This window comes from Flavobacterium reichenbachii (assembly GCF_002217435.1).
Taxonomy (GTDB): domain Bacteria; phylum Bacteroidota; class Bacteroidia; order Flavobacteriales; family Flavobacteriaceae; genus Flavobacterium; species Flavobacterium reichenbachii.
Genome location: NZ_MUHF01000007.1, coordinates 345,445 through 403,115, shown reverse-complemented (window position 1 = coordinate 403,115; position 57,671 = coordinate 345,445). Strand labels below are relative to the sequence as shown.

58 protein-coding genes and 1 tRNA gene (1 of these 59 running past the window's edge) are annotated in these 57,671 nt (G+C 33.0%); 29 read left to right on the top strand and 30 right to left on the bottom strand.

What is annotated here, in order from left to right:
- Together B0A68_RS08730 and B0A68_RS08725 are read left to right on the top strand one after the other, a co-directional pair.
- On the top strand, positions 1-161 hold the 3' portion of the coding sequence (locus B0A68_RS08730) for a TonB-dependent receptor plug domain-containing protein (RefSeq protein WP_035687808.1). 1,702 nt of this gene lie to the left of the window's left edge; 161 of the gene's 1,863 nt are visible here — the last part of the coding sequence; the start codon falls outside the window, past its left edge; the stop codon is at positions 159-161.
- Between the two features lie 5 nt (positions 162-166).
- Positions 167-1,237: a YncE family protein gene (locus B0A68_RS08725; RefSeq protein ID WP_035682000.1), complete on the top strand. Its 1,071-nt coding sequence runs from the start codon at positions 167-169 to the stop codon at positions 1,235-1,237.
- 72 nt (positions 1,238-1,309) lie between these two features.
- Here B0A68_RS08725 and B0A68_RS08720 read toward each other — a convergent pair whose 3' ends face one another.
- Positions 1,310-2,785: a S41 family peptidase gene (locus B0A68_RS08720; protein ID WP_035682003.1), complete on the bottom strand. Its 1,476-nt coding sequence runs from the start codon at positions 2,783-2,785 to the stop codon at positions 1,310-1,312.
- A gap of 206 nt (positions 2,786-2,991) precedes the next feature.
- On the opposite strand from B0A68_RS08720, the gene B0A68_RS08715 reads away from it, so the two are divergent.
- The 6 genes from B0A68_RS08715 (at position 2,992) to B0A68_RS08690 (ending at position 6,486) form a co-directional block, all read left to right on the top strand.
- Positions 2,992-3,501 carry an RNA polymerase sigma factor gene (locus B0A68_RS08715; protein ID WP_035682004.1) on the top strand — a complete coding sequence of 170 codons (510 nt, stop codon included), beginning with the start codon at positions 2,992-2,994 and terminating at the stop codon, positions 3,499-3,501.
- The gene (locus tag B0A68_RS08710; RefSeq protein ID WP_035682006.1) at positions 3,488-3,985 is read left to right on the top strand and encodes a hypothetical protein; all 498 of its coding nucleotides are present in this window, start codon (positions 3,488-3,490) and stop codon (positions 3,983-3,985) included. The genes B0A68_RS08715 and B0A68_RS08710 overlap by 14 nt, the downstream gene beginning before the upstream one ends.
- 60 nt (positions 3,986-4,045) lie before the next feature.
- Entirely contained in the window at positions 4,046-4,576 is a 531-nt protein-coding gene (locus tag B0A68_RS08705; protein ID WP_035687810.1) for a DUF4252 domain-containing protein, read from the top strand.
- A 1-nt stretch (position 4,577) separates the two neighbouring features.
- A complete protein-coding gene (locus B0A68_RS08700; RefSeq protein WP_035682007.1) occupies positions 4,578-5,114 on the top strand; it encodes a DUF4252 domain-containing protein in 537 nt (178 codons plus the stop codon).
- A 175-nt stretch (positions 5,115-5,289) separates the two neighbouring features.
- Positions 5,290-5,688: an inner membrane protein YiaA gene (gene yiaA, locus B0A68_RS08695; protein WP_035682009.1), complete on the top strand. Its 399-nt coding sequence runs from the start codon at positions 5,290-5,292 to the stop codon at positions 5,686-5,688.
- Between the two features lie 255 nt (positions 5,689-5,943).
- The gene (locus tag B0A68_RS08690; protein WP_035682010.1) at positions 5,944-6,486 is read left to right on the top strand and encodes a hypothetical protein; all 543 of its coding nucleotides are present in this window, start codon (positions 5,944-5,946) and stop codon (positions 6,484-6,486) included.
- A 66-nt stretch (positions 6,487-6,552) separates the two neighbouring features.
- Here the strand turns inward: B0A68_RS08690 and carB are convergent, their stop codons facing one another.
- Positions 6,553-9,408, bottom strand: a complete 2,856-nt coding sequence (carB, locus tag B0A68_RS08685) for a carbamoyl-phosphate synthase large subunit (protein WP_035682012.1) — start codon at positions 9,406-9,408, stop codon at positions 6,553-6,555.
- Positions 9,409-9,553: 145 nt separating this feature from the next.
- Positions 9,554-9,715, bottom strand: a complete 162-nt coding sequence (gene rpmH / locus B0A68_RS08680) for a 50S ribosomal protein L34 (protein ID WP_008464848.1) — start codon at positions 9,713-9,715, stop codon at positions 9,554-9,556.
- Between the two features lie 166 nt (positions 9,716-9,881).
- Here rpmH and B0A68_RS08675 point away from each other — a divergent pair, with 166 nt between their 5' ends.
- Positions 9,882-10,397 (top strand): hypothetical protein, encoded by a 516-nt coding sequence (locus tag B0A68_RS08675; RefSeq protein ID WP_035682014.1) that lies wholly within the window; start codon positions 9,882-9,884, stop codon positions 10,395-10,397.
- A 56-nt stretch (positions 10,398-10,453) separates the two neighbouring features.
- Here the strand turns inward: B0A68_RS08675 and B0A68_RS08670 are convergent, their stop codons facing one another.
- Together B0A68_RS08670 and B0A68_RS08665 are read right to left on the bottom strand one after the other, a co-directional pair.
- Positions 10,454-10,954, bottom strand: coding sequence for a hypothetical protein (locus tag B0A68_RS08670; protein WP_035682015.1), 501 nt, complete (start codon positions 10,952-10,954; stop codon positions 10,454-10,456).
- Between the two features lie 7 nt (positions 10,955-10,961).
- The gene (locus tag B0A68_RS08665) at positions 10,962-11,621 is read right to left on the bottom strand and encodes an alpha/beta hydrolase family protein (protein WP_035682017.1); all 660 of its coding nucleotides are present in this window, start codon (positions 11,619-11,621) and stop codon (positions 10,962-10,964) included.
- A gap of 310 nt (positions 11,622-11,931) precedes the next feature.
- Here B0A68_RS08665 and B0A68_RS08660 point away from each other — a divergent pair, with 310 nt between their 5' ends.
- Complete coding sequence (locus tag B0A68_RS08660; protein ID WP_035687812.1) at positions 11,932-12,216, top strand: GNAT family N-acetyltransferase; 285 nt, start codon at positions 11,932-11,934, stop codon at positions 12,214-12,216.
- Here the strand turns inward: B0A68_RS08660 and B0A68_RS08655 are convergent.
- From B0A68_RS08655 to B0A68_RS08620, 8 genes are all read right to left on the bottom strand, one after another.
- Entirely contained in the window at positions 12,213-13,643 is a 1,431-nt protein-coding gene (locus B0A68_RS08655; protein WP_035682018.1) for an anion permease, read from the bottom strand. The two genes, B0A68_RS08660 and B0A68_RS08655, sit on opposite strands and share 4 nt — an antisense overlap.
- Before the next feature lie 16 nt (positions 13,644-13,659).
- Positions 13,660-14,793, bottom strand: coding sequence for a porin (locus tag B0A68_RS08650; protein ID WP_035682020.1), 1,134 nt, complete (start codon positions 14,791-14,793; stop codon positions 13,660-13,662).
- Positions 14,794-15,011: 218 nt separating this feature from the next.
- Entirely contained in the window at positions 15,012-16,646 is a 1,635-nt protein-coding gene (locus B0A68_RS08645; RefSeq protein WP_035682022.1) for an ABC-F family ATP-binding cassette domain-containing protein, read from the bottom strand.
- Positions 16,647-17,179: 533 nt separating this feature from the next.
- Entirely contained in the window at positions 17,180-18,355 is a 1,176-nt protein-coding gene (locus B0A68_RS08640) for a GlmU family protein (protein ID WP_035682023.1), read from the bottom strand.
- A gap of 203 nt (positions 18,356-18,558) precedes the next feature.
- Positions 18,559-19,095 carry a Cif family virulence factor gene (locus B0A68_RS08635; RefSeq protein ID WP_035682026.1) on the bottom strand — a complete coding sequence of 179 codons (537 nt, stop codon included), beginning with the start codon at positions 19,093-19,095 and terminating at the stop codon, positions 18,559-18,561.
- Between the two features lie 4 nt (positions 19,096-19,099).
- Entirely contained in the window at positions 19,100-19,507 is a 408-nt protein-coding gene (locus B0A68_RS08630) for a tautomerase family protein (protein WP_035682027.1), read from the bottom strand.
- Positions 19,508-19,558: 51 nt separating this feature from the next.
- On the bottom strand, positions 19,559-20,131 hold the full coding sequence (locus B0A68_RS08625) for a Crp/Fnr family transcriptional regulator (protein WP_035682028.1): 573 nt from the start codon (positions 20,129-20,131) through the stop codon (positions 19,559-19,561).
- Positions 20,132-20,285: 154 nt separating this feature from the next.
- Positions 20,286-20,540 carry a type B 50S ribosomal protein L31 gene (locus B0A68_RS08620; RefSeq protein ID WP_011921626.1) on the bottom strand — a complete coding sequence of 85 codons (255 nt, stop codon included), beginning with the start codon at positions 20,538-20,540 and terminating at the stop codon, positions 20,286-20,288.
- 267 nt (positions 20,541-20,807) lie between these two features.
- On the opposite strand from B0A68_RS08620, the gene B0A68_RS08615 reads away from it, so the two are divergent.
- The 5 genes from B0A68_RS08615 to B0A68_RS08595 all read left to right on the top strand — a co-directional run bounded on the left by B0A68_RS08615 (position 20,808) and on the right by B0A68_RS08595 (position 26,908).
- Complete coding sequence (locus B0A68_RS08615; RefSeq protein WP_035682029.1) at positions 20,808-21,338, top strand: DUF4199 domain-containing protein; 531 nt, start codon at positions 20,808-20,810, stop codon at positions 21,336-21,338.
- Positions 21,339-21,346: 8 nt separating this feature from the next.
- Positions 21,347-22,294, top strand: coding sequence for a glycosyltransferase family 2 protein (locus B0A68_RS08610; protein ID WP_035682032.1), 948 nt, complete (start codon positions 21,347-21,349; stop codon positions 22,292-22,294).
- Between the two features lie 162 nt (positions 22,295-22,456).
- Entirely contained in the window at positions 22,457-24,184 is a 1,728-nt protein-coding gene (locus tag B0A68_RS08605; protein ID WP_035682034.1) for a phospho-sugar mutase, read from the top strand.
- A gap of 78 nt (positions 24,185-24,262) precedes the next feature.
- Positions 24,263-26,092 carry an ABC transporter ATP-binding protein gene (locus tag B0A68_RS08600; RefSeq protein ID WP_035682036.1) on the top strand — a complete coding sequence of 610 codons (1,830 nt, stop codon included), beginning with the start codon at positions 24,263-24,265 and terminating at the stop codon, positions 26,090-26,092.
- A gap of 114 nt (positions 26,093-26,206) precedes the next feature.
- Complete coding sequence (locus B0A68_RS08595) at positions 26,207-26,908, top strand: hypothetical protein (protein WP_035682037.1); 702 nt, start codon at positions 26,207-26,209, stop codon at positions 26,906-26,908.
- Between the two features lie 200 nt (positions 26,909-27,108).
- On the opposite strand, the gene B0A68_RS08590 is transcribed toward B0A68_RS08595, so the two are convergent.
- Genes B0A68_RS08590 through B0A68_RS08565 form a run of 6 tightly spaced genes read right to left on the bottom strand, consistent with a single transcriptional unit; the run spans position 27,109 to position 33,986 of the window.
- Positions 27,109-27,831 (bottom strand): CREC-EF hand family protein, encoded by a 723-nt coding sequence (locus B0A68_RS08590; protein WP_035682039.1) that lies wholly within the window; start codon positions 27,829-27,831, stop codon positions 27,109-27,111.
- A 46-nt stretch (positions 27,832-27,877) separates the two neighbouring features.
- The gene (locus B0A68_RS08585) at positions 27,878-28,510 is read right to left on the bottom strand and encodes a hypothetical protein (protein WP_035682040.1); all 633 of its coding nucleotides are present in this window, start codon (positions 28,508-28,510) and stop codon (positions 27,878-27,880) included.
- Positions 28,511-29,161 carry a hypothetical protein gene (locus tag B0A68_RS08580; protein WP_035682041.1) on the bottom strand — a complete coding sequence of 217 codons (651 nt, stop codon included), beginning with the start codon at positions 29,159-29,161 and terminating at the stop codon, positions 28,511-28,513. It abuts the gene before it with no gap.
- Positions 29,162-29,818, bottom strand: a complete 657-nt coding sequence (locus tag B0A68_RS08575; RefSeq protein ID WP_035682044.1) for a hypothetical protein — start codon at positions 29,816-29,818, stop codon at positions 29,162-29,164.
- Positions 29,815-32,280 carry a TonB-dependent receptor gene (locus tag B0A68_RS08570; protein WP_035682045.1) on the bottom strand — a complete coding sequence of 822 codons (2,466 nt, stop codon included), beginning with the start codon at positions 32,278-32,280 and terminating at the stop codon, positions 29,815-29,817. Before B0A68_RS08570 ends, B0A68_RS08575 begins: the two co-directional genes overlap by 4 nt.
- A gap of 11 nt (positions 32,281-32,291) precedes the next feature.
- On the bottom strand, positions 32,292-33,986 hold the full coding sequence (locus B0A68_RS08565; protein ID WP_035682047.1) for a M23 family metallopeptidase: 1,695 nt from the start codon (positions 33,984-33,986) through the stop codon (positions 32,292-32,294).
- A gap of 181 nt (positions 33,987-34,167) precedes the next feature.
- Here B0A68_RS08565 and B0A68_RS08560 point away from each other — a divergent pair, with 181 nt between their 5' ends.
- From B0A68_RS08560 to rny, 3 genes are all read left to right on the top strand, one after another.
- Positions 34,168-34,458, top strand: coding sequence for a hypothetical protein (locus B0A68_RS08560; protein WP_035682048.1), 291 nt, complete (start codon positions 34,168-34,170; stop codon positions 34,456-34,458).
- Positions 34,459-34,463: 5 nt separating this feature from the next.
- Positions 34,464-34,757, top strand: a complete 294-nt coding sequence (locus tag B0A68_RS08555) for a cell division protein ZapA (RefSeq protein ID WP_035682050.1) — start codon at positions 34,464-34,466, stop codon at positions 34,755-34,757.
- Between the two features lie 208 nt (positions 34,758-34,965).
- Positions 34,966-36,525 carry a ribonuclease Y gene (gene rny, locus B0A68_RS08550; protein WP_035682051.1) on the top strand — a complete coding sequence of 520 codons (1,560 nt, stop codon included), beginning with the start codon at positions 34,966-34,968 and terminating at the stop codon, positions 36,523-36,525.
- A gap of 78 nt (positions 36,526-36,603) precedes the next feature.
- Here the strand turns inward: rny and B0A68_RS08545 are convergent, their stop codons facing one another.
- The 5 genes from B0A68_RS08545 to B0A68_RS08525 form a co-directional block, all read right to left on the bottom strand.
- Positions 36,604-38,124 carry a sensor histidine kinase gene (locus B0A68_RS08545; protein WP_035682053.1) on the bottom strand — a complete coding sequence of 507 codons (1,521 nt, stop codon included), beginning with the start codon at positions 38,122-38,124 and terminating at the stop codon, positions 36,604-36,606.
- Between the two features lie 142 nt (positions 38,125-38,266).
- Complete coding sequence (gene xerD, locus B0A68_RS08540; RefSeq protein WP_035682054.1) at positions 38,267-39,163, bottom strand: site-specific tyrosine recombinase XerD; 897 nt, start codon at positions 39,161-39,163, stop codon at positions 38,267-38,269.
- Between the two features lie 80 nt (positions 39,164-39,243).
- The gene (locus B0A68_RS08535) at positions 39,244-39,819 is read right to left on the bottom strand and encodes a porin family protein (RefSeq protein WP_035682056.1); all 576 of its coding nucleotides are present in this window, start codon (positions 39,817-39,819) and stop codon (positions 39,244-39,246) included.
- Between the two features lie 179 nt (positions 39,820-39,998).
- A complete protein-coding gene (locus B0A68_RS08530) occupies positions 39,999-40,583 on the bottom strand; it encodes a porin family protein (RefSeq protein WP_035682058.1) in 585 nt (194 codons plus the stop codon).
- 362 nt (positions 40,584-40,945) lie between these two features.
- On the bottom strand, positions 40,946-41,500 hold the full coding sequence (locus B0A68_RS08525; protein WP_035682060.1) for an outer membrane beta-barrel protein: 555 nt from the start codon (positions 41,498-41,500) through the stop codon (positions 40,946-40,948).
- A 278-nt stretch (positions 41,501-41,778) separates the two neighbouring features.
- On the opposite strand from B0A68_RS08525, the gene B0A68_RS08520 reads away from it, so the two are divergent.
- From B0A68_RS08520 to B0A68_RS08510, 3 genes are all read left to right on the top strand, one after another.
- Entirely contained in the window at positions 41,779-42,339 is a 561-nt protein-coding gene (locus tag B0A68_RS08520; protein ID WP_035682061.1) for a porin family protein, read from the top strand.
- Positions 42,340-42,470: 131 nt separating this feature from the next.
- A complete protein-coding gene (aroQ, locus tag B0A68_RS08515; protein WP_035687814.1) occupies positions 42,471-42,884 on the top strand; it encodes a type II 3-dehydroquinate dehydratase in 414 nt (137 codons plus the stop codon).
- Positions 42,885-42,954: 70 nt separating this feature from the next.
- Entirely contained in the window at positions 42,955-45,444 is a 2,490-nt protein-coding gene (locus tag B0A68_RS08510) for a DUF5686 and carboxypeptidase regulatory-like domain-containing protein (protein WP_035682063.1), read from the top strand.
- 110 nt (positions 45,445-45,554) lie between these two features.
- Here B0A68_RS08510 and B0A68_RS08505 read toward each other — a convergent pair whose 3' ends face one another.
- The 4 genes from B0A68_RS08505 to B0A68_RS08490 all read right to left on the bottom strand — a co-directional run bounded on the left by B0A68_RS08505 (position 45,555) and on the right by B0A68_RS08490 (position 48,947).
- Complete coding sequence (locus B0A68_RS08505) at positions 45,555-46,433, bottom strand: cation diffusion facilitator family transporter (protein WP_035682065.1); 879 nt, start codon at positions 46,431-46,433, stop codon at positions 45,555-45,557.
- Between the two features lie 10 nt (positions 46,434-46,443).
- Positions 46,444-47,757, bottom strand: coding sequence for a UDP-N-acetylglucosamine 1-carboxyvinyltransferase (gene murA / locus B0A68_RS08500; RefSeq protein WP_035682067.1), 1,314 nt, complete (start codon positions 47,755-47,757; stop codon positions 46,444-46,446).
- Positions 47,758-47,927: 170 nt separating this feature from the next.
- On the bottom strand, positions 47,928-48,647 hold the full coding sequence (locus B0A68_RS08495; RefSeq protein WP_035682068.1) for a DUF4290 domain-containing protein: 720 nt from the start codon (positions 48,645-48,647) through the stop codon (positions 47,928-47,930).
- 3 nt (positions 48,648-48,650) lie between these two features.
- On the bottom strand, positions 48,651-48,947 hold the full coding sequence (locus B0A68_RS08490) for a DUF493 family protein (RefSeq protein ID WP_035682071.1): 297 nt from the start codon (positions 48,945-48,947) through the stop codon (positions 48,651-48,653).
- A gap of 367 nt (positions 48,948-49,314) precedes the next feature.
- On the opposite strand from B0A68_RS08490, the gene B0A68_RS08485 reads away from it, so the two are divergent.
- The 7 genes from B0A68_RS08485 (at position 49,315) to B0A68_RS08455 (ending at position 55,867) form a co-directional block, all read left to right on the top strand.
- Positions 49,315-50,229 (top strand): carboxylesterase family protein, encoded by a 915-nt coding sequence (locus B0A68_RS08485; protein WP_035682073.1) that lies wholly within the window; start codon positions 49,315-49,317, stop codon positions 50,227-50,229.
- 21 nt (positions 50,230-50,250) lie between these two features.
- Entirely contained in the window at positions 50,251-51,027 is a 777-nt protein-coding gene (locus tag B0A68_RS08480) for a hypothetical protein (RefSeq protein ID WP_035682074.1), read from the top strand.
- Between the two features lie 259 nt (positions 51,028-51,286).
- Entirely contained in the window at positions 51,287-51,820 is a 534-nt protein-coding gene (locus B0A68_RS08475) for an AAA family ATPase (protein ID WP_035687816.1), read from the top strand.
- Positions 51,821-51,883: 63 nt separating this feature from the next.
- Positions 51,884-53,779, top strand: a complete 1,896-nt coding sequence (locus B0A68_RS08470; RefSeq protein WP_035682076.1) for a RecQ family ATP-dependent DNA helicase — start codon at positions 51,884-51,886, stop codon at positions 53,777-53,779.
- Positions 53,779-54,726, top strand: coding sequence for a methionyl-tRNA formyltransferase (fmt, locus tag B0A68_RS08465; RefSeq protein ID WP_035682078.1), 948 nt, complete (start codon positions 53,779-53,781; stop codon positions 54,724-54,726). Before B0A68_RS08470 ends, fmt begins: the two co-directional genes overlap by 1 nt.
- 179 nt (positions 54,727-54,905) lie before the next feature.
- Positions 54,906-55,178, top strand: coding sequence for an HU family DNA-binding protein (locus B0A68_RS08460; RefSeq protein ID WP_012022249.1), 273 nt, complete (start codon positions 54,906-54,908; stop codon positions 55,176-55,178).
- A gap of 128 nt (positions 55,179-55,306) precedes the next feature.
- Positions 55,307-55,867, top strand: coding sequence for a YqgE/AlgH family protein (locus B0A68_RS08455; protein WP_035682081.1), 561 nt, complete (start codon positions 55,307-55,309; stop codon positions 55,865-55,867).
- Here the strand turns inward: B0A68_RS08455 and B0A68_RS08450 are convergent.
- Positions 55,864-56,703: an aminotransferase class IV gene (locus tag B0A68_RS08450; RefSeq protein ID WP_035682082.1), complete on the bottom strand. Its 840-nt coding sequence runs from the start codon at positions 56,701-56,703 to the stop codon at positions 55,864-55,866. The genes B0A68_RS08455 and B0A68_RS08450 overlap by 4 nt on opposite strands.
- Before the next feature lie 54 nt (positions 56,704-56,757).
- On the bottom strand, positions 56,758-57,150 hold the full coding sequence (locus B0A68_RS08445) for an START-like domain-containing protein (RefSeq protein WP_035682083.1): 393 nt from the start codon (positions 57,148-57,150) through the stop codon (positions 56,758-56,760).
- A gap of 152 nt (positions 57,151-57,302) precedes the next feature.
- Here B0A68_RS08445 and B0A68_RS08440 point away from each other — a divergent pair.
- Positions 57,303-57,376 (top strand) — tRNA-Met (locus tag B0A68_RS08440).
- Positions 57,377-57,671: the final 295 nt, after the last annotated feature.

Sequence of the window (57,671 nt, the reverse complement as noted above, 5' to 3'; positions counted from 1 at the left end):
ATAACGTTGGTAATTTTGGAGTCGATTATGACTTTGGCACAAAAAACAGTTACAAACTTGGATTTCAAGTCTTAAATATTTTGAACGAAAATTATCAGCCTGTGATCAGCAGACAAATGCCTGGAAGAAATTATACGATATATATTAACCTTAACTTTTAAAAAACATGAAGAAATTGAACAAACTATTTTTGGCTGTTATTGTAAGCTCGGCATTTTTTGCATCTTGCAGCAGTGACGACGATAATACACCAGCAGTAGCACGCGGAAACTATGACGGAGGACTATTTATCGTAAATGAAGGAAATAACGGAACGACTAACGGAACAATTTCATTCTTATCAAGCGATCTTAAAATAGAGAACAACGTATTTACATTGGTTAATTCAGATAAAATTTCTGGCGATACACCACAAAGTATTGGTATCAATGGTGACTTTGCTTACATCATTACAAACGGATCTAATAAAATTGAACTTGTAAACCGTTTTACGTTTAAAAGTATCGCAACAATCACTACTGGTTTGAATAATCCTAGATTTATTGCTTTTGCAAACGGAAAAGGATATGTTACAAACTGGGGAGAACCAGGTTCTCCAACAGATGATTATGTAGCGGTACTTGATCTTACGACAAACACTGTAACTTCTAAAATTCCTGTTGCCGAAGGTCCTGAAAAAATCATTCAGAATGATGCAAAACTATACGTTGCTCACAAAGGCGGATGGAATCAAGGTAATTCTTTAACTATAATTAGTGCTGTTACTAATACAGTTACATCAAACCTTACAGTTGGAGACGTACCGAGTTCGTTAGTAAAAGACAATGGAACATTATATATTTTATGTGACGGAAAACCATATTATGCTGACGTAGAAACTGCTGGTAAAATTGTTAAGCTTAATTTAAGCACTAATACTATTACTTCTACAATTAATTTCCCAGAGAAAACACACCCTGGATTTTTGGATATAGAAAACAGTAAATTATATTATACTATTGGTACAGATGTTTATTCTACAGCTGTAAGCGCAACTACTTTGCCTGCTGCCTCAATATTCAAAGCGTCTAAAGTCACAAACTTATATGGATTTGCTGTAAAAAACAATCAGATCTATTTTGCTGATGCTGTAAACTATTCAGATGATGGAGATATTTATATCTATTCTTTAACAGGAACATTATCTAACACATTTGGAGTGGGTATAACGCCAAATGGTTTTTACTTTAACAATTAATTTTTAAAATTAGTTTTTAGTTTTTGGATTTTTTCAAAAAAGGCTTTCATTTCTGAAAGCCTTTTTTTATTTCTATTTTAATGATCTTAAAAGTCCTTCCGGAGCTTTTTCAAGATACATCTGATTCTTAATACCGTTTATTGCTTTAGCATCTGTAAAGGTCTTTAATTCTATTTTGTCCTGCGGAACTCTTTTGGCAGTTGCTCCCGTAATAGAAGCGATTGCCGTATTTAATAAAGGTTCTGAAGTTTCTCCTAAAACACCCATATTAGATAAACTTTCAAGTTGCTTCTGAGTTGGCTCTAGACCATCTGTATATTCGCCAAAATCACTTGCATTTACAATTTTCAATACCAAAGGCTGCATTGCATATTTATGATTTGGATTTACTTTTGATTTAGAGAATGTTTCAGAATCATATAAAGTTACCGATCCTACATTTTTTCCTGTTGTAAAATCCCCTATTTGAACAACCGTAATATAAGGCTTCAATCCGTTTATAACTAATTCACTTGCAGATGCCGTACCGCTTGTCGTCAAGATATAAATTTTATTTAGGCGAAGACTGTTTAATGGCGTTCCGTTAATATTATCTACAAATCTATTGTTTAATGATTCAGGATTTTCAGTTTCAAAAGCAGTGTTAATTTTGCTATTCCATTTTTGTTTTGCAAAAATCTTATCTTTAAACTGTCCTGTAATTAAGCTTGCCAAACGTGTAGAAGTCTGGATTGACCCTCCTCCATTATATCTTAAATCCAAAACCAAATCTGTGACTCCTTTTGATAATAATTCGCCAAAAGCGCTGTTCATCTGAGCATCATAGTTTGGATAAAATCCATTATACATCAAATAACCAATTTTATGATTTCCAGAAGTGATTACTTTATTAATTAAAATCGGATTTTCATCCAAAGTTGTTTTTGACAATTCTACCGATTTACCATTACTAGTTAGAGTAGTTCCGTTTAAGGTTGCCATATTTAAGGTATAACTTTCAGCATTTACCAATAAAGACTGATAATTAGAAACCGTTAATTGAGTACCATTTACAGCTGTAAAAATATCACCTCTTTTTATATCTTTTGCAGAAGCATTAGAATTAGGAATGATATATCTTACGTAGCCAAACAATTCTGTAGTGCTGTTTGGTTTATAGCTGAGCCTGAAATCAACTCCATCACTTTTTGAAGTTCCCTGCAGTTCTTGTTCCAGAACAGTATAATCATCAACAATCCAGCTGAAACGATCTACCGCCTGTCCTTTAGGAAATTTACTGATGGGTTTATACAGCAAATCCTGAAACAAATCTTCTGGATTAGAATATCCTGCCAAAAAAGAGTTAAGAGCTTGTTGATTATTGCCAAAACGGTCGTCTGCCAAATTGGGTACATCTGCCTGCCATAAATAGTACTGATGTAATCCTTTCCAGATAAAATCATTTACCTGCAACGATGCCGGTGCATCTACATCATCCTGATCTTCACACGACTGCAAAGAAAAAGCAAGAACAAATAATATAAGTATGGTTTTGAATATTGTCTTCATAAATCTGGTTATATAAAACTATTAACGTAAAAATACTACCTTTAGTTTTAACATTTATAAGTTTCTTAAAATTATTTTAAATAAAAAATAATTCAATTCTCCTGTAACAAAAATAATTGTGCTTCGTCTTGACTATATAAGCTGACTATTAAGCACTAAAATGTAAGTTAACTTAGCAGCCAAAACCAACCCAAAATAAACCACAGATGAACCAAATTGTGTTTATAGAATTAATAAATCCTTTTAAAGACAAAGTATTTCGTCTGGCAAAAAGATTGCTTACCAGCACAGAAGAGGCCGAGGATGCCACTCAGGAAGTAATGGTGAAGTTATGGAATAAAAAAGAAAATTTAGGCGCATATAATAGTGTAGAAGCACTAGCCATGACAATGACCAAAAATTATTGTCTGGATCAGTTAAAATCTAAACGGGCAGGAAATCTTCAGATTGCGCATAACAATTTTACAGACCGGCAGCCTCAATTAGACAAAAAATTAGAAGATGCAGACAGCTTAGAGTGGGTAGGAAAAATAATTGCAGAACTGCCCGAACAATTACAAATAATAATTCAGTTACGCGATGTTGAACAATATGAATTTGATGAAATTGCGAAAATTGTCAATATGAATGAAACGGCTATCAGAGTAGCACTTTCGAGAGCGAGAAAAAAAATTAGAGAATCAATGGTTAACACACACAGTTATGGAATTAAATAAAATAGAAAATATATTAGAAAAATACTTTCAGGGAGAAACTTCTATTGCTGAAGAAAAAGAATTAAAAGAATACTTTTCTTCATCAGATGTTGCGCAGCATTTGGAGCAGTATAAGCCAATGTTTGGTTATTTCTCTCAGGTAAAAGAACAAAAATCGACCAAGGAACTCGAGAACTTTGATCAAAAAGAAGAAGCAATACCATTAATCACCAAGTCTCGTGATAAAAAACGAAATGCATGGTTATCTATTGCAGCCTCTATTGTTGTTTTACTAGGAATTGGAACCTATATGTATGAAAGCGAAAAAACTACAACTACTGTAGTCGCGCAATCTGAATTAGGAACCTATGATAATCCCGAGGAAGCCCTTGCAGCAACGCAAAAAGCTTTAGCATTATTATCTAACAATGTTAATGTTGGTATCGAAAGTGTACAATACATTAACGAATATGAGAAATCAAAAAACAAAATATTTAAACAATAATTAAATCAATCAAAAATGAAATCAACAAATCAGGAATACAGAAAACATAATACAAACAGCATGGTTAAGAAGTTTGTCCTAACAATCGTATTTACATTGATCACAACAGCTTTTTATGCACAAAATGCTTTTGATAAATTTGACGGTCAAGACGATGTGACCTCTGTAATTGTAAACAAAAAAATGTTCGATTTAATGAGCAAAGTAAAAGTTGATGCTTCTGATAAAGAAACACAGCAATACATTAATCTGATTAAAAAATTAGATTACCTAAAAGTGTTTACTACTAAAAATCCTAAAATCGAAGCAGACATGAAAGCTTCTGCCGACAAATACATCAAGTCATCTGGTTTAGAAGAATTAATGCGAGTAAACGACAGCGGGAAAAATGTTAGAATAATGGTGAAATCTGGCGCAAGCGATACACAGATCAAAGAATTGCTAATGTTTGTAGACGGTGCTAAAAATGACGAAACGGTTCTATTATCCTTAACAGGTAATTTTGATCTAAACGAAATTTCTGTACTAACAGACAAAATGCAGCTTCCTGGCGGAACTGATCTTAAAAAAGCCTCTAAAGGTAAAAGATAATATGAAAGTCAGTGTTTTTACCTCAGCCCTTATAGCATTACTAACTTTAATAAGTTGTAATTCTGAACCTTCTCTGCAAAAGTATTTTGTTGAAAATACAGAGAAAAAAGATTTTATTGCACTTGATGTTTCGTCTAATATTTTAAATCTGGATAAAGCACAACTATCTGCAGAGCAAAATGAAGCTTTAAAATCATTTGACAAAATGAACATTTTAGCATTCAAAGCAAATGATAAAAATCAAGCCGAATTTGAAACAGAGCGTGCAAAAGTAAAAGACATTCTGAAAAATCCAAAATACCAGCAGTTAATGAAGGTTGGTTCTGGTAAAGACGGTGCCTCTATAAGTTATGTAGGTACAGATGAAAACATAGAAGAATTTGTAGTTTTTGCCAACAGAAAAGAAAATGGTTTTGCGGTAGTCCGCGTTTTAGGCAAAAATATGAATCCGAATAATATCATGACCTTAATGTCGGTTTTACAAAAATCAAACATTAATATGGATCAATTAAAACCGCTGCAGGAATTAATGAAATAATTTCAATCTTACTTTAAAACGAAGAAAGCTCCAGAAATGGAGCTTTTTTTATTTATAAATATAACGTGTTTTCTATGGCATGCTTTCGGAACATAAAAATGAAAGATAAAACTTACGTAAAATTAATTTATTAGGTACATTTGCAATCAACCTAAACAAAAAAATTAATAAAATTATGGTACAAAAAACATCGATTGCGTATATAGCCGCATCTTGGGTAGCACTTGCAGCAGGAACAACAGGCTTTATAGTAGGACTTGCGAGAGCAGAAATGCTGCTAAATGAAAAAGGATATTATTTTACAGTTCTAATGTTCGGTCTTTTTGCTGTAGTTTCATTGCAAAAAAGTGTGAGAGACAAACTTGAAAATCTTCCTGTAACAGATATCTATTACGGAATCTGCTGGTTTGGAACACTTCTATCTGTTGCGCTATTAATTATCGGATTAATAAATGCAACCATTTTACCGAGTGAAAAAGGATTCTATGCTTTTGCGTTTTTATTAGCCTTATTTGGTGCTATTTCTGTGCAAAAAAACACAAGAGATAATATGGTATTTAATAAAAATCAATAATATTTCTGATTTACAGCCTGCTGCACGAAACATAAGATGAATTTAATCCCTGCAAAGCCGATAAATATTCAATCTTACTTTAAACGAAAAAGCTTCAGAAATGGAGCTTTTTTTTATATCTCAATTGCCATAATTATTTAAAACTGAATTTAACTTATAAGAAAATAAATTCTAATTTTTTTAAATTTCAGGTTGAAAAAATTAGTAAAAATTCATTTACATTTACTGCTTAATATAACCTTTTAAATACCACTAATGAAAACACCAAAAATTCTTTTACTCCTTTTTATTTTTGCTTTAAACAGCTGCTCAAGTGACAGCGAAACTCCAGAAGATCCAACCTTACCAACATCAAAATTTGCAATGACTGCAAAAGTTGACGGGACTTTATGGGAAATGAATAATCCGTTTAACACAAATTACGCAACAAAACCGTTATTTGATTATTATCCGACAGCGCTGTACATTCAGTTAGCAGGAAGAAAAAATGTAGTAGACGAAATTAGACTTTACATTAAAAGAAGCGACCTTAAGGTTGGAACTTATTCTATCACACCAACTACTTTTGACGCTACAAAAACCCAAATTGAAGTATCTCTTAACAGTAAAGCAAAACTTCAATATGTAGCCGAAGGAACTTTATCTATTACTTCAGTTGACTTAACAGCCAAAACAGTAGCAGGAACTTTTTCTTTTAATTGTGTCGAAGATTACTCAAAAACAATAAGTACTTCTAATCCAGTTACAACAAAAGTAACAGAGGGAACTTTTAATTATAAGTATGATGTTGCAAACTAAATAAAAACTGCACAAAAACAAAAAAGCTCCAATTACTTGGAGCTTTTTTTATATCAGGATTTGAGATTATTTACTCAAATACATTTTTCTTCTAGAGTACAATTCGTAGAATTGATCGTCTTTTAAGTCATCAATAAACAAGATGCTTTCTCCTGTCGATTTCATTTCTGGTCCTAATGCTTTGTTTACATTATGGAATTTACTGAAAGAGAAAACCGGCTGCTTAATCGCATAACCTTTCAATTGCGGATTAAAGTCGAAGTCTGTTACTTTATTGTGTCCTAACATTACTTTTGTAGCATAGTTTACATAAGGTTCTCCGTAGGCTTTTGCAATAAACGGAACTGTTCTCGAAGCTCTAGGATTTGCTTCGATAATGTAAACCGTATCGTCTTTTATCGCAAACTGAATGTTGATTAAACCAACAGTTTTTAAAGCTCTAGCAATTTTTATTGTATGATCTTTAATTTGTTGCATTACAAATTCTCCTAAGTTAAAAGGAGGCAAAGTAGCGTTACTATCTCCAGAGTGAACTCCGCAAGGCTCAATGTGCTCCATAATTCCGATGATGTACACATTTCCATCAGCATCACAGATTGCATCTGCTTCTGCTTCGATTGCTCCGGCTAAATAGTGATCTAAAAGCAATTTATTTCCAGGAATCATTTTCAATAAATTGATCACGTGTTCCTCTAATTCTTTTTTGTTGATTACAATTTTCATTCCCTGACCTCCTAATACATAAGAAGGACGAATCAATAATGGGAAGTCTAAAGTATCTGCTAAAGCAGAAGCTTCGTCTGCCGTTTCAGCGATTCCGAATTGTGGGAAAGGAATATGTAATTCTTTCAATAGATCTGAGAATCTTCCTCTGTCTTCAGCTAAATCTAGTGCATCAAAACTAGTTCCGATGATTTTCACTCCGTATTTAGATAATTTCTCAGCCAGTTTCAAAGCCGTTTGTCCACCTAATTGAACAATTACACCTTCCGGTTTTTCATGCTGAATAATATCGTAAATATGCTCCCAGAAAACAGGCTCAAAGTATAATTTATCCGCTGTATCAAAATCAGTCGAAACTGTTTCCGGATTACAGTTGATCATAATCGTTTCGTAACCGCATTCTTTTGCTGCCAAAACTCCGTGTACACAAGAATAATCAAACTCAATTCCCTGACCAATTCTGTTTGGTCCAGAACCCAAAACGATGATTTTCTTTTTATCGGTTACAATGCTTTCGTTATCTACATAACGCTCGCCGTTTGCTTTTTCGATTTCGGCCTCAAAAGTGGAGTAATAATAAGGTGTTTTTGCTTTAAATTCCGCAGCACAAGTATCAACCAGTTTAAACACACGGTTAATGTTTTGATCCATACGCAATGTATGTACTTCACTTTCCAGACAATTCATCATGTGAGCAATTTGTCTGTCTGCAAAACCTTTTTGTTTCGCTTCAAGCAAAAGTTCTTTTGGAAGATTAGAAATTTTATAGTTAGAAATTTCTTTCTCCAAAGTATAAAGCTCTTCATATTGTTTCAGGAACCACATATCGATTTTTGTGATTTCATGAATACGGCTCAACGGAATTCCCATTGCAATTGCATCATAAATTACAAAAACACGATCCCAGCTTGCAAAAGTTAGTTTCTCGATAATTTGTTCGTAGTTTTTATATCCTTTTCCGTCAGCACCCAAACCGTTTCTTTTAATCTCTAAAGATTGCGTTGCTTTGTGTAATGCTTCTTGGAAAGATCTTCCAATTCCCATTACTTCCCCAACAGATTTCATCTGAAGACCTAAAGTTCTGTCAGCACCTTCGAATTTATCAAAGTTCCAACGTGGTATTTTAACGATTACATAATCCAAAGTCGGTTCAAAAAGCGCCGAAGTCGATTTTGTAATTTGATTTTGCAATTCATCCAAATTGTATCCTAAAGCTAGTTTAGAAGCAATTTTAGCAATCGGATAACCCGTCGCTTTTGATGCTAAAGCTGATGAACGCGACACACGAGGATTAATCTCGATTGCTACGATATCCTCTTTTTCGTCTGGCGAAACTGCAAATTGTACGTTACATCCTCCCGCAAAATTTCCGATACTTCTCATCATTAAGATAGCGTAGTCACGTAATTTCTGGAAAGTGGTATCAGATAATGTCATTGCTGGTGCAACTGTAATCGAATCTCCAGTATGAATTCCCATTGGGTCCATATTTTCGATCGAACAAATGATTACAACATTATCGTTTTTATCTCTTAAAAGCTCTAACTCGTATTCTTTCCATCCCATTAAAGCTTTATCAATTAAAACTTCATGAATTGGAGACGCTTCTAAACCGCGGGTTAAAAGCTCATCAAAATCTTCTTTTTTATAAACAATTGCTGCTCCTGTTCCTCCAAGTGTAAACGAAGGACGAATTACAAGCGGAAAACCAAATTCCTGAGCAATTTCTTTCCCTTCAAGGTATGAAGTAGCTGTTTTTGCAGGTGCAGTTGGTACATTGATTCTTTCTAAAAGCTGTTTGAACTGCTCTCTGTCTTCTGTAATATTAATCGCGTTTACATCAACTCCAATTAATTTTACTCCGAAATCCTGCCAGATTCCTTTTTCTTCAGCTTCCAAACACAAATTCAAAGCGGTTTGTCCTCCCATTGTAGGCAAAACAGCATCAATTTGTGGATGTTCTTTAAGAATTTCAATAATCGATTTTGTAGTTAATGGTTTTAAATAAATATGATCGGCCATACTTGGGTCGGTCATAATCGTCGCCGGATTTGAGTTAATAAGAATAACTTCAATTCCTTCTTCACGAATAGAACGTGCAGATTGAGATCCTGCATAATCAAATTCGCAAGCTTGACCAATAACAATAGGTCCTGATCCTATTATTAAAACTGATTTAATTGATGTGTCTTTAGGCATTGTATATGTATTGTGTAGTTATAAAAGTATTTTAAAAAACATTTCTAGTGCGCTATAAACTAGAATGTTGAGAAAATTTTTACCGACAAGGTATAAAAAAAGGCGATACTAAGAAAGTAACGCCTTATTTATGTTTATAGAAACATTATTTTTTGTGTCTAGGTTCGCTAGAAACAGTCAATTTATGTCTTCCTTTTGCTCTTCTACGCGCTAGAACTTTTCTTCCATTCGCAGAAGCCATTCTGTCCATAAATCCGTGCTTATTTCTTCTTTTTCTTTTCGATGGTTGAAATGTTCTTTTGCTCATTGCTTTGTATCTTTAAAATGGTATCTAATATCTCTTTTCCGTTTTTGAATATCGTTGTTCCAAAACCGAGTGCAAATATACAAAGACTTTTTTTTCTGGCAAGCACTTTAATAAAAATATTTTTAATTCATTTTACTATATTTGCAATCACAAATTTACATTAATTATGTTTCATAAAAATATTAAACTTATTTTGGCCGGACTTCTTGTAGTTGCTGGCATTTGGCAATTTACAGAGAGTAATATCGGGAATGGTATATTCCTTATATTATTGACTGCAATTCCAATTTTTCTTTACTTTAAAAACGAATTTATCCTTTTAGCTTTCCTTAAATTAAGAAAACAAGACTTTGAAGGTGCAAAAAAATGGCTTGCCTATATCAAAAATCCAGAAGCGGCCTTAGTAAGAAAACAACAAGGTTACTTTAATTACCTACACGGAATCATGTTATCTCAAACCAATATCAACCAGGCAGAGAAACATTTTAAAAAAGCTATCGAGCTTGGACTATCAATGGATATGGATTTGGCTGTAGCTAAATTAAACCTTGCCGGAGTGGCTATGTCGCGCCGCAGAAAACTTGAGGCTACAAACTTGCTTAACGAAGCTAAGAAATTAGACAAACAAGGTATGTTGAAAGAGCAGATTACAATGATGAAAGATCAAATGAAGAAAATCTAACGATTTTAAATTTCAATATTTTAAATCCCAAATTCCAGAAAGGAGTTTGGGATTTTTTATTGTAAAGTATCAACAACAAAGTTTGATGGTAATTTCATTATTACCATTTTATTCATTTCTTCCAGATCAATTTTCTTGTCCGTTTTTGTAAATTTATGAACGGACTTAATATTATCTAATGATTTAGCGAAAAGCCAAAATCGATTTGGTCCATTATGCCCATGAATTTTAAGTTTTCTTGTTTGATTTTCATCCTTTAACACAAAAGCGTTAGTTTCTCCATCATCAACCTGGCTTTCATAAACATGATTCTTTGGAAAAGTTATTGTATTTAAGATATTATGAATCCTTTCTTTTTCATCTCTATTCAAAATCGTAAAGAATGTTTCTTCTTTAAAACCATAAACATCTATATAATATAGAGTGTCCGAAGAATTAAATTTTAAATAATACGATTCGTGAATATTCCATTTAAAAAAAGTTAAATCAACCTCTTTTTTAGATGAATTAGTACATCCTGTCAAAATTAAAACTACCGCTACGGCTAATTTCCTCATATCATTTTTAATCCTCCAATATTATAGAAGGCAGATTTTCGTTCAGCCATTTATATTTATTGAGAATCATAATATGCGTACCGCCTTTTACCACAATACAGCTGTTAATATATTTTATAGGAAAGACATGATCCTGATCTCCATGAATGTGTATTACTTTTTCATCGGCTTTATTTCGATCCCAGCGAATAACTGTTTCTACAGCCCACTGCAAATAATAAATATCACGTACAGATAGAAATTTTTCGTACAGCTGAATACGTTTATTTATTTTTTCTCCAAACGAAAATTTCGCAAGCTTTTCTACATTTAATAAGATCTGCATCGGAATTAGTTTATAGGCTTTTGTTCTCTTCCCTATTTTCATTCTTCTTGGAAATTCGACATTACTGCGAACACTCGAAATAATAATTACTTTTCGTGCATTGATGTGTTTTGTAATTTCCTGTACCAAAATTCCTCCAAACGAAACTCCAATTAAAACAGGATCCGGATGTTTGATATATTTGCTGATGCGAAGTGCATAATCGGATAAAGATTCTTTTGGATTTGGAATCTGCCATTCTAAAAAAAATACTTCAAAAACAGATTCGTCTAAATTAATCCTTTCAAAAATAGAAGGACTTGCCGCCAAACCTGGCATAAAATAAACCGGAATTTTACTCATTGCACAAAAAATAAATTATAATTACGACTTTTAATAACAAAGTTTAAAGTTACTTTATTTAATATACTCCAAGCAAATTTCGGACCGTAATATTATGCTTCATATAAAATAAAAAATGTAAAAATTACATTTACTACAGGCTATCTGGAAAAAATAACTTAATATTGAATATCAATTGATTACCTTTGTATTTGAAATAAATTCGGATAAAAAAACTTATACAGAATTTTCTTTCGAACTTATTTCACCCTCAAATTTATTTATAAACATGACCTAAAAAAAAATTATTATGGAACAAACTATTGAAACGATGGAAATCAAAGACAATACTTTTGCTAGACAATTTGAGACCATAGTACCACAAGGAATGATTAGTGTTGAATATTCATTTCAGGAAAAAAAAATCTTCTTAACCAAAATCAACACACCAGAAGGCTACGACAACCCGGCTGTAATTGACGGACTGCTTAAAAACATCATGGAAATTGTCATCGAAAAGAAATTTAGGATAATGCCTATTTCTCCAAAAATCGCATTGTTTATCAAAAAAAATCCGAAGTATAAAGAATTGCTTCCTCCAGGAATCAGAATTTAAAAATCACCAATTAGTCGGAGCCATAAACCTCCGATGGCCATATAAATAAAAAGCATAACCAATCCGGTTATTAAACCCTTGACCCACCAGCTTTTCAGGTCGACGTAACCGCTTCCGAAGAAAACTGGTGCTGGTCCGTGGCCATAATGTGTTAATGTTCCATAAATTGAACCTACAAAACCCAGCATAAAAGCGAGTAAAAGTCCGGGAATCCCCAGTGAAACTCCGACACCTAATAAAGCGGCATACATCGCGGCTACGTGAGCTGTTGCGCTCGCAAAAAGATAATGACTAAAAAAGTATACTAATATTATTATCGGAAAAGCCATCTGCCAGCTTAATCCGCCAATTTCTGCTTTTACCACATTGCTAAACCAGCCGATAAAACCCAATTCGTTTAGCGAACTGGCCATCATAACTAAAACAGAAAACCACACTATGGTGTCCCAGGCTCCTTTTTCTGCCTTTACATCATCCCAAGTTAAAACTGAAGTGAGCAATAAAATCACCAAACCTATAAAAGCAGTTGTTGTGGCATCGATAGAAAACAAGTCGCCTGTCATCCAAAGGAATAATAAAATAAAAAAGGTAAGAAGCATCATCCATTCGTTTCTGGTAATAGGTCCCATTTCTATAAGCCTCTGACTTGCTATTTGTGGAGCATCTCCCGTTTTTTTAAGCTCTGGCGGATAAATTTTATACAATACAAAAGGAATAACAAAAAACGAAATTAATCCCGGAACAATCGCTGCGGCTGCCCAAGACATCCAGGTAATTTTTATCCCCAGATTCAATGCAAATTTTTGACACATCGGGTTGCTTGCGGTTCCCGTCAAAAACATAGAGGAGGCAATTAAATTGGCATTATAACTGCTCAACGTAAGATAAGCTCCTAATTTGCGGTGTGTTTCCGGCTGATCGGGCATTGAGCCAAAACTCATCGCCATAGCTTTCATTATCGGATAAATAATACCGCCGCCTCTTGCAGTATTACTTGGCACGGCCGGCGCAAGCACTAAATCGGCCAAACCTAAACCATAAGCGAGACCAAGCGAACTTTTGCCGAATATTTTTATGAATAAAAAAGCAATTCGGTTTCCTAAACCGGTTTTAATAAATCCTCTTGCTATAAAAAATGAAATTCCGATAAGCCAGATTACCTTATCTCCAAAACCTTTTAATGCTAATGTAATTGATTTTCCTGCATCTCCCGGAGCTAAAACCTGCGAAAAAGCAGTTAGAGCAATCGCAATCATACACATGGTTCCCATAGGAGCCGCTTTTAGAATAATTCCGAGAATTGTAGCTGCAAAAATGGCAAACAAATGCCACGCTTCGGGAACTACACCGCTTGGAGCGGGAATGAACCAAATTACAATTCCGACCACAAGTGTGATCAGGGTTTGAGGAATCTTTACTTCTTTCACAACGATGGGAATTAAATTAAAGCCTGCATTGAAATTGTATTATAAATAAGGTATTGTCATAAGTGGATGTATCTGGAATATTGCGATCAAAATCATCGATCTGCAGCCCCATTTCTATTCTTCCTGTATATGCTTTTCCGAACTCGAGACTAATCATGGGCGTGTAGGTCTCTCTGACATTCGAATCAACTTTATAATTGGAATCGAATGATTCATAACGGCACGAAAATTCTAATGCTGTCAGTTTTTTATAATTTATTACATATCTCAAATTGGGCAGGAAATAAATCCCGCGCATTTGGTAATCGTCAACATCCGGAGTTCTGTTCGCCGGAGGTAATGAAAAATACAAATTAGAATTTGTTCCTTGTTTGTATTCAATCTGCAGGTCAAAAGTAAATTGGTCTGTTAGTTTAAAATCACTGGTAATATCAGCTCCAAAAGCAAAAACCTTTTCTTTAAAAACTTTTCCGATACCGCTGTTTAAACCTAAATTGATTTTATGCTTTTTAGACAGCCCAAAAACCAATCTTGAAGAATATTGTTTGCCGTTATCTTTATCCATTTCCTGATTTTTTCCGTTTCCATTTAAAACAGAAAAGGCATAATCAATTGGAATTTTTCCAATTTCAAAAGCACCGCTTGCCGAAGCTCCGATTTGAAAACTCGTCCAGCCGTTTTTTCCAAATTCATAATATTGATTGGAGAAATCAAATGATTTGATAATGTCTACAGGAACTAATTCTTCGATACCAAAAGCCGGACGGAATTGACCTCCGATTAAAGCAATATATTTATTGAAAGTATATTTTGCATAGGCGTTTTCCAGTACTTTTCCTTTAGAATCCGATTTAAAATCGGCAAGGTTAACCAGAATTACCACTTCTGCAGCTTCGCTTAATTTGGTATTTGCGCCAACACGCATTCGTTTAATATCAAACGAACTTTGGACGGCTTCACCTGTAGAATGATGGACGCCCATGACGTCGACATTTTTGCCAGAACTTTCTAAATACCTGGCTTGTAAAAGTCCCTTAAATTGAAACTGAGGATATTTCACACTGCTTTCTGAATTCTCGGGAGTTTGAGCATTTATCAAAAGAGGTAAAAAAAGGAAAAGAGCAGCTGGTATAAGCAAAGATTTTTTCATAGCTGTATTATAAAATTAATAGTTACAACCGATACTAGAATCAATTCTTTACTTTACAGCAAAAAAGCTAACTGCTTATATTTCAATATCAAAGATCAAGCGAATGTAGTAAAAAACAAACAACTTATATCACAATTAGTAAGAAATATATTTTTTAACGAAATAAAAAAAGCACAAGTTTAAAACTTGTGCTTTTAAATTATATCAGGAATAAAAATTTACTTTTCAATCTCTCTCATCGAATCCATTTTTTTATGAGCAAGGAAACCTGCCACATCTTCAAAATGTTCTTTTACTCTTTTGTTTCCAAATTCAAAAACCTTAGTTGCTAATCCGTCAAGGAAATCACGATCGTGAGAAACCAGGATTAAAGTTCCGTCAAAATCACGCAGGGCATCTTTAATGATATCTTTTGTTTTCATATCCAAGTGATTTGAAGGCTCATCCAGAATCAATAAATTAACTGGCTCCAACAACAATTTGATCATAGCCAAACGGGTTTTTTCTCCACCCGAAAGTACTTTTACTTTTTTGGTAATATCATCACCCTGAAACATAAAGGCTCCTAAAATATTCTTGATTTGTGTTCTAATATCCCCAACAGCAATATTATCGATAGTTTCAAAAATAGTAGCATTTTCATCTAATAATGAAGCTTGGTTTTGAGCAAAATATCCAATTTGAGAATTATGACCAATATCAACACTTCCTTCATCGATACCTATTTCCTTCATAATGGCTTTGATCATCGTTGATTTTCCTTCACCATTTTTACCTACGAAAGCTACTTTCTGACCTCTTTCAATTACAATATTTGCATCTTTAAAAACCACATGATCGCCGTACGATTTAGACAGATCTTTTACTACAACAGGATATTGTCCTGAACGTGCTGCGGGTGGGAATTTTAATTTTAATGCTGAATTGTCTACTTCATCAACCTGAACAATAACCAGTTTTTCAAGCATCTTTACACGAGACTGAACGGCATCTGTTTTAGAAAAAGTTCCTTTAAAACGATCAATAAAAGCTCTGTTATCTGCAATCATTTTTTGCTGTTCATCGTATGCTTTCTGCTGGTGTACACGACGGTCTTTTCTAAGTTCTAAGTAATGAGAATATTTAGCTTTATAATCGTAAATTCTTCCCATTGTAACTTCAATCGTACGATTTGTAATATTATCTACAAATGCCCTATCGTGGGAAATTACCACAACCGCTTTTGCAGAAGTCAGCAAAAACTCTTCTAACCACTGAATACTTTCAATATCCATATGGTTGGTTGGCTCATCGAGCAAAATCAAATCTGGTTTCTGCAAAAGGATTTTTGCCAATTCGATACGCATTCTCCATCCTCCTGAAAATTCTGAAGTCTGACGTGTAAAATCTTCACGCTCAAAACCTAGACCCACCAAAATTTTCTCTACTTCGGCTTCGTAATTCACTTCTTCAATCGCATAGAATTTCTCGCTTAAGTCAGAAACTCTTTCGATTAATTTCATGTAAGCATCGCTTTCGTAATCTGTACGAACGGTTAACTGCTCGTTGATTTCGTCAATTTCAGCTTTCATTTTAAAAATCTCTCCAAAAGCTTTAGAGGCTTCTTCCATTACAGTCGATCCGTCTTTTGTCAATAAATGCTGAGGCAGATAAGCTACAACAGCATCTTTTGGAGTCGAGATACTTCCAGTTGAAGGTTTGCTTTGACCTGCAATTATTTTTAAAAGTGTCGATTTTCCCGCACCATTTTTACCCATAAGGGCAATTTTATCATTTTCATTGATAGCAAAAGAAACATCGCTAAATAATGTAGTTCCACCAAACTGAACCGAAATATCGTTAACTGTAATCATTGAGATTTTTGGATTTTAGACTGCCTAGAATTTTAGAATTTTCAGCAAGTATTTTTTTCAAGCTGCAAAGATAGATTTTAATTAGATAATGTGCCAATTTGACAATTAGATAATTTTGAGAATGTGACAATTAGAGAATTTTGATAATGTGCCAATTAGATAATTGGATAATTCTGATAATGTGTCAATTAAAGAATTAGAAAATGCGGCAATTAGAAAATTAGATAATTCTGAGAATGTGCCAATTTGATAATTAGTCAATTAGAGAATTAGAAAATCTTTAAATTAAAAATATCTTCATTCTAAACTGGACTGAAGTCCAGCTCTACAATATAATAGGTTCCTGCGGAACAGCAAGAGAGCCTTAGGTTCGGGCAATATTGTAGGGCTGGACTTCAGTCCAGTTTAAAGACAAGAATAAAAAAAACACAAAACCCGACAGGTTTAAAAAAAACCTGTCGGGTTTGCTGAAAATTATCGCATTTTCTAATTATCTAATTGACTAATTATCAAATTGGCACATTTTCTAATTATCAATCTTTCCTCCACTTTTTAGTTTCTTCAAAAATATGTTCTAAGATTGCAGATTCTGTTTGGTCAAATTCAATATTTCTTCGTCCCATTACTAATTTGGCAGTTTCAAAAGCTTTTTTAGTTACATAAGTTGTAAAACCTGCCGCACCGCCCCAAGAGAAGCTTGGTACAAAATTACGAGGAAAACCAGATCCAAAAATATTAGCACTTACTCCAACAACAGTTCCGGTATTAAACATGGTATTGATACCGCATTTACTGTGATCTCCCATCATTAAACCACAAAACTGAAGTCCGGTTTTTGCAAAACCTTCCGTTTCATAGCTCCACAATTTTACCTCTTCATAATTGTTCTTTAGGTTAGAATTATTACTGTCTGCTCCGATATTACACCATTCGCCTAAAACAGAATCACCCAAAAATCCGTCGTGTCCTTTGTTGGAATTTGCAAAAAGAACCGAATTCTTAACCTCTCCTCCTATTCTGGAACCGACACCAACTGTTGTGGCACCGTAGATTTTTGCATTTAGTTTAACTTGTGCATTCTCGCATAAAGCAAAAGGACCGCGAATTACTGTACCTTCCATTATTTCAGAATTCTTACCTACATATATAGGTCCGTTTGAAGCATTTAAAGTCACAAACTCCAATTTTGCTCCTTCTTCTATAAAAATATTTTCTGGCGAAATTACATTGACACTTTTTGGAATTGGCTGTGATTTTCTGTCTTCTGTCAGATAAATAAAATCTTCACGAATAGCGGCATCATTTTTAGAAAAAATATCCCAAGTGTGTTCTACAGTAAGAGCGTTATCATTGTATTGAATTATCTCGTAAGTATCAAAATCTACTTCTTCCTGATTTTCTGAGGCAAAAAAAGCAATTACATCCTCTCCTTTAAAAATCGCCTGATTTTCCTTAAGATCAGAAACCATCTCTGCCAGCGTATCATTTGGTAAATAAGCGGCATTGATCATTACATTTTCTTCCATTTCTACCATCGGAAATTTCTCCGATAAGTATTCTTCTGTTATGGTTGTTATGGTTGAACCTAAACGCATTTCCCATTTTTGACGAATTGTCATTATTCCGATTAAAATATCTGCAACCGGACGGGTAAAAGTAAAAGGCAATAAAGCATTCCGAACGGGTCCGTCGAAAAGAATATAGTTCATAAAAATTTGTGTTTGTTAAAATATTGATTTGGTTACCTGGTCCAAAGTTACAAATATTTTATTTTGTTCAATTAAATGTGTTATCGTAATGAAAGAAAATACAGCAATACAATTAAAACCAATAAAATAACAGGAGATTTGATCCATAAAAAAGCTGCAATAAAACCTGCAGCTTTTTACAATATTTAAACACAGCATATATCTTATATATTTTTTGCCTGCTTTTTAGTTTTACGCTCTGGCTGTTTAAAATATTTAACTAATTCTAAGGAATATATTACACTTGTAATCTTCCATTTACCCTCTTTTTTAATCAGATTTAAATACTTACTTCCCCAATTTGTCATTTCGTTATCTGCCCAAAAACTATAATCCATTGTTACGGAGGCAACAGTTCCGTCCTGAACAATTTTAATAGTGTCAAATTTATCTTCGGTTGTTTTATGTCTAAACAAGCCTCTTAGAAATCCTTTGTAAGAACCCGAAAAATAACTGCTTCCGGCTTTTGCTTCGCCCTTTGCTTGAATTTCTCTGGCTTGAGTCCGATCTTTATAAGCTGCGCACCACACCACATGATCATCATTAAATAAACTGTAAAATGTGATAGAATCTTTTTCGATTACGCTTTTTGAATAGGAATCAATAATGGCGAGTATCTTTTTGTTGTCGTCCTGTTTTTGCTGTCCATAGCACTGCATTATAGTCAAAACTATAAAGGACAAGAGGCTGATTTTTTTCATTTAATTAAACTTTTGAAATTTTATTATTAATGATTTTATATTCTATTGTAAGCCCCTCATAACCATAAGCATCGGCTTTCATTTCTTCTATTGCGGCATAACTTACGGGGTGGAGACTGCCCAATATTGAAGCAAGCGCATTATGCAGCGCTTCTATAAACTTTGCTTTGTCATCTTTTAAATTTGTGGAGTCTGAAATTTTAATAGTCAAAAAGAAACTATTCTTCTTCAATTCAGCTAAAGATTTTGAATTGATAAACCAGAGATAATCTGGTATAAACGATACCGTTATTACGGTAACTTCTGGTTTTTTATTTAAGATATCTTTCGTGAGACTGCTTATAGTCTGCACTAGTTCTTTTGCCAAATCAGGATTTTCCTGACCGCTGACTTGTAGATTAATTACTGGCATACTTCAAATATTTATGATTATTGAAGCACAAAATTCAATCTAAATAAACACTTATTTATTGATGTATGTTAAGAGTTTTATTCGGCTTAGAGACTCAGGTTTTATACCAAGATAAGACGCAATATGATATTGAGAAACCTGCTGTTCTATTCCCGGATATGTTTTATAAAGCAGCTCGAGTCTTTCTGCTGCAGAATTTTTCAGAAAAGAAGTTTCTCGTCTGCATTTTCTAATAAAAAATATATCAGAAATATATTTGGCGAGCTTTAAAAAAGCTAAATCCTCTTCTATTAATCTATTAAACTGTTTAAGAGTGATGTATTGAATTTCAGTTTCGGCCAGAGCTTCAATGTTGCAGTTTGTCGGACTTTGAGTTAAATAACTGGTATAAGCAGTCACAAAACTATTTTCGAGATAAAAATCATTATTGTATTCAGCTCCGTCATTTTGAACATACGAACGAAGTTTTCCGTAATTTACTATTCCTATAAAATCACAAACAGCACCTTCCTGAATTAAATATTCTTTTTTCTTTAAAATTTTAAACTGGACTTCATCATTAAACTTTTCAAAATGATGCATCTCTAGTTCCAGTTTTTCAAAAACAGCTTTAAGTGACTCCATTTGAATTTGTTTTAAATTATTTTATTCAAAGATAAAGATATCACCCAACATAGATTCGTTTGTTTGAGGATTATATTTTTGAAGTTTTAGAAACAATTTCACAAAAAAAAGCCTCCCAAATTTGGAAGGCTTTGTATATGAATAAAAACAGCTATTATTTTTTAGCGTGTTTAGCATATTTAGTTTTGAATTTATCAATACGTCCTGCAGTATCGATAAGTTTAGATTTACCAGTATAAAAAGGGTGAGATGTTCTAGAAATCTCCATTTTTACAACTGGATACTCAACTCCGTCAACTTCAATTGTTTCTTTTGTATCTGCAGTAGATTTAGTGATAAAAACGTCATCATTTGACATGTCTTTAAATGCAACTAATCTGTAATTTTCTGGGTGGATTCCTTTTTTCATCTTTATTTTTTATTTATTGTTTGGAGCATTTTCATTTTGAAGCTTTTTCATGGTTAGAAAAAGGTGTAAATAAATGATACTCTTTTTGTTTAAAAACTTTTAATTATTTTTGAGTGTGCAAATTTACATTTATTTTTTAATAAACAAATCTTTTAATCAATATTTTTGAGTGTTACTTCTTTTGTGTCAATTTTTTTAATATACATCTGACTTTTGTATATATGGTAATTGCTATATTTGTGGATTAATTTTAAACATATAGAAAATATGATTAATGAAGTTATAAAGAAAAATGGGATAAATTTTGGTGTAATCATTGGAATTACATCTGCATTCATTACAGCAAGTATATATGCAATTGATTTAAATTTATTTGTTTCATGGTGGTTTGGCTTAATAGGACTGGCTATAAATCTAACAATAGCTATTATTCTGCTTTCTAAAACAAAAAAACAACTAAACGGAGTTTATACCTTTAAAGAAGCATTTACAACTTACTTTATAGCTGCCGTAATAGGTATTCTTATTTCTACATTATTTAATATTCTCTTATTTAATGTTATCGATCCAGGTGCAAAAGAGACTGTAAGCGAATTATTAATTAAATATACCGCAGGATTTATGCAAAAAATGGGTACTCCTGCTTCTATTATTAACGAGAATATTGCTAAAATGAAAGAGCATAATTCTTTCTCTACTATTGAATTAATTAAAGGCTGCGCTTTTTCTATTGTATTCAGCGCTGTTTTTGGATTAATTTTGGCAGCATTTTTCAAAAGCAAAACTAGACAAGAATAAAAACATAAATGAATTTATCTATACTAATACCACTTCTAAACGAAGAGGAATCACTGCAAGAACTTTATTCTTGGATTATTAAAGTGATGCAATCTAATAATTACTCTTATGAAATCATCTTTGTAGATGATGGAAGTACCGATAATTCTTGGAATATTATTGAAAGTTTCTCTAATGAAAATCCGAATGTAAAAGGGATTCGATTTATGAAAAATTTCGGAAAATCTCAAGCGCTTCATGCTGGTTTTGCAAAAGCCAGCGGCGATGTCATCATAACAATGGATGCAGATTTACAAGACAGTCCTGACGAAATTCCAGGTTTGTATGAGATGATTACGGCTCAAAAATTTGATTTGGTTTCAGGATGGAAAAAGAAACGTTATGACTCTGTTGTAGCTAAAAATTTACCATCAAAATTATTCAACTGGGCCGCAAGAAAAACATCCGGCGTTGAACTAAATGATTTTAACTGCGGGCTAAAAGCTTATAAAAATACGGTTGTAAAAAACATAGAAGTTTCGGGCGAAATGCACCGCTACATTCCTGTGCTTGCAAAAAATGCCGGATTTAACAAAATCGGTGAGAAAGTGGTAATTCATCAGGCGCGTAAATACGGCGAAACCAAATTTGGAATGGATCGTTTTGTAAACGGTTTTCTTGATTTGATTACAATTTGGTTTTTATCCCGATTCGGAAAAAGACCAATGCACTTATTTGGACTATTGGGTTCGATTATGTTTATGATTGGTTTTTTACTGGCTTTATACTTAGGTATTGATAAATTATTCATTCACAAAACCAGCAGATTAATTACAGAAAGACCTCATTTTTATTTATCAATAACATCAATGATTATAGGAACTCAATTATTTCTGGCCGGATTTTTAGGCGAAATTATTTTGAGAACTAAAAGCAACGAAGCGCGTTATAAGGTTTCCAGAGAAGTTAATTTTTAACGTAAAGCACTGAAATTTATAATCCGCAGGCTTCGAAAGGCATCCTTTTTTGATGGTCAAATCTGAAAATTCGGGATCGGAAGCCGTAAAAGATATAGTAGACAGCAGGATCATCTTCTGAAAAAAACTTATCTTTAATTAAATATTAAAAAAGAAATTTAAATGAATATAGCTCCTAATATATTGAGTGCTGTAAATGAATGGCTGACACCAGCATTTGACAGTGAAACACAAGCAGCTGTTAAGGAATTAATGACAACTGCTCCAAAAGAACTTGAAGAAAGTTTTTATAAAAACCTGGAATTCGGAACGGGCGGAATGCGCGGTGTGATGGGTGTGGGAAACAATAGAATTAACAAATATACACTTGGAAAAAACACTCAGGGTTTATCTGATTATCTTCACGAAGTTTTTCCTAATCAAACTATAAAAATTGTTATAGCTTACGACTGCCGTCACAACAGCAACACACTGGCAAAGATTGTGGCAGATGTTTTCTCTGCAAACGGAATTCAAGTTTACTTATTTTCAGATTTACGACCAACTCCAGAATTGTCCTTTGCTCTTAAATATTTAGGATGCCAGTGCGGTATTGTATTGACAGCTTCGCACAATCCGCCAGAATATAATGGCTACAAGGTCTATTGGGAAGATGGAGGACAGATTGTACCGCCACAAGATGCGGCTATTATTAACGTAATTGAAAATTTAAGCTACGACAAAATTAAATTTAATGCCAACGAAAGCCTGATTAAGTATATCGATACAGAAATTGACAAAGCTTTTGTACAATCTTCTATAGAAAACGCAAGTTTTAATACTCCGGCAGCGGCTAAAGACAACTTACATATTGTTTTTACTTCGCTTCACGGAACTTCTATAAAATCAATTCCAGACACTTTATCTCAGGCTGGTTATAACAACGTACACATTGTTCCGGAACAAGCTGTACCAGACGGAAATTTCCCTACTGTAAAATCTCCAAACCCAGAAGAACCAGAAGCTCTGACGATGGCTTTGGCTTTGGCAGACAAAACAAATTCTGATATTGTTGTGGGTACAGATCCTGACTGCGACCGTTTAGGCGTTGCAGTACGAGATAACGATGGTAAAATGATTTTACTAAACGGAAATCAGACCATGGTTTTAATGACTTCATTTTTATTAAAACAATGGAAAAAAGCCGGAAAAATTAACGGAAAACAATTTGTTGGTTCTACTATAGTTTCGACTCCGATGATAATGGAGCTCGCAACAAGTTATGGTGTAGAATGCAAAGTCGGCCTTACTGGTTTTAAATGGATTGCCAAAATGATCAAAGATTTTCCTGAGCTTGAGTTTATTGGCGGCGGCGAAGAAAGTTTTGGTTTTATGGTTGGCGATGCCGTAAGAGATAAAGATGCAGTTGCAGCTACTTTGTTGATCTGCGAAATTGCAGCTCAGGCAAAAGCAGCCGGAAGCTCTGTTTACAAAGAACTTTTACAGCTTTATGTTGAGAATGGTTTCTATAAAGAATTCTTAGTTTCGCTGACTAAAAAAGGAATGGAAGGTCTGGAAGAAATTAATCAGATGATGATTAATCTACGTCAAAATCCTCTGAAAGAAATCAATGGAGAAAGCGTTATTATGGTAGAAGATTATCAATCTTCTACTGCTTTGAATTTATTGACAAATGAAGAATCGGTAATGGATATACCAAAGTCTAATGTATTGATTTATTATACTGCAGACGGCTCTAAAATTTGCGCAAGACCAAGCGGAACAGAACCAAAAATTAAATTCTATATCAGCGTTAATGCCGAGATTGAATCTGTTTTGGATTTTGAAGAAGCAGAAAGTTTCTTAGACCAAAAAATACAAAATATTATTGCAGACATGCAATTGAATTAAATAAGTGCATAAGCTTTTTTACAAAACCCGACAATTTAAAGACTGTCGGGTTTTAAAGCTAAAAATAACAACCTAATAATGAGTAATTTCAAAAAAATAGTCCCTTTTATATATCCGTATAAAAAATATGCATTTTTAAACATTTTTTTTAATGTGCTATATGCTCTTTTTAGTACACTTTCGTTTGTGGCTTTAATACCTATGCTTCAGGTTTTATTTGACCAGACAAAAGCCAGAAAAATAAAACCGGTATATAAGGGAATTTTAAAACTTCAGCAGTACGGAGAAGACTATTTAAGTTATTATATAACTACAACAAAAGGCGACCATGATCCCGGCTACATTTTATCTATAATGGTAGCCATTATAATTTCGATTTTCTTATTAAAAAACTTAGCCGATTATCTGGCCATGTTTTTTATTACTTTTTTACGAAATGGGGTTTTAAAAGACATGCGAAATGCGATGTACAAAAAAACGCTCGATCTGCCTTTGGCTTTTTACTCTGAAAAAAGAAAAGGAGATGTAATTTCCAGAATTTCTGCCGATGTTAACGAGGTTCAAAATTCATTTTTAGCCATATTAGAACTTATTGTAAAAGAGCCGTTAACGATAGTTTTTACTATAACAACTATGTTAATTATCAGCACTAAACTAACGTTGTTTGTTTTTATTTTTATTCCGATTTCAGGTTACATTATTTCATTAATTGGAAAACAACTTAAAAAACAATCGACAAAAGCGCAGGAAGAACAAGGTACTTTTTTATCTACAATCGAAGAAACTATTGGCGGATTGAAGGTTGTAAAAGGATATAATTCTGAAAACTACTTTAATACTGTTTTTCAAAACTCAACAGAACGTTTTTTCAATTTATCAAATAGTATAGGCAATCGTCAAAACTTAGCTTCTCCTGCAAGTGAGTTTATGGGAATTACCGTTATTGCTATTTTATTGTGGTACGGCGGACAAATGGTTTTAATTGACAAAACGCTGAGCGGTCCTTCCTTTATTGCTTATATGGGATTGGCTTATAATATCCTAACGCCTGCAAAAGCAATTTCTAAAGCTTCTTATGGCGTAAAAAGAGGAAATGCTGCAGCAGAACGTGTTTTAGAGATTTTAGATCAGGAAAACCCAATTACAAGCAAAATCGACGCAATAGAAAAAACAACTTTTGACGACAATATCACAGTTCAAAATATTAATTTTCAATATGAAAAAGAAACTGTTTTAAAGGATTTTTCTATTACTATTAAAAAAGGGCAAACTGTTGCGCTTGTCGGCCAGTCTGGAAGCGGAAAAAGTACTATGGCAAATTTGTTAACTCGTTTTTATGATGTTAATGACGGATCCATTTCTGTTGACGGAATCAATATTAAAGATATAAATTTACAGTCACTTCGTAGTTTAATCGGATTAGTAACTCAGGACAGTATTTTATTTAACGATACTATAAAAGCAAATATTTCTTTAGGAAAATTAGACGCAACAGATGACGAAATTATCGAAGCGTTAAAGATTGCAAATGCTTACGAATTTGTAAAAGATCTTGATTTAGGAATTTATACGAATATCGGAGACAGCGGAAATAAACTTTCGGGCGGACAAAAACAACGTTTATCTATTGCAAGAGCAGTATTGAAGAATCCGCCGATCATGATTCTTGATGAAGCTACTTCTAATTTAGATACAGAAAGTGAAAAATTTGTTCAGGTTGCTTTAGAGAATATGATGCAGAATAGAACTTCTATCATAATTGCTCACCGTCTTTCAACAATTCAAAAAGCTGATGTAATAATCGTAATGCAAAAAGGAAAAATCGTTGAACAAGGAACTCACGACCAATTAATTGCACACAACGGAACTTATAATAAGCTGGTAACAATGCAGTCATTCGAATCTTAAGACGCTGCTTATTTCTCAATACATTTACCCAGATTAAAGAATTATTAAAATTGATTTTAATTTCTTTAATCTGGGTTTATTTTTTTAACTTAGATAAGACTTAATTCTCCTGACATGTATCTCAATAATCCTAATATTAAGCTTCCAGATGACCCTGATACTGTTGTTTGGAAATACTTAGATTTGTCTAAATTTCTTGATTTACTGCTTTCGCGAAAGCTTTTTATGTCACGTTCTGATAAATTTGAAGATCAATATGAAGGTACTTTCAGCGAACCCACTTACGAAGAGATTAAAAAACTCGCCACAGACAATCCTGACTTTTTAAATTATTACAAAACACATCGCGAAAAAGTTGCGATTAGCAGCTGGCATATTAACGAATATGAATCGTTTGCCATGTGGCAGATATTCACGCAAAACAGCGAAGGTTTAGCTATTCAGTCAACAATAGGAAGATTACAAAAAGCATTAAAACCGGAGAATAATTTTGACCAGTATATTGGCGAAGTGAATTACATTGACTACAAAAAGGAATATATTCCGTTTGACGATTTATTTTTTCCGTTTTTATTTAAACGAAAAAGCTTTCAATACGAACGCGAACTTAGAATTATTACAGACACATCAAAAAGCACCATTAAACTGAATGACGGATTAAAAATCAATGTAGATATCAATCAATTGATTGAGAAAATATACATTCACCCAAAATCTGAAAACTGGTACAAAAAACTGGTTATCGAATTGGTTGAGCGTCTTGATTTTGGCTTTGAAATTGAAAAATCTGATCTGGAAAGTGATATATTAATTTAAAGGTGCTAAGGTTCTGAGGCGCTGAGTTGCTGAGTTTTTTCCTTGTTGTCTGACACAAAATTAAAAGAATCTCTTTTATTTTACAAATACAAAAAAATGAAAAAGCGAATTAAAAATTATTTAATTTTTAATTCGCTTTTTATTATGTGCAAAGATTCTAAAAACCTTAGAACCTTAGTATCTCAGTACCTCAGAACCTTTTAAATAGGTTTATAACCTTTAACTTCCCATTTCTTAGAAGCCAAATCTATATAGTTATAATGCAAAACATCATTTTTATCAAATTGTCCGTTTTGGTTGGTATCTTCTATAGTTCTAAAATACAAACGGCTTTTAGACTCAATTAAACTCCAATCTACCAATTCCTGAAAATCTTCAGAAATTTTAGTAAAGCGCTCTCCGCTAATATCACTTAGATATAAGGTTTTGATATCGCTGGAATCAATTTTACCATCTTTATTCGTATCAGAATCAGCCAAAGTATAGACCATTATCTGGCTTTTAATTTTATCTGCAAGCGGTTTTAAGTAAGTAGCCGTTAAAATCAAAACCGGTTTATCTGACAAAGCATGAATAGAATCTGAATCTACTTTTTGAAACTTCAGGTTTTGTAAATACCCTGTAATTTCATATTCGCCTAAATTTGCAATTGTAAAACTCACGTCGTTTACACTCGAAGATCCGTAGCGCACTTTTGTACCTCTCTCAAACACGCGTAAATCTCCAACAGGATGAATAAGATAATTGGTTCCTTCCATCTGAATTGGCAGATCTGCAATTTCGATCTGAGAAGAGTCTGCCTTTACTGTAACATTTGTTTTATTTGCATTATCGTAAATTACTTTTGGCTTTTGAACATCATCCTTACAACTCACTACTGTTCCGATGATTATTATGGCGATATATTTTAAGGAATTTTTCATGTCTGCGAATTATATTAGAATATCAAATATACTATTTTTGATTGTATTATCTGGTTTTATTGAATTTTACTAGCACGAAGATGTTTAGAAGCACAAGACCTAAATACCCCATAAAAAGAATCCAGTTCTTTTTATATAAAGATAAAACATATTTTCTCTCTGCTTCTTTTGCTTCTTCTAACCAAATATCTTTATTAGCATCTCCATATCCACATATAATAAAATTAATTGATTTTAAAGATTTATTTGGCTTGGGCTTGGGCATCATCAAAATAAAAAAATCATTATGGTGTTGTAAAAAGAATGGCATTTTTTCTACTAAAACAAGATCTAAAATTTTAACATAAACTTCATACTTCATTTTACTTCCTAAATGAATTTGTATGCCATTTATTGTATCATTTTCACGATTCAATTTTCTGATGGCTGAATGAAGATTATTTAAATTTTCACTTTCTATAATTTCAGAATTATTAAAACTATAAACTTTATATTTTCTTTTAATGGATAAAAACTTTTCTATCATTAAAGAATCTGAAGGAAATTGAAAATCAATAGATCCTTCGTTAATAAAAGCATCTGTCTTGTAAAAATAAATCAAAAATACTATCGGAATCAGAACCAAAGAAATCATTCCCGGAACATAAAAAATCCTTTTTCTCTTTTGCTTACTTATCATTTATTTACTTCTATTAAATTTTACTAAAACGAAAATATTTAAAAGTACTAATCCAAAATAACCAAAAGAAATTAATATCCATTTTTGTTTAAAAAAGGATAGTTGAAAATTATGTTTTTCTTCTTCTATTTTTTCTTTCTGTTCCCAATAAGCCTGTCGTCTCATTATTTCTAATGTACCACAATTCATTGTATCATATTGAATAGTATCCTTTACTTTTTTATACGTATTAGTACTTCCCAAAATATAAATATCATTTTCATTTATTGTCCAGTCGGGAGCATTTTCTTCATCTAAAATATCGATAGTTCTAATAAAAACATCATAATTGGTTTTTAAACCAAAGTGAATTTTAATTCCATTTATTGTGTCTTTATTATTTGCTAATTTCCGAAGATAAAGCTGCATATCTTGTAACTTCTTCTTTTCTGAAATTTCATTTTCATTGAAATTAAATACTTTATATTTTCTTAGACTTGGAATTTTATACTCAAAAAAAGATTCTTTATTGGGTAAATGTAAATTGATTCCTGCATTAACTTTAAAAGCATCAACTTTGTAGAAATGATAAAAACAAAACAAAGGAATCAGAACCAAAGAAATCATTCCCGGAACATAAAAAATCCTTTTTCTTTTTTGCTTACTTATCATTTATTTACTTCTATTAAATTTTACTAAAACGAAGATATTTAAAAGCACTAATCCAAAATAACCAAAAGAAATTAATATCCATTTTTGTTTAAAAAAAGAAGCCTTAAAGATTCGGGTTTCTTCTTCTTTTCTATTCTTTTTTTCCCAATAAGCTCTCTGTTCCATCAGTTCTGCAGTTCCACAATCCATTTTACGATACTCAGTAGTATCTTTAACTTCTTTATAAGTATTACTGCTTCCTAAAACATAAATATCATTTTCATTCACTATCCATGTGGGAGCATCCTCTTCTGACAAAATATCAAGACTGGTTATAAAAGTCTGGTAAAATGATTTTGGACCAAAGTGAATTTTAATTCCATTTATAGTATCCTTCTCTACTATCAACTTCCTAAGATAAAGTTTCATTTCGCTCAATTCCGTTTTTTGAAATCCCCTCTCATTGAAATCAAATTCTTTATAATTTCTAAGAGTCGTAACTTTGAATTTTTCGAAATAATTTTCATCAACAGGCGGCATAGATAATTCTATTTTGCCATAAACCTCAAAAGCATTAGTTCTATAAAAATAGATAATAAATATCAAAGGAATCAAAACCAAAGAAATCATTCCCGGAACATAAAAAATCCTTTTTCTCTTTTCGCGTTTTACGATCATAACCTCGCATTCAGTTTCACATTGAAAACTCTCGAAGTCATATAATTAGGAATCGCATATTGATTTTTAGAATACACATCACGAACCCAGGTATTGGTAATGGCATTTTGATTGTTGAAAACATTAAAAATCTCAACTCCGACAGACAATTCTTTAAAGTTTTTAAGCCAGTTTGTTTTCGCAGTTTTGGTACTGCTGTCTACAAAAACTTTTGCAAAACCAATATCGGCTCTGCGGTAATCGTTTAATCTGTTTTGGTATAAATACGGATCAGAATAAGATGGCGCACCGCCTGGCAAACCGGTATTATAAACTAGATTGAGATATAATTTTACACTTGGAATATTAGGCATATAATCCTGAAACAACATTGCAAATTTTAAACGCTGATCAGTTGGTCTTGCGATAGAACCTTTATTCTCATAGTTTTCTTCGGTTTTTAAATATCCAAAGCTTACCCACGATTCTGTCCCCGGTACAAATTCTCCATTCAATCTAAAATCAAGACCTTGTGCATATGCTTTTGCATTATTATCTGCGGCATATCGAATTCGGACATTGTCGATAGAATAGATATTTACATCAGAAAGGGATTTGTAATATACTTCTGTAACCCATTTAAAAGGGCGATTCCACATTTTAAAATTATAATCGTTACTCAATACAATATGCACCGATTCCTGCGCTTTTACATCCGGATTTACAACTCCGTTTACATCCCGAAGTTCTCTGTAAAAAGGCGGCTGATGATACAACCCTCCGGAAAGTCTGAAAACCATATCCATATCCCAATCTGGTTTTATGGCAAACTGCGCTCTCGGACTAAAAACAATTTGATTTTTCCCTTCTACAGATGCACCAGAAACATTCCAGCTCTGGAAACGAACACCGAGATTGTACCAAACCTGACTCGAACCTATTCCTGTCTTTTGATTCCATTGTGAATAACCCGAGAATCGGTTTATCGTATTAAAATTGGTGGCGCGCACATCTTGATACGGCAATAAAGGTCCTGTATAAGGTTCGTACGGCTGATTATTTTCCGGAAGAATAACAATTGGAGGTTTTACAGAAAAACCTGCAGAATCTATAACTTCCCACTCTACTACCCGATCACGAATAGATTCTCTGGTATATTTTAAACCAAATTCTAATTGGCTGTCACGCCATTCTTTAAATCCTTTAATTTCGATATTTGCAATTAAAGCATCTAAATCGTTTCTCGCATGATTCAGCTGTGCTCCTATACCGCGTGTAAACTCTACATTTTCAATTGTTGTCGCTTCATCTGCATTTGCATTTCCTAAACGATACTGCGCCAAAATATCAAAATGTTCTTGTTCTTTTGTATGAAATAAAGAACTGATCAGCTTTAGTGTAAAACTTGGAGATACTTTATAAGTGGTTTTAAAAGCTCCAAAATAAGTATCATATTGATCTCTTTCTTTTCCGTCATAATAAACCGCAAGCGCCATGGGCTGGTCTACAGTTCCAAATTTTGTCTCTCGTGTTAAGGGCTGATACAAATATTTATTCTGCGAAATATTTCCTAAAAAGCTCAACTGCCATTTTTCTGAAATATCATAATTTATATTCGTCTGGACATCCACAAATGTGGGTGTATAATTGGTCTCCGTATCCTGACTATTTACAAGCAGACTATTATTTCTGTAACGAACTCCGGTAACGGCAGACCATTTTTTATTTTTAGACACGAGGTCAACAGCAGCACTCCCTCCTAAGAGACTTGCTTCTAATGATGCACCAAATTCAGTTGGTTTTCTGTACGTAATATCTAAAACGGAGGACAATTTATCTCCAAATTTGGCCTGAAATCCTCCAGCTGAAAAATCAACATTATGAACCAGATCGGTATTGGTAAAACTTAACCCTTCTTGCTGCCCGGAACGGATTAAAAAAGGACGATACACTTCGATTTCATTTACGTAAACCAAGTTTTCGTCATAATTACCGCCTCGCACCGCATACTGAGTACTAAGTTCGTTATTTGAATTTACTCCGGGTAAAGTTTTCAGGATATTTTCGATTCCGGCATTTGCTCCGGGAATTTTTTTAATGACAGCCGGATCAACAGTTGTAATTCCCTGAATTCGTTTTTTGTTTTTTGATGATACAAAAACTTCTCCCATTTGTTCTTGAGAGTTGTTCATTACGGGATTAAAAATAAATACTTCCTCTGGTCTTAAACTTACCGTAAGACTCATCATTTTTAGAGCAATATGAGTAAAAATCAGGGAAGCTTTTTTGTTTGAAGGAATATCAATTTCAAAATAACCTTTTGAATCTGACTGAACTGTTTTTCCGAAAGATGAAATATTTACATTAGAAACCGGATGATTTTCAACATCTAAAATAATTCCTTTAACATGCGCATTTTGAGCAAAGGAAACAGAAGTTATGCATAAAAAAAGAAAAGCGAATATTAACTTTCTATAATTCAAATGTGTGGATTTTATTTTTGTTGACTTCTAAAAAAACGAGTTTCAAAGATAGTAGAATTTCCTACATTATCAATTACTTCTATTTTTAAATCATTTGCACCTTCAGCCAAAAAAGCATCATCAAAAACATGAGTAATTTTTCTGGTTTTATTTTCGTATTCAAACAGAACCCAGCTTCCGTTTAGATAACCATTGTAAGATTTAATTCCAGATAAACTGTCACCAATACTGAACTCAATTTTTTTAACATCACTAATCCATTTATCTTGTATTGGTTTTGCAATTCTGATTACTGGCGGAATAGTATCTAAAACCAACCCGTATTGTCCTAAAACTTTTGCTTTAGAAGTATAAACATTTCCTTTTCTGAGAGTACCGTTAAAAGTATTGCTCTTCCCGGAAATTCTTGCAATAAAAAGTTTATCCTTTAGAGATTCTGTATAAGTACTGTCTTTAATGGTAATTGTAAAATTAGAGTGTACAGGAACAGTATCATCATGAATATAAATTCGATTGTTTTTTACATCAAAATTCATATTAAAGTCATCGTAAAAAGTTCCTGCAGGAAAAAACACAGACATATTCTCTTTTTCGAAGTTAGAGTCTTTATTATATCTGATAAAATATTTTGATGTGTTTGGCTCTTCTTTTACGATTGGCGCCGCTGTATCATATTCTACAGGCACATTAATAGTGCTTTGGTTTCCAAAATAATCTGAAACTTCAATTCTGTACAAAGTTTCCAGATTTGGTTCTGTTGTAATAATACCGCGAAGAGAATCTGTTTTAATAATGCTTAAAGCGAATGGTTCGTCCATAAAAAGTTTCTGAATACGCTGTCCATATTTTTTATATCTCGGATAATCAATCAGCGCATTGATAAAACGCATTTCATCAAAGGAGTACGTATTAAACTGATAATTATAATTCTGGTTTCCATTCACGAAAGTGGAAACATTAAAAACACCATTTTTATTAAAAGAAACGTCATCTGTATCTGTAGCATTTATTCCAAAACCAATTTTTCCGTTGGTCTTTACTTTTCCGGCTAAATACGTCCCGTCTTTTTGAAGTGCCATATTTAACAATAGAGGCTGTTTGGACTGATTTACCGTTGCATTAAAAAGCGGATAAACATACAAACTTGATATTGTTGGTTTTTTGGAATCATTTATGTTTTTATCAAAACCAAAAAATATTGGATTGATTACAAATTCTGTTTTAGAATCTCGTATTTCGAAATGAAGATGCGGACCTTCTGAAGAACCTGTGTTACCAGAAAGCCCAATTATTTGCCCTTTTGTAACAGGAAGTTCATTCGGCTTTGGAAAAACTTCAATTTCATAAGCTTTAGCAGCATAATGTTCTTTTTTTACATAATCCTGAATCGGACCAACGGTAGACTGCAAATGTCCGTAGACAGAAGTATACCCATTTGAATGTGTAATATAAATACATTTACCGTTTCCAAAAGTCGAAATTTTTATTCTTGAAACATATCCATCTGCAATTGCATATACGTTTAAACCCTCGCGCTGATTGGTCTTTAAGTCAAACCCGGCATGAAAATGATTAGGTCGCAGCTCACCGAAATTCCCAGAAAGCTGCATCGGAATATCAAGAGGAGGCCGAAAGCTATCTTTTGGATACTGCGCCTGGGCAAAAATAAAATTAGAAATCAATAAGGTAAGTATAGATAATCTCATGCGTTACGTTTTTGCTAAGATAAAAAAATCTGAACCCATAAACTATGATAATAATCATAAAAAATACAATTGACTGAAATTCATCAATTTGCTTATTTTTAATGCAAAAAAATCGATAAAAAATTGCATTAATAAAAAGGAATATTAACTTTGTAAGATTAAGTAATGAATAGGATTTATAATGAGTGTAATTGCAGAAATAATTGATACTCTTGAATATAAAGTCGGAAAGCTTTTTGAAAAATCAAAAGCTTTAGAGAAAAACAATCAGGTATTACGATTAGAATTAACCAAAGCTGCGCAAATTATCCAGAAACAATCTGAAGAAATAGAAGCTTTGAAAAAGCAGTATGACACACTTAAGATAGCCAATTCGTTGCTCGGCAGCGACAACAATAAGAGAGAGACAAAGCTTAAAATAAATTCATTAATTCGCGAAATTGATCACTGTATAGCACAACTATCAGACTAGAAAATATGGACGGAAAGCTTAGAATTAAAATATCAATTGCAGACAGAGTTTATCCGCTTACGGTTGAACCTGTTCAGGAAGAAGGGCTAAGAAGCGCTTCTAAAAAAATTGATGCTATGATCAAGCAGTTTGAAGAAAGTTATGCAGTTCGTGACAAACAAGATGTTTTGGCGATGTGTGCCCTGCAATTTGCATCACAAGTAGAACAAAAACAAATTGACAACGCAATTGATGGAGAAGAAACCATCGAAAGAATTAAAAGATTAAATTTGCTTTTAGATCAATATCTCGAAAATTAAACGTTCTTTACAGAAACTAAGATACTGCCTACATTAGTTCACAATTGGTAAACTCAACACTAACAAATTAAAATGAGTGAATCGTCGCTACTATAGTACGTCCCGATTTATTGGGAAAACTTGAACAGTGAGTTAGCTCAAAACTTGTCTTTACGAGTTTATTCAAGCAATTAATGTAGGCTTTTTTTATATATAAATTTTAATAAACATGGACATAACGATCATTATTTCAGGTATTATAGGTATTGCAGCAGGTTTTGCGATAGCTAAAATTATCGAAAAAAGCAATATTTCTAACCTAATCAAAAACGCTAAAAAAGAAGCTTCATCTATTTTAAAAGATGCTAATTTGGAGGCTGAAAATATTAAAAAAGATAAAATTCTTCAAGCAAAAGAACGTTTTATCGAATTAAAATCTGAGCACGAACAAGTTATTTTAGCAAGAGATAAAAAAGTAGCTGAAGTAGAAAAAAGAGTACGTGATAAAGAGTCGCAGGTTTCAAATGAATTATCAAAAGCTAAAAAAGTGAATGATGATTTTGAAGCTAAAACTCAGGAATACAACAACAAAATTGAGCTTTTAGATAAAAAACAAACTGAAGTTGACAAATTACACAAAAGTCAATTACAGCAGTTAGAAGTAATTTCAGGACTTTCTGCCGAAGAAGCAAAAGAGCAATTAGTAGAAGGATTAAAAGCTGAAGCTAAAAGTAAAGCTATGTCTCATATTCAGGACACTATTGAAGAGGCAAAACTTACTGCACAGCAAGAAGCTAAAAAAATCATTATCAATACGATTCAGAGAGTGGGAACTGAGGAAGCAGTTGAGAATTGCGTTTCTGTTTTTAATATTGAATCTGATGATGTTAAAGGTAGAATTATTGGTCGTGAAGGCCGTAACATTAGAGCACTAGAAGCTGCAACCGGAGTTGAGATCATTGTTGACGATACACCAGAAGCAATTATACTTTCTTGTTTTGACCCTGTTAGAAGAGAAATCGCTCGTTTATCTTTACATAAATTGGTAACTGACGGACGTATTCACCCGGCACGTATTGAAGAAGTTGTTGCTAAAACTGCAAAACAAATTGATGATGAAATCATCGAAGTTGGTAAACGTACTGTTATTGACTTAGGAATTCACGGTTTACACCCGGAATTGATTAAAGTTGTGGGTAGAATGAAATACCGTTCTTCTTACGGACAAAACTTACTACAGCACTCTAGAGAAGTTTCTAAACTTTGCGGTATCATGGCAGCCGAATTAGGCTTAAATGTAAAACTAGCCAAAAGAGCTGGTTTACTACACGATATTGGTAAAGTTCCAGATACTGAAAGTGATTTACCGCACGCATTATTAGGGATGCAGTGGGCTGAGAAATATGGTGAAAAAGAAGAAGTTTGTAACGCTATTGGAGCGCACCACGACGAGATCGAAATGAAATCTTTATTATCTCCTATTATTCAGGTTTGTGATGCTATTTCTGGAGCAAGACCAGGCGCAAGACGTCAGGTTCTAGATTCTTATATCCAGCGTTTGAAAGATCTTGAAGAAGTAGCTTACGGATTTAATGGTGTAAAAAATGCTTATGCAATTCAAGCCGGTAGAGAACTGCGTGTAATTGTTGAAAGTGAAAAAGTTTCTGATGATAATGCTGCAAATTTATCTTTTGAAATTTCACAAAAAATCCAAACAGAAATGACTTATCCAGGTCAGGTTAAAGTAACTGTAATTAGAGAAACAAGAGCAGTAAATATTGCGAAATAATTTTCTCTGTTCCTTATATAAAATAACAAAGGCTNNAGCCTTTGTTATTTTATATATACTTGATACAAACAAACCCATTTACATGTCATTAAAGACAATTTTAAAGCACGTCCCTACTCCAACTTCACTTTCAACAAAAATACTTCCTTTCATGGCTTCAATTTGATTTCTCGTGATATATAAGCCAATGCCGCGCGCTTCTTCATGCTGATGAAATGTTTTATACATCCCGAACAATAAATCGCCGTAAATATTCAAATCAATTCCGAGACCATTATCTGTTATTTTTAATGACTTATAACCTTCGGGTTCAATACAAAATTCGAAAACAATTACCGGATCACGATCTGGATGAGCGTATTTTATAGCATTTGTTGTAAAATTCAACAAAACACTTTCGAGATAAGCCGGATTAAAATTAATGGTTAAATACTTAGGAACATTGTTTACAATAGAAACCTTGGTTTGTTTATCGTAGCCTTTTATTGTCGAAATTGTCTTTTCTATATATTCACAAAGCTTTAAAGGCAAAACTGCAATATTGATATTATTCTGAGTTTTTACAATTTGAGTTAAATTTGAAATTGTCTCATTCAAATCGTTAGAAACTGTTCTTAAATGCTCCAGCATTTCAGTAATCGTTTCTTTATTTACATCAGCATCGATAAAATCCAAAATCGATTTTATATTTCCTGCCTGCGTGTTCAAATTATGGGACACTATATGCGAAAAATTCAACAATCTGCTGTTTTGATCACTATAAAGTTTCATTGTTTTTATGAGTTCCAGTTCTTTTTCCTTTTGCTGGGAAACATCGGTATGAGTTCCAATAACACGTAAAGGCTTTCCGTTTTCATCACGTTTTATAACTTTACCCCGGTCTAAAATCCATTTATAATTACCGCTGGAAGTCATGACACGATGATAATTTTCATAATACGGAATCTTATTATCAAAATGTTCCTGTATATCTGAATAATATTTTGGAAGATCTTCAGGATGCACAATTTTGTCCCATCGCTCCGGATCATCAAAAACATCTGTTGAGTCTAATTCTAAAATTTTTAATGATAATGAAGAATAAAAAACACGGTTGGTTACCATATCCCAATCCCAGATTCCGACTGTAGAAGCATCGAGAGCAAACTGAAAACGTTCTTCTGAGATGCGAAGTCGTTCTTCTTTATCTTTTAATTCTGTAATATCAGAAACATGCCCGTTAAAGCTCACTCTTCCATCAGATGAAGATTCTGTTTTTGCAGCGACTTTAAACCATCTCAAACCTTTTACAGGTAAAATGGCTCTAAACTCAAGATCCCAAGGCTGCAGTTCTTTTCTGGCTTTTACCAAAGATTTAAAAAACAGTTCTCGATCCTGAGGAAAAATTCGGTCGTAAATTATATAAATTATCTCATTTGTAAACTCATTTACATCGAGTTCAAAAATATCATCAACAGATTTACTGACAAGAGGAAAAGAGTAATTATTATCATTGTCTATTACAAACTGAAATAGCAAATCGGGCATTTCGGCAAACAATTTTCTATAAAAATTATTTACCTCTAAGCAATCTTCATTTTCATACAAATCAAAAACCATATATTACTTATTTAGATAGATACTTATATTTTTTTACACTTTAATCAATAGAAACTGTATAAAGTGACAAGACCTCTAATTGGTCAGAAATTTAACACAATGTATTAATAATTCCCTTATAAATAACGGTTTTATATCAAAATTATTTTCTAGGATGAAAAGAATACATTACTTCTTTTAAAAAACTTCGATCCAGATGCACATAAATTTCTGTTGTTGTAATAGATTCATGACCCAGCATAAGCTGAATTGACCTTAAGTCGGCTCCGTTTTCTAACAAATGCGTTGCAAATGAATGCCTTAAGGTATGCGGACTTATATTTTTATGCAGTCCGACCTTTTCTGCCAGACTTTTTATAATGGTAAAAATCATCGCACGGGTGAGCTGACTTCCTCTTCTGTTTAAAAACAAGGTGTCTTCAAAACCTTTTTTTATAACGAGATTCGAACGAATTTCTTTCTGATAAATCTCGATATATCTTTGTGCAAATTTCCCGATCGGAACAAAGCGCTCTTTATTTCCTTTTCCGGTAATTTTTATAAATCCTTCTTCAAAAAACAAATCTGATATTTTGAGCGTAATCAATTCAGACACACGCAGTCCGCACCCGTATAAAGTTTCGATCATCGCGCGATTTCTCTCGCCTTCATTGGAACTTAAATCGATAACCGCAATAAGCGAATCAATTTCTTCAACAGAAAGTGTATCCGGAAGTTTACGGCCGGTTTTTGGTGATTCTATTAATTCAAGCGGATTATCATTTCTATAATCTTCAAAAATTAGATAATTAAAAAAACTTTTCAAGCCGGAAATAATACGCGCCTGAGACCTCGGATTTACCTCTTTTGCTATTTCATAAATAAATTGCTGCAGGGTTTCATCGGTAATTTTAAGCGGGGAAACATCAATCTGATTGACTTCTAAAAAAAGACATAACCGTTCGATATCAAAGCCGTAGTTTTCGATTGTATTCTTAGACAACCCTCTTTCTATTCTCAAATACGATTGATAATCTTTTATATATCTATTCCAGTTCATACGCACAAAGTAAAACATTTTTGGGCATAAAAAAACCTTCCGGGTTAGGGAAGGTTTTTAAAATATTTCAAATCTAAAAATTAGAATTTGTATGCTGCAGTAAGTGCCAATACATTGTTTGTATATCTATTATCATAATAACCATAATCATAATCATCATAATAATCGTTGCCATAACCATAAGCACTTGTTAAGCCAATAGTATAGCGAATACCAACAGAGAAATTATTTGTAAAATTATAACCAGCACCTAAATTAAAACCAACATCAACTGTTTTTTCATCATATGGAGATTTACTAGAAACCAACAAACCAAGTTGTGGTCCTGCCTCTACAGTAAATTGTTTTGTAATGTAATACTTCGCTACTACAGGAATATTTATGTAATTTAAATTTACGTTATAATCACGCTGACCGTTGTATGCATCAAATTTACCTCCTTGAGCAGAATACAAAAGTTCTGGTTGAATATATAATTTTTTCCAAACATTGATCTCAGCAAAACCACCTAATTGAAAACCTACTAAAGCATTAGCATGGTCATCACCTCCAATTGTAGAAATATTTAGACCACCTTTTACTCCAAATCTTGTTTTTTGAGCATTTGCAAACCCGAATGCCATTATTGCAATAGCACATAGAATAATTTTCTTCATTTTAATTGTTTATAGTTAAAATTAAGTGGCAAATATAAAACTATACTTCATAAAAAAGGACTTGTTTTTTAACAAATAATATAGTAATTGTGAGCCAAAATTATGTTAAACACCCCATAAATTCAGTATAAAAAAAGCCTTTCATTTCTGAAAGGCCTTATAGACTGTAATTGAGCATTTTAGAATTTGTAAGCCAGAGATAAAGCCAGGTTACTATTCTTTGCACTGTCATAATACTCCTCTTCATCGTCAATATCTGCATCTTCTGCAAGAGGCGATAAACCAATGGTGTAGCGAAGATTGATAGAAAGATTTTCAGTAAAGTGAAATCCAGCACCAATGTTAAATCCAAAATCTACAGATTTGAAACTATCTTTAACATCATCACCGTCAGATTTTGCAGATAACAAAATTCCTAATTGCGGACCTGCTTCTACACTAAATTTTTCAACAATGTAATATTTAGCTAAAACCGGAATGTTTAAATAGTCCAATTTAACATCAAAATCCCCAAAAACTGGACCTCCATCAATTTTAGTACCTTGAGCAGAATATAAAAGCTCCGGCTGAATGGCAAACTTGTCAGCTATTTTGATTTCAGCAAAACCTCCAACATGAAAACCAACTAAAGAATTAGTGTTTTCAACATCTCCACCTACAATGTTAGAAAGGTTTAATCCTCCTTTTACTCCAAATTTAGTAGACTGTGCATTTGTTAATCCAAATGCCATAACTGCTAATGCAGATAAAATAATCTTTCTCATTTTATTTGTTCTGTTAAAATTAATAAACTAAATATAAAACTATACTTACTAAAAAATTATTTGTTTATTAATAAAGAATGTTAGAAATTAAGGGATAAATTATATTAAAACATACCAATATCCGAGTGTATTTGGTAGCTGCATTGCTTTAAGCATATTAATACTATAATCAATATTCAATAAAAAGATGATTTATAGCACGCAGAAAAAACATAAAATTAACATGTATAATCTTATTTTAAAAAAATAACTTCCTTATAATGTGGGTTTAAAAAATTTTATAATTAGAAAGAATTAAAATGAGGCATAAAAAAACCTCCCTAAAATTTAGGGAGGTTAACAAAAACATAAATTGTAATTTTCTAGAATTTGTAGATCACTCCAAAACTCACATCTCTTAAATCAGTACCTAAACCGAAAGAATTTGTTTTTTCAGCTCCATGACCACCATTATTGTTTACGTTGTATCCTAAACCAGCCCATGTAGTTTCAATAGCAAAATGTTTAGATAAGAAATAACTTAAACCTAAACCTAAATTTACACCAACTTCATTTGACTTAAATTCACCAGCTTTGCTATTAGTAAAATCAAGACCAGCTTGACCAAATACTGAAAATTGAGAAGCAGGAGTAAAATAGTATCTACCAAATGCACCAGCTGTAAAGTCATTGGTTTTGTCATCTCCAACTTTTGTTGAACCAAAACCTAATTTTGCTCCAATAGCAATATTTTCTGTAACAAAATAACCTACACTTGGAACAAGAGTAAAATCGCTTGATTTATTATCACCTGTTTTTTGAGACCCAACGTTGAAGGCTCCAGATATAAATACATCACCTTTAGCAAATCCTGCTGTTTGTGCATTAGCAAATGTAAACCCCATAACTGCAATAGCAGCTAAAATAATCTTTTTCATATTTTTTTGTTTTTAATTACAACAAACAAAAATAAGATTATACTTACTTTAAAAACATCCCCAAAAAGTAAATAAAGTATTAAAATAAGACAAATTTAAAAAATAAAAAAACCATTAGTACAGTAACAGCAAGGGTTTAGAGAATAAATATATTTCTTGATTTTATGAGATATGGGAATTTTAGTAATTAATGAAAACAAAATATAAAGCAATAAAATATCGAATAATTAGTTTTGAATTGAATAACAATAGAGTACAAAACTTAAAAAAGACATTTTATGAAAAAGATATTTCTAGCAGCCGTTTTGTTTATCGCAGCATCGGCTACAATTCAGGCACAATTTGTAAAAATTGGTGTAAAAGCAGGGGTTAACTTTGCAAATCAGACAGGAGATGCTTCTATGGAAGGTGTAGCGTTTGATAAAGACGGAATTACAAGTTATCATGCAGGTTTAGTTGCAGAAATAAAACTACTAGATCGATTTGCTGTTCAGCCGGAACTTTTATACTCAACACAAGGTGCAACTTATAAGAATGCAGTGGATGAATTTAAAAATGAGTTAGGATATTTATCTATTCCCGTTATGGCTAAATTTTACCTGACAGATTCATTCAGTCTGGAAGTGGGTCCGCAAGCATCCTTTTTATTAAGTGAAAAAAATGATTTTAACGTTAAAAATGCTGAGACTTTTGAATTTGGGGTTAACGCAGGATTAGGTTTAAAAATTACTAAAAATATATTTGTTCAGGCTCGTTACGGTTTAGGTCTGACTGAAGCTTCAAAAGATGCCGACGTTAAAAACTCAACGGTGCAATTATCAGCAGGATTTTTATTCTAAAAAATATATCACATAGTTTTACAAAAACCGTTCTATTAATTGGAGCGGTTTTTTTATTTTTACTGTCTTGTGAAATGAATTCAGTAAAGTACAAAACGATTCAAATTACTTCAATTAAAATTAACTTATCTATGAAAATCTGCATTGTTAACGGCCCAAATTTGAATCTTTTAGGAAAAAGAGAACCTGAAGTTTACGGAAGTCAAACCTTTGAAGATTATTTTGAAATCCTGCAGAAAAAATTCCCCAACGTAGAACTTTCTTATTATCAAAGCAATATTGAAGGCGAATTGATCGGGAAAATTCAGGATGTTGGTTTTACTTTTGATGGAATAATCTTAAATGCGGGCGCTTACACACATACTTCTGTAGGTATAGGTGATGCAATGAAAGCGATTACAACGCCTGTTATAGAAGTTCATATTTCGAACACCTATGCACGCGAAAGTTTTAGGCACCAATCTTATCTTTCTGGAAATGCCAAAGGTGTTATTTTGGGTTTTGGACTAAAAAGCTACGAATTGGCGATTCAATCTTTTTTGTAATACTTTATTTAACAAATTTTTAATAACCTCACTTTTAAGTTATTTTATTTTTGTAATAGAACAAACTTTTATGAGAAACTTTACTTTACTTGCCTTTTTAATTTTTTCTATTTCAAACTTTGCCCAAATCAAAGGAACGATTACAGATGACAAAGGAAATCCGCTGCCTTTTGTTTCTGTATTTGAAGAAAACACTTATACCGGAACCACTTCTAACGAACAGGGAAAATATCAGCTCAACGTAAAAGAAATTGGTAAAAACAAAATCACTTTTCAGTATTTGGGATTTAAAACTCAAAAAATAACCGTTTGGCCAGATTCTAAAACGATTGTTTTGGATGTAAAAATGCAGGAAGAAAGTTTTGCATTAAATGAAGTAGTTATTGATCCTAAAAATAATCCTGCAAACGCAATTATAAAAAGTGCGATTGCACATAAAAAAGAAAACTCCGAAAAAACTTCGCGCTATACTGCCGATTTTTATTCTAAAGGAATGTTTAAAGTCAAAGATCTCCCTAAAAAAATATTTGGAAAGAAACTAGAACTCGGCGATGATATGGCTTCTAATTTAGATTCTACCGGAACGGGAATATTATACTTATCTGAAACGATTTCTAAAGTCAGCTATGAAAAACCAAACAAATTAAAAGAAAAAATCGAAGCCTCAAAAATCTCAGGAAACAACAGAGGATACAGCTACAATACTGCAGCATTGTCTACTTATGATTTTTATGATAATACACTGGATTTTGATGTAAACCTTATTTCGCCCATTGCAGACAATGCTTTTAATTATTACAAATATCAGCTTGAAGGTACTTTTTTTGACTCAAACAACCATGAGATCAATAAGATAAAGGTAACGCCTAAAAGAGATAAAGAACCTGTTTTTGAAGGTTACATTTATATCGTCGATAATAGTTTTGCTATTTATGCCATTGACCTGAACATTAAAGGTTATCGAATGAAAAATGAATTTACCGAAATGATGACATTAAAGCAGAGTTTCAGCTATAATTCTAAAAATAAAATATGGTCAAAAAATGCACAGACTTTAAATTTTAATGCCGGTATTTTTGGTGTGAAATTTTCAGGACAATTTAATTACGTCTATTCCAATTATGAATTTCCTGATTCGTTTGAAAAGAAAACTTTTGGAAATGAAATCGTAGCTTTTGACTTAAACGCTAATAAAAAAGACGATGCCTTTTGGAATGAAATACGCCCGATCCCGTTAACGATCGAAGAAAGTGCCGATTATACTAAAAAGGACAGTCTTCAAACCATTCGAAAATCTAAAAAATATACAGATTCTGTTGATGCAAAGAATAATAAGTTTAAGATTTTTGACATTTTAATGGGTTATGATTATAAAAATACATTTAGTAAATATTCTTTTAAATACGACGGACTGCTGAATATCAGATCGCTTAATTTTAATACGGTTCAGGGTTTTAATTTTAATTCAGGGTTTTCATTTAAAACATGGAATGAAGAGAAAGGAAAAACTACTTCTATCAGTACTACTTTAAATTATGGTTTTTCTGATGAGCGTTTTCGTGCTGCAGGCGAATTCAGTCATAAATTCAACAATGTAAATTATGCGACAATTGGCGTTTCCGGAGGAACAAAAACAATGCAGTTTAATAACGCAGAGCCAATAAGCAAACTTATTAATTCTATAAGTTCTTTATTTTTTAAAGACAATTATATGAAATTGTATAATTTAGAATTTGCACAGATTAATTATTCTCAAGATGTTGCAAATGGAGTGAATCTTTTTGGAAAAGTAGCTTACGAACAGCGAAAACCACTTTTTAATACAACCGATTATTCTTTCTTCAAAAGAGATGATATTTACTCCTCAAATAATCCGCTGGCGCCAAATGACTTTGCGACCTCAGCTTTTGATCCGCATCATTTATTTAAAGCCAATTTGAATGCTCGAATTAATTTTGGAAACAAATACATCTCAAGACCCGACGGAAGATATAATTTTAAAGACGATAAGTATCCAACTATTTTATTAGCTTTTGAAAAGGCTTTTGCCGGAAGTGACAAAAAATATGAATTTGAACGAATCGGCGCTGCTGTCTTATATGATTTATCGTTAGGCAATAAAGGAGTTATTGGAACAAATTTTAAAGCTGGAAAATTCTTTAATGCAGAAAATATATCTTTTATAGATTACAAACATTTTAACGGAAATCAAACTCATATCGGAACAACCGATCGTTATCTAAATGTTTTTAACTTAATGCCTTACTACAAAAACAGTACGAACGACAGCTATTTTGAAGCTCATTTAGAATATAACGACACCGGATTTATAATGAATAAAATACCGCTGTTAAATTTATTAAAGTCTACAATGAATTTAGGTTTTCACTCGCTGGCACTTCCAGACAGAAGACCGTATACAGAATTTACTGTTGGTCTGGATAATCTTGGTTTTGGAAAGTTTAAGGTTTTCAGAATTGATTATGTACATTCCTACCAGAGCGGTATCAAACAGGACGGAGTTGTATTTGGCTTGAAGATTTTGAATGTATTAAATTAAGGGACAAAGGCTCAAAGCGACAAAGGCTCAAAGGGACAAGATTAAAACTTTTGAAACTCTAGATTTGCTCCAAAAGCTTTGTCTCTTTGAACCTTTGCAACTTTGAGCCTCTAGCAATGATAATCATCTGGTTCAATATGGATCAAAACATTGCCTAATTGAGGTATTTTTTCTTTTAACGTATCTTGAAGTTTGTGCGACAAATCATGTCCTTCTTTTACGGATATAGCTGCAGAAACAATCGCATGAAGATCTACATGATATCGCATTCCTGCCTTACGTATAAAACATTTTTCTGTTCCTAAAATTCCTTCAACCAGCAGCGATTTTACTCTAATTTCTTCTACAAGATCATCGTTAAGATTTTCGTCCATAATCTCGCCAAGCGCAGGTCTAAAAATTTTATAACTGTTGTACAAAATAAAGAAAGCCGCAAAAAGTGCTGCCCAGTCATCTGCAGATTCGTAGCCTTTCCCCATAATCAGCGCGATCGAAATTCCGACAAAAGCCGCAATCGACGTTATTGCATCGCTTCTATGGTGCCAGGCATCAGCGGCTAAAGAAGAACTGTTGGTTTGCTTGCTGCGTTTCATAACCAATCTAAAAGAATATTCCTTCCAGATTATTATTGCTCCTAAAACATAAAGTGTCCATGATTTTGGTAAATCATGCGAAGTATTGATATTTAAAATACTTTCGTAACCAATAATTGTTGCCGAAGTAATTAGAAATCCAACTACCAAAAAGGTAATAAGAGGTTCGGCGCGCCCGTGACCATAAGGATGATTTTCATCTGCCGGCTTGTTAGAATATTTAATTCCAAACAACACAAGACAGGACGAAAATATATCCGTAGTCGATTCAATCGCATCTGCAATTAGGGCATAAGAATTGCCAAAAAAACCTGCCAAGCCTTTTACAAGGGCCAAGCAGGTGTTTCCAGCTATACTAAAATAAGTAGCTTTTATAGCTTTTTGTTCATTTGTCATTCGAGAATTTTTATGCTCTCACGATTTTTGCTCCAATTGCTCTTAAACGCTCGTCGATACGCTCGTATCCACGGTCGATTTGTTCAATATTTTGAATCGTACTTGTTCCTTTAGCAGATAAAGCTGCAATTAATAATGAGATTCCCGCACGAATATCCGGAGAAGACATTGTTGTAGCTTTTAACTGAGATTCGAAATTATGTCCCATAACCACCGCTCTGTGTGGATCACATAACATAATTTTTGCTCCCATATCGATCAATTTATCCACAAAGAATAAACGGCTTTCGAACATTTTTTGGTGAATTAAAACATCGCCTTTTGCTTGCGTTGCCACAACCAAAACGATACTCAGCAAATCAGGTGTAAATCCTGGCCATGGCGCATCTGCAATGGTCAAAATAGAACCGTCGATATCTGTTTTTACTTCATATCCGTCTTTGTGAGCCGGAATATAAATATCATCGTTACGTTTTTCAATCGTAATTCCAAGTTTTCTAAATGTATTCGGAATCAAACCTAAATTTTCCCAGCTTACATTTTTGATTGTGATTTCGCTTTTTGTCATAGCAGCAAGACCAATCCAAGAACCGATTTCGATCATATCAGGAAGAATTCTGTGCTCACAACCACCAAGGCTTTCAACACCTTCAATAGTCAATAAGTTAGAACCAACTCCTGTGATTTTTGCTCCCATAGAGTTCAACATTTTACACAACTGCTGTAAATATGGTTCGCAGGCAGCATTATAAACTGTAGTTGTTCCTTTTGCCAAAACGGCAGCCATAACAATATTTGCAGTTCCGGTTACAGACGCTTCGTCAAGCAGCATGTCTGTTCCCTGCAATCCTTCTGCAGGAGATTCTACTCCATAAAAGTGATCTTCTCTATTGTATCTGAATTTTGCTCCAAGATTAATAAAACCTTCAAAGTGTGTATCTAATCTGCGACGCCCGATTTTATCTCCTCCTGGTTTAGGAATATAACCTTTTCCGAAACGAGCCAAAAGCGGTCCAACAATCATAATAGAACCACGAAGAGCGCCGCCTTCTTTTTTGAAAGCTTCTGTCTCTAAATAACCAATATTAACCTCATCAGCTTGAAACGTAATAGAACCTGGTTCGTTTCTTTGAATTTTTACACCTAAATTTCCCAACAATGTGATCAATTTATTGATGTCTATAATATCAGGAATATTATTAATTCTTACTTTATCTCCTGTAAGAAGTACAGCACACAAAATTTGCAATGCTTCATTTTTTGCTCCTTGTGGAGTAATTTCTCCTTTTAATGGTATTCCGCCTTCGATTTTAAAAATTCCCATAGATTTTCTTTAGGTTCTAAGGTTCTGATATTCTGAGGTTCTAAGCTAAAAATCTTAGCATCTTAGTCCCTTAGCATCTTTGTCCCTTTTTTATTTTTGTTTTTGTTTATTTTTTAAGCATATCAGTAAAAACCTCAGCAATTTAGAAGCTTAGCTCCTTAGCGCCTTTTTTATTTCTGATTGTTATTTTTTTGAAAAGGTTTTTTACCTCCTTTATTATTGTTTTTGTTGCTCTGAATTTTTGGTGGTCCTGCCGGTGAAATTTTATTTGACATACGTTTATTTGTACGCATCAAATCAGTTGTATTCAAAAGTTCTTCTGTACTTTGCAGTAAGTTGATTTTTCCTCCGGACAATTCAAATAAATGTTCAAAAATAACATCGTCTTTTACAGTGTCTTTGTTCCAGCTCAAAAAAGACTTTTTCATGTGGTTGGCAATCACGAGTACCAATGCATTTTTCATTTCGCCGTCTTCCCATTTGTTGGCAACATCAATCATATATTTGATATTGTTACCATAAAATCTGTATTTAGGAAAGTTTTGCGGATAATGAAGCACATCTGGTTTTAACTGCAATACATCTCGAGACGGAATCGGATACGGAGATTCTACATCTAATTTAAAATCAGACATAATAAACAATTGATCCCATAATTTATGCTGAAAATCTGGTACGTCCCGCAAATGCGGATTCAGACTTCCCATAACCTGAATAATGTATTTCGCAGCTTTATTGCGCGTTTCACTATCATCAATATGAGTGGCCTGATCGATCAGTTTTTGCAAATGACGACCATATTCCGGAATAAGTAAACGCTGTCTTTCAGAATTATATTCTAAATTAAAAACAACGTCATTCGCGACTTCTTTTTTATATTTTTCGACCATAAGTTATAATGAAACTATCCCTTCTATTGTAGAAACTTCTTTGTATTTATCAATCACCTCATCGGCGCTGTTCATCGTAACATCTACAGAAACACTGGTAAATTTACCCGTTTTAGATTTTGTGGTTTTGATAACCGCACCCATTCTGTCAAAAGCTTTTTCGACTCTCTCTACATTATCAGCTACAGAAGGCACAATAAATTTATACAAATATTCTGCTGGCCAAGTATTTGAGTTGTCTAACTCTACTTTTAATCTTTCGTAAAATTCGGCGGTGTTTTTTTCTTTATCGTTCTCCATTCGTAATTAAAAATAAACGCAAATATACGCTTTTGATTTCAGATTTTTGAGTTTAGATTTTAGATTTTTTCCGGGCTTAAAACTTTGTTTTAAAGGTTCAAAGTTCCAAAGGCGCAAAGGTGCAGAGAAAAAAGCATTGTAACATTATTTCTTTGTCAAATTTCATCTTATATTTGAGAAAAGAATGCAATAAAATCTCTCAGGAAATTATGAGTCTTTTCGTCATTTTTGTCATCCTGACAAAGGAAGAATCACACTAGAAATTCGACAAGGATTGGAGAATTTATGTGAGGAGATACTTATGTGATCCTTCGTTCCTCAGGATGACAAGTTTGCGCTTAACTCTTTGACATTAAAACAAATCAAAATGAAAAAAATCTTCTTTTTACTTTTTACAATTCTCACTTTTCATAATATTCAGGCACAGGAAGTCAAAACGCTGACTTATTTTCAAAATGATACTATAAAACTGGATTTAGATTTATATCTGCCAAAGAAAAAATCTAATGAAAAAATTCCGTTGATTCTATTTGCTTTTGGTGGCGGGTTTTCTGGCGGAGAACGTACAAGCGAAAAAGAATTCGGAATGTTTATGGCGCAAAATGGCTATGCGGTTGCCAGTATTTCGTACAGTTTATATATGAAAGGAAAAGATTTTGGTTGTAAAGGAACACTTACCGAAAAAATAAAAGCGATTCAGATTGGTGTGAGCGATATGTGGCAGGCGACTTCTTACTTAATCGAAAACGCAGATCAATATAATTTGGACACTTCAAAATTCTTTATTTCGGGAATTAGTGCTGGCGCCGAAATTGGTTTTCATGCTTCGTTTTGGGATTATAAATTAATGAACTTATACAAGAATAATCTGCCGGAAAATTTCAAATACAAAGGTTTTATTGGAGGCTCTGGTGCGATTCAGGATATTAATTTGATTACGAAACAAAAGGCGATTCCGATGTTATTAGCGCACGGAAGTACTGACGATACTGTTCCCTACGGTGCGGGTTCGCATCGCTCCTGCCCTACAAACGCTTCTGGCTGGCTGATTCTTTTTGGTTCGTATGCGGTTTACAATCATATGAACGATCTACATAAAGACATTGAACTGATTACTTTCTGCGGAGGCGGACATGAATTTTCGGGTTACCTTTTTCATGACGGAAAACAATATGTTTTGGATTTTGTGAATGATGTCGTGAAAGGAAAGAAATTTGAATCGCACTTGATTGTTCCTTCTAAAAAAGGCAAGGATTCTGGGAAGTTTTTGTTTTGTGAATAGTATCGTTTAATATAAAAAATTATGAAATTTAAAATCATATTCTTACTAGTTATTTCAGGATTACTTATTCAGTGTAAAAAAGAAAAATCGAAAACAAATACAAGCAAAATTGAAAAAATATCTGCTGTAAATGATTATGATTTTGGAGGGAAAATGAAATTTGAATTCTATTCTGACAGCAGTTATATTTTTACCATAATTGAAAAAAGCCCAGATTATGAAAAAATTGAAAAATTTAGTGGTATATGTTATTTCAAAAAGGACACAATATATTTCAATCGTTTCCCATTCAAATACAACCGAAGCGAAAAAGCTGTAATTAAAAATAATTTTATAGAATTTATTCAGCCAAATTTTCCCTTGCGAATCGAAATCAAAAAAAATCTATTTCAAATAAAAAGCAAATTAGATTTTAGAAAATATAGTGATTATGCCATCTTTACTTTTGATCATAAATTCTATGGAATCTATTTTAATGATAATCCTGAAAAATTAAAACCTTATGATTTGAATCAGGCGGAATTAATTGAAGTTGATCAAATAATAAAAAAATGTTTCACTGAGAACAATTCAAAATTAAGAAAAATTGATACTTATATTAAGCAATGTATTGCCGTTATAAATGAAAAACAAGAAAAAGAAGTTTTGATAAAGTGTTACTGCAAAAGCTTTAATACTGAAAAATCATTTAAATATTTTTTAATTGATATGAGCGACGGAGGAAATTGTAATATAAGTTTAAAAATTAATCTGACTAAACACACCTATTCTGAATTAAATATTGCTGGAAGAGCCTAAATACATCGATTCGAACACCTACAAGGTTTTGAAAACCTTGCAGGAGAAGTATCGATTAAATATTTCCAAAAACAAAACCTTCTCTCCTCTTTAGCCCTGATGGAAGTGAAAATCCTTTTGCTTTTTTCTTTAAAAAGCAAAAGATTGAAGCGAACAGCAGGAACCCATATTGCCAAAAATTGCGAAATCATTCGCTTCCGACAAAATAATCTTTTTAAATACAATTACTTTAGGTAAATTTGCGCTTTATTTTACGAAAGTGCAAAAAGAAATCATAGTTCTCCTTGGCGGTCCTGGTACAGGAAAATCTACGCTTATTAACGAATTGGTGGCTCGTGGCTACTGCTGTTACCCTGAAATTTCAAGACAAGTTACACTCGAAGCACAGCAGCGAGGGATTGACCAGTTGTTTCTGGAAGAGCCTTTATTGTTTAGCAAAATGTTATTGGAAGGACGAATTCAGCAATTTAAAAATGCTAAAGAAGAGCCTGATAATGTAGTTTTTATCGACAGGGGAATTCCCGACGTTGTGGCTTACATGGATTATATTGGCGATGAATATCCGGAGCATTTTACAAAAGCTTGTGAGGATTTTAAATATTCTAAAACTTTTATTTTGCCGCCTTGGGAAGAAATTTATCAGAGCGACACGGAGCGTTATGAAAATTTTGAACAGGCATTGGAAATTCAAAAACACCTTATCGAAACTTACAAGAAGTACGGTTACGACTTAATAGAAGTACCAAAAGATACGGTAGAAAACAGAATTCTTTATATCTTAGATAAAATTTAGTATTTGGTTTAAAGTTGTAAACTAGAAACTGATTTCTAAATTTTTAACTTTAAAACGAAAGCAATGCTTCAAGCGGAGGAAATTCTTTTAAAATACTGGAAACACGACAGCTTTAGACCGCTTCAAAAAGAAATTATTGATTCGGTTTTAGATGGTCAGGATACTTTTGCTCTATTACCTACCGGCGGCGGAAAATCGATCTGTTTTCAGGTTCCCGCAATGATGCAGGAAGGAATCTGTCTTGTAATTTCGCCTTTGATTGCCTTAATGAAAGATCAGGTAGCGAATTTGCAAAAAAGAGACATAAAAGCTATTGCACTTACAGGCGGCATTCATACCGAAGAAATCATTGATCTTCTGGACAACTGCCAATACGGAAATTACAAGTTTTTGTACCTTTCTCCAGAACGACTTCAATCGGATTGGATTCTGGAGCGCATTAAAAATTTACCCATAAATTTAATTGCTATTGACGAAGCACATTGTGTGTCACAATGGGGGCATGATTTTCGTCCGGCTTATTTGAAGATTTCCGGACTTAGAAAATTCTTTCCTAAAATTCCGTTTTTGGCACTTACAGCAACTGCAACTCCCAGAGTCATAGAAGATATTAAAACCGAGCTGGAATTGAAAGACACCAAACTTTTTCAGCAGTCTTTTGCAAGGGAAAATATTGCCTACATGGTTTTTGAAGTTGAGGACAAATTATATCGTGTTGAACAGATTTTGAAAAAAAATCCGCAGCCTTCTATAATATATGTCCGAAACAGGAAATCCTGCTTAAACATGTCGACGCAATTGCAATCACTTGGCTTTAGGGCAACTTATTATCACGGCGGACTTTCGGCAAAAGAGAAAGACAAAAACATGCAAATGTGGATGTCGGAACAAGCGCAGGTTATTGTTGCGACAAATGCCTTTGGAATGGGAATTGACAAGGATAATGTAAAAACAGTTATTCATACACAGCTTCCTGAAAATATCGAAAATTATTACCAGGAATCTGGAAGGGCGGGAAGAAACGGAGGAAAATCTTTTGCCGTTTTACTGACAAACGCTTCTGACGGCGGGCAAACCGAACAGCAGTTTTTAAGTGTTCTTCCTGATAAAAAATTCCTAAAGTCGGTTTATAATAAACTCTGCAACTATTTTCAGATAGCGTATGGCGAAGGTTTAGACGATTCGTTTTCTTTTAAAATGAATCATTTCTGCCAGAAATATGAGTTTTCAACCCTTAAAGCCTACAATGCTTTACAGTTTTTAAATCAACAGGGAATCATTACAATGTCTCAGGAATTTTCAGAAAAAATTACTGTTCAGTTTTTGATTGAATCCAAAGAAGTGATTCGATATATGAGCCTTAATCCCAATGATGAAGAAATTTTACTGGCTATTTTAAGAACCTACCCTGGAATTTACGAAATGAAAGTTCCTTTTAATCTGCCATTGATTGCAAAAAAATCACATCGTTCTGAAGCACAAGTAAATGTTGTTCTGGAAAAACTGAAAGAAAAAGAAATTATCGAATACAAATCTAAAAACAACGACGCTACTATATTATTTAATGAAGTTCGTGAAGACGATTTGACAATTAACAGAGTTTCAAAATATTTAGAAAAACAAAATCAGCTCAAAAAAGAACAGCTTATGTCTGTTCTGCATTATATAAAAGAAAATAAAACGTGCAAAAATCGTTTAATTTTGGATTATTTTGGAGAAGAAACCAATTCTAACTGCGGTGTCTGCTCCTACTGCATTACGCAAAAAGGCAAAATAACAGAGGCAGATTCTATTGCCGATAAAATTTTGGCTTTATTAAAAACTGCGGCTTTGACATCAAGAGAAATTCAGTCTCAAATAAAAATGGATACCAAAGATATTATTCTGGCACTTCAGGAATTATTAGAAAATAACTATATTATTATACAACCGAACAATAAATACACTTTAAAATTATAATGAAAAAATTGAAAATTATATTTATGGGAACTCCGGAATTTGCTGTAGGCATTTTGGATACCATCATCAAAAACAATTATGATGTTGTAGGCGTGATCACGGCAGCGGATAAACCTGCAGGACGCGGACAAAAAATAAAATATTCGGCTGTAAAAGAATATTCGCTTGCAAATAATTTGACTTTATTACAGCCGGCAAATTTAAAAGACGAAAGTTTCTTAGCAGAATTAAAGGCATTAAATGCTAATCTGCAAATTGTTGTGGCTTTTAGAATGCTGCCAAAAGTTGTCTGGGAAATGCCAAGTTTAGGAACTTTTAATCTTCATGCTTCTTTACTGCCAAATTATCGCGGTGCAGCTCCAATAAACTGGGCTATTATAAATGGAGAAACCAAAACAGGTGTTACTACTTTTTTTATAGATGATAAAATCGATACCGGAGCAATGATTTTAAATTCTGAACTTACTATTGAACCGCAAGAAAATGCCGGACAATTGCACGACCGATTAATGGTATTAGGAAGCGAAACTGTTATTGAAACTTTAAAAGTTATTGAAACCGGAAATGTCACTACATCAATTCAGGAAGATAATGCAGAAATTAAAACAGCTTATAAACTAAATAAAGAAAATTGTAAGATCGACTGGACAAAATCTGGTGATGAAATCAATAACCTGATTCGAGGCTTAAGTCCTTATCCGGCAGCATGGTGTTTTCTAAAAGATAAAGATACAGAGCAAAGCATCAAAATATACGAAACAAAATTGGTTGTAGAAGATCATAATTTTGAAATTGGGAGCTTGATTTGCAGCAAAAAAGAAATCAAGATTGCAATAAAAAGCGGGTATATTCAGTTATTAAGTTTACAAATTGCAGGAAAAAAGCGAATGCAGGCAGCAGAATTACTAAATGGAGTGAGCTTCTCTGAAAGCGCAAAAGTCTATTAAGCTCAGTAAAACAGGGGTTTCTACTTGTTTTTTATCGACGAATAACATCTGTTATGAACAAAAAAAGCAAGTTATCAACAATTTTTACTAAAATTAGCGAAAACACTTGCACGCAACGGATTTCCTACTAAATTTGTGTATTAACAATTTTTTTTAACCAACAATTAATAACTATTATTATGAACAAATCAGAATTAATCGATGCTATCGCTGCTGATGCAGGAATCACAAAAGCTGCGGCAAAATTAGCTTTAGAGTCATTTTTAGGTAACGTAGGAACTACTTTGAAAAAAGGTGGAAGAATTTCGTTAGTAGGATTTGGATCTTGGTCAGTATCTGCAAGAGCTGCAAGAGACGGTAGAAACCCACAAACAGGAAAAACTATCAAAATCGCTGCTAAAAATGTTGTAAAATTCAAAGCAGGAGCTGAATTAGAAGGTGCAGTGAACTAAAGTAAGAAAGTTCTCTAAACTTATAATATAATTAAAACCTTCCCTATGGAAGGTTTTTTTGTGCGGTTTATCGATTTTATTGGGTTTTTAAAATTTTTATGACTAAATTTAATAAAAATTGTAGCCGTATGATTTCAGAAAAATTAAAAAAAGGACACCTGCTTATTGCCGAGCCTTCAATAATTGGAGATTTATCTTTTAACAGATCGGTAATATTATTAGCAGATCATAACAAAGAAGGTTCAATCGGTTTTATCATTAATAAACCATTAAAGTATACTATTAATGATTTAATCCCAGAGATTGAAGCATCTTTTAAAATATATAACGGAGGCCCTGTAGAACAAGACAACCTATATTTTATTCATAATATTCCAGAATTGATTCCGAATAGTGTCGAAATCTCTAATGGAATTTATTGGGGAGGTGATTTTGAATCAACCAAAGACTTAATAAACGACGGATCTATTGGCAAAAACAATATTCGTTTTTTCTTAGGTTATACTGGTTGGGAAGAAAATCAGCTTGAGAGTGAAATGCAGGGAAACTCTTGGATTATAACTGATAATAGTTATAAAAATAAAATTATCGGAAAGTCAAGCACCCATTTCTGGAAAGAACAGATTATGGAACTTGGAGGCGATTATCTTATTTGGTCAAATTCTCCTGAAAACCCATATCTGAATTAGTTTTCAGATATGGAATCATTTAGTTTTTGAACTAATAAATGAGCGAGATTACTTGTAAAATCTTTTTTTCGATATTTAGTTATCGGCTGTATTCCTGTGATCACATTTGTTAGAAATAATTCGTCTGCTTTTTGAAGATCAAACGGAGAAATTATTTCTTCCTTTACTTCTATGCCTTCTATTTTCTTAGCCAGAGCTAAAATTTGTTTACGCATAACGCCATTCAAACATCCTTCTGATACCGGAGGGGTGATTAATTTATTGCCGGTAACCATAAATAAATTTCCCTGCAGTACTTCTACAACATTTTTACTGTCATTGACTAAAATGCAGTTGTTTAAACCATTTTCATTTGCAAAAATACTTCCTGTAACATTAATCATTTTATTCGTCGATTTAATAGACGATAATAATTGTCTGGCCACATAGAAATCTTTATACAAATCTACCTCATAGGAGGCTGTATTTAAAGTGTAAAATGTGTTTTCGAGTGGTGTGGCGTGAATTAAAAAAGAAACATTGTTGGTTTGAGGCAGATACAAGCCGCCGTCATTTCTAAAAACGGTAATTCTAGCTCGCGCAGATGCCGAAAGTCCATTTTGCTGTACAAGCTTCAATACTTGTTCCTCCATATACTCCATCGTGAAGTTCATCGGAATTTCCATTCGCACTACACGCATTGAAGCCATTAATCTAAAATAATGATCTTCGAGAAACAATATTTTATTATTGATAATTTTAAGCGTTTCAAAAATACCATCTCCATATAAAAAGGCACGATTTTGAGTTAATATATTATCGTTCTGCGCTGTAATATCTCCGTTAAAATTAATCATAAAAAAACCCTGAATTTTGTTCAGGGCAAATATAAGGCATAAAATAGAATTTTACTAGACAGACCCTATAAGATGTTTAAGGTCTGAGATCTGATTCTCCCACAATTGTTTAGCTTCTCCTACCTCTTCTTTTTCTGCAAAATCGACTACCATAAGCGAAACGTCTTTTGTTAATTCATCCACTAAAATGTGAAGTTCAAAAAAGTATTCAGTATCCTTACTGCTTTCATCTACCCATTTAAATTTTACTTTTTCACCAGATTTCTTAGAAGCAAGACGCGCTTTTTCCTGCGAATCGTTCCAAATAAAAGTAAAAAACTCTCCTCTTGAGTTAACATTGTCGGCAAACCATTCTGATAAACCTGAAGGAGTTGATATATATTGATATAATAATTGCGGCGAAGAATTTATGGGAAACTCGATTTCGTAACGTATTTTTGGATCCATGTGCTACTTTTAATTTTTTCGAAATATAAGAATATATGTCCAAAAACAATGCATTTTTAAAAATATTTTTTTTTCTTCATTTTATGCTTGTTCGCTTTAATATTATTTTTATATTTGCACCCGCAATCAGGGACATTCCCGAAAGCAATTCAGGCGAGGTAGCTCAGTTGGTTAGAGCGCAGGATTCATAACCCTGAGGTCACGGGTTCAACTCCCGTCCTCGCTACAAAGGCAAAACCCTTAAACAGAAATGTTTAAGGGTTTTTTATTGGAATATTGCTTCTAAAATCTCTTTCAATAATTTATAGAGTGATGGAACTGGAGTGATTAAATTTGTAATTAAAATAGAAATAGATCATAATTCGAATCAGAAATGTATGAATCCGAAAGATGAATCATTAGATGTAAAACAATTAAATTGTGTTCAATCATTTTCAAACCAATACAAAAAAAGGTTTTAGTCTTTGAAAACCAAAACCTTTTTTACAAGCTATGCTCCTGCTCCCAATGTCTGAATTATA

What these genes read in the sequence shown, in the direction of transcription:
- B0A68_RS08725 (WP_035682000.1), top strand. Translation starts at nt 167, where the DNA reads ATGAAGAAATTGAACAAACTATTTTTGGCTGTTATTGTAAGCTCGGCA.
- B0A68_RS08720 (WP_035682003.1), bottom strand. Translation starts at nt 2,785, where the DNA reads ATGAAGACAATATTCAAAACCATACTTATATTATTTGTTCTTGCTTTT.
- B0A68_RS08715 (WP_035682004.1), top strand. Translation starts at nt 2,992, where the DNA reads ATGAACCAAATTGTGTTTATAGAATTAATAAATCCTTTTAAAGACAAA.
- B0A68_RS08710 (WP_035682006.1), top strand. Translation starts at nt 3,488, where the DNA reads ATGGAATTAAATAAAATAGAAAATATATTAGAAAAATACTTTCAGGGA.
- B0A68_RS08705 (WP_035687810.1), top strand. Translation starts at nt 4,046, where the DNA reads ATGGTTAAGAAGTTTGTCCTAACAATCGTATTTACATTGATCACAACA.
- B0A68_RS08700 (WP_035682007.1), top strand. Translation starts at nt 4,578, where the DNA reads ATGAAAGTCAGTGTTTTTACCTCAGCCCTTATAGCATTACTAACTTTA.
- yiaA (WP_035682009.1), top strand. Translation starts at nt 5,290, where the DNA reads ATGGTACAAAAAACATCGATTGCGTATATAGCCGCATCTTGGGTAGCA.
- B0A68_RS08690 (WP_035682010.1), top strand. Translation starts at nt 5,944, where the DNA reads ATGAAAACACCAAAAATTCTTTTACTCCTTTTTATTTTTGCTTTAAAC.
- carB (WP_035682012.1), bottom strand. Translation starts at nt 9,408, where the DNA reads ATGCCTAAAGACACATCAATTAAATCAGTTTTAATAATAGGATCAGGA.
- rpmH (WP_008464848.1), bottom strand. Translation starts at nt 9,715, where the DNA reads ATGAGCAAAAGAACATTTCAACCATCGAAAAGAAAAAGAAGAAATAAG.
- B0A68_RS08675 (WP_035682014.1), top strand. Translation starts at nt 9,882, where the DNA reads ATGTTTCATAAAAATATTAAACTTATTTTGGCCGGACTTCTTGTAGTT.
- B0A68_RS08670 (WP_035682015.1), bottom strand. Translation starts at nt 10,954, where the DNA reads ATGAGGAAATTAGCCGTAGCGGTAGTTTTAATTTTGACAGGATGTACT.
- B0A68_RS08665 (WP_035682017.1), bottom strand. Translation starts at nt 11,621, where the DNA reads ATGAGTAAAATTCCGGTTTATTTTATGCCAGGTTTGGCGGCAAGTCCT.
- B0A68_RS08660 (WP_035687812.1), top strand. Translation starts at nt 11,932, where the DNA reads ATGGAAATCAAAGACAATACTTTTGCTAGACAATTTGAGACCATAGTA.
- B0A68_RS08650 (WP_035682020.1), bottom strand. Translation starts at nt 14,793, where the DNA reads ATGAAAAAATCTTTGCTTATACCAGCTGCTCTTTTCCTTTTTTTACCT.
- B0A68_RS08645 (WP_035682022.1), bottom strand. Translation starts at nt 16,646, where the DNA reads ATGATTACAGTTAACGATATTTCGGTTCAGTTTGGTGGAACTACATTA.
- B0A68_RS08640 (WP_035682023.1), bottom strand. Translation starts at nt 18,355, where the DNA reads ATGAACTATATTCTTTTCGACGGACCCGTTCGGAATGCTTTATTGCCT.
- B0A68_RS08635 (WP_035682026.1), bottom strand. Translation starts at nt 19,095, where the DNA reads ATGAAAAAAATCAGCCTCTTGTCCTTTATAGTTTTGACTATAATGCAG.
- B0A68_RS08630 (WP_035682027.1), bottom strand. Translation starts at nt 19,507, where the DNA reads ATGCCAGTAATTAATCTACAAGTCAGCGGTCAGGAAAATCCTGATTTG.
- B0A68_RS08625 (WP_035682028.1), bottom strand. Translation starts at nt 20,131, where the DNA reads ATGGAGTCACTTAAAGCTGTTTTTGAAAAACTGGAACTAGAGATGCAT.
- B0A68_RS08620 (WP_011921626.1), bottom strand. Translation starts at nt 20,540, where the DNA reads ATGAAAAAAGGAATCCACCCAGAAAATTACAGATTAGTTGCATTTAAA.
- B0A68_RS08615 (WP_035682029.1), top strand. Translation starts at nt 20,808, where the DNA reads ATGATTAATGAAGTTATAAAGAAAAATGGGATAAATTTTGGTGTAATC.
- B0A68_RS08610 (WP_035682032.1), top strand. Translation starts at nt 21,347, where the DNA reads ATGAATTTATCTATACTAATACCACTTCTAAACGAAGAGGAATCACTG.
- B0A68_RS08605 (WP_035682034.1), top strand. Translation starts at nt 22,457, where the DNA reads ATGAATATAGCTCCTAATATATTGAGTGCTGTAAATGAATGGCTGACA.
- B0A68_RS08600 (WP_035682036.1), top strand. Translation starts at nt 24,263, where the DNA reads ATGAGTAATTTCAAAAAAATAGTCCCTTTTATATATCCGTATAAAAAA.
- B0A68_RS08595 (WP_035682037.1), top strand. Translation starts at nt 26,207, where the DNA reads ATGTATCTCAATAATCCTAATATTAAGCTTCCAGATGACCCTGATACT.
- B0A68_RS08590 (WP_035682039.1), bottom strand. Translation starts at nt 27,831, where the DNA reads ATGAAAAATTCCTTAAAATATATCGCCATAATAATCATCGGAACAGTA.
- B0A68_RS08585 (WP_035682040.1), bottom strand. Translation starts at nt 28,510, where the DNA reads ATGATAAGTAAGCAAAAGAGAAAAAGGATTTTTTATGTTCCGGGAATG.
- B0A68_RS08580 (WP_035682041.1), bottom strand. Translation starts at nt 29,161, where the DNA reads ATGATAAGTAAGCAAAAAAGAAAAAGGATTTTTTATGTTCCGGGAATG.
- B0A68_RS08575 (WP_035682044.1), bottom strand. Translation starts at nt 29,818, where the DNA reads ATGATCGTAAAACGCGAAAAGAGAAAAAGGATTTTTTATGTTCCGGGA.
- B0A68_RS08565 (WP_035682047.1), bottom strand. Translation starts at nt 33,986, where the DNA reads ATGAGATTATCTATACTTACCTTATTGATTTCTAATTTTATTTTTGCC.
- B0A68_RS08560 (WP_035682048.1), top strand. Translation starts at nt 34,168, where the DNA reads ATGAGTGTAATTGCAGAAATAATTGATACTCTTGAATATAAAGTCGGA.
- B0A68_RS08555 (WP_035682050.1), top strand. Translation starts at nt 34,464, where the DNA reads ATGGACGGAAAGCTTAGAATTAAAATATCAATTGCAGACAGAGTTTAT.
- rny (WP_035682051.1), top strand. Translation starts at nt 34,966, where the DNA reads ATGGACATAACGATCATTATTTCAGGTATTATAGGTATTGCAGCAGGT.
- B0A68_RS08545 (WP_035682053.1), bottom strand. Translation starts at nt 38,124, where the DNA reads ATGGTTTTTGATTTGTATGAAAATGAAGATTGCTTAGAGGTAAATAAT.
- xerD (WP_035682054.1), bottom strand. Translation starts at nt 39,163, where the DNA reads ATGAACTGGAATAGATATATAAAAGATTATCAATCGTATTTGAGAATA.
- B0A68_RS08535 (WP_035682056.1), bottom strand. Translation starts at nt 39,819, where the DNA reads ATGAAGAAAATTATTCTATGTGCTATTGCAATAATGGCATTCGGGTTT.
- B0A68_RS08530 (WP_035682058.1), bottom strand. Translation starts at nt 40,583, where the DNA reads ATGAGAAAGATTATTTTATCTGCATTAGCAGTTATGGCATTTGGATTA.
- B0A68_RS08525 (WP_035682060.1), bottom strand. Translation starts at nt 41,500, where the DNA reads ATGAAAAAGATTATTTTAGCTGCTATTGCAGTTATGGGGTTTACATTT.
- B0A68_RS08520 (WP_035682061.1), top strand. Translation starts at nt 41,779, where the DNA reads ATGAAAAAGATATTTCTAGCAGCCGTTTTGTTTATCGCAGCATCGGCT.
- aroQ (WP_035687814.1), top strand. Translation starts at nt 42,471, where the DNA reads ATGAAAATCTGCATTGTTAACGGCCCAAATTTGAATCTTTTAGGAAAA.
- B0A68_RS08510 (WP_035682063.1), top strand. Translation starts at nt 42,955, where the DNA reads ATGAGAAACTTTACTTTACTTGCCTTTTTAATTTTTTCTATTTCAAAC.
- B0A68_RS08505 (WP_035682065.1), bottom strand. Translation starts at nt 46,433, where the DNA reads ATGACAAATGAACAAAAAGCTATAAAAGCTACTTATTTTAGTATAGCT.
- murA (WP_035682067.1), bottom strand. Translation starts at nt 47,757, where the DNA reads ATGGGAATTTTTAAAATCGAAGGCGGAATACCATTAAAAGGAGAAATT.
- B0A68_RS08495 (WP_035682068.1), bottom strand. Translation starts at nt 48,647, where the DNA reads ATGGTCGAAAAATATAAAAAAGAAGTCGCGAATGACGTTGTTTTTAAT.
- B0A68_RS08490 (WP_035682071.1), bottom strand. Translation starts at nt 48,947, where the DNA reads ATGGAGAACGATAAAGAAAAAAACACCGCCGAATTTTACGAAAGATTA.
- B0A68_RS08485 (WP_035682073.1), top strand. Translation starts at nt 49,315, where the DNA reads ATGAAAAAAATCTTCTTTTTACTTTTTACAATTCTCACTTTTCATAAT.
- B0A68_RS08480 (WP_035682074.1), top strand. Translation starts at nt 50,251, where the DNA reads ATGAAATTTAAAATCATATTCTTACTAGTTATTTCAGGATTACTTATT.
- B0A68_RS08470 (WP_035682076.1), top strand. Translation starts at nt 51,884, where the DNA reads ATGCTTCAAGCGGAGGAAATTCTTTTAAAATACTGGAAACACGACAGC.
- fmt (WP_035682078.1), top strand. Translation starts at nt 53,779, where the DNA reads ATGAAAAAATTGAAAATTATATTTATGGGAACTCCGGAATTTGCTGTA.
- B0A68_RS08460 (WP_012022249.1), top strand. Translation starts at nt 54,906, where the DNA reads ATGAACAAATCAGAATTAATCGATGCTATCGCTGCTGATGCAGGAATC.
- B0A68_RS08455 (WP_035682081.1), top strand. Translation starts at nt 55,307, where the DNA reads ATGATTTCAGAAAAATTAAAAAAAGGACACCTGCTTATTGCCGAGCCT.
- B0A68_RS08450 (WP_035682082.1), bottom strand. Translation starts at nt 56,703, where the DNA reads ATGATTAATTTTAACGGAGATATTACAGCGCAGAACGATAATATATTA.
- B0A68_RS08445 (WP_035682083.1), bottom strand. Translation starts at nt 57,150, where the DNA reads ATGGATCCAAAAATACGTTACGAAATCGAGTTTCCCATAAATTCTTCG.